41 protein-coding genes, 1 tRNA gene, 1 pseudogene and 2 riboswitches (1 of these 45 only partly in view) are annotated in these 57671 nt (G+C 66.2%); of the genes and pseudogenes, 27 read left to right on the forward strand and 16 right to left on the reverse strand.

The window, feature by feature from the left end:
* On the reverse strand, positions 1–165 hold the 5' end (the start) of the coding sequence (gene cysK, locus LC490_RS07650; protein ID WP_031371378.1) for a cysteine synthase A. It extends 792 nt beyond the left edge of the window; the window shows 165 of its 957 coding nt (coding positions 1–165); it begins with the start codon at positions 163–165; its stop codon lies beyond the left edge, outside the window.
* Positions 166–493: 328 nt separating this feature from the next.
* On the opposite strand from cysK, the gene LC490_RS07655 reads away from it, so the two are divergent.
* The 5 genes and pseudogenes from LC490_RS07655 to LC490_RS07675 form a co-directional block, all read left to right on the forward strand.
* The gene (locus LC490_RS07655) at positions 494–1600 is read left to right on the forward strand and encodes an efflux RND transporter periplasmic adaptor subunit (protein WP_223619787.1); all 1107 of its coding nucleotides are present in this window, start codon (positions 494–496) and stop codon (positions 1598–1600) included.
* Positions 1593–1832: a hypothetical protein gene (locus LC490_RS07660; protein WP_223619788.1), complete on the forward strand. Its 240-nt coding sequence runs from the start codon at positions 1593–1595 to the stop codon at positions 1830–1832. Before LC490_RS07655 ends, LC490_RS07660 begins: the two co-directional genes overlap by 8 nt.
* Positions 1829–4954, forward strand: coding sequence for an efflux RND transporter permease subunit (locus LC490_RS07665; RefSeq protein ID WP_031371381.1), 3126 nt, complete (start codon positions 1829–1831; stop codon positions 4952–4954). The genes LC490_RS07660 and LC490_RS07665 overlap by 4 nt, the downstream gene beginning before the upstream one ends.
* A 186-nt stretch (positions 4955–5140) precedes the next feature.
* Complete coding sequence (locus tag LC490_RS07670; RefSeq protein WP_223619789.1) at positions 5141–5707, forward strand: GNAT family protein; 567 nt, start codon at positions 5141–5143, stop codon at positions 5705–5707.
* A 376-nt stretch (positions 5708–6083) separates the two neighbouring features.
* A pseudogene (locus LC490_RS07675) lies at positions 6084–6812 on the forward strand (TrmH family RNA methyltransferase); the annotation flags it as partial.
* 88 nt (positions 6813–6900) lie between these two features.
* Here LC490_RS07675 and LC490_RS07680 read toward each other — a convergent pair.
* The 4 genes from LC490_RS07680 to LC490_RS07695 all read right to left on the reverse strand — a co-directional run bounded on the left by LC490_RS07680 (position 6901) and on the right by LC490_RS07695 (position 10033).
* The gene (locus tag LC490_RS07680; protein ID WP_223619791.1) at positions 6901–8313 is read right to left on the reverse strand and encodes a M28 family peptidase; all 1413 of its coding nucleotides are present in this window, start codon (positions 8311–8313) and stop codon (positions 6901–6903) included.
* A gap of 185 nt (positions 8314–8498) precedes the next feature.
* Positions 8499–8906: a large-conductance mechanosensitive channel protein MscL gene (mscL, locus tag LC490_RS07685; RefSeq protein ID WP_031371385.1), complete on the reverse strand. Its 408-nt coding sequence runs from the start codon at positions 8904–8906 to the stop codon at positions 8499–8501.
* Positions 8907–8961: 55 nt separating this feature from the next.
* Complete coding sequence (locus tag LC490_RS07690; protein WP_031371386.1) at positions 8962–9690, reverse strand: fumarylacetoacetate hydrolase family protein; 729 nt, start codon at positions 9688–9690, stop codon at positions 8962–8964.
* 4 nt (positions 9691–9694) lie between these two features.
* Positions 9695–10033 (reverse strand): hypothetical protein, encoded by a 339-nt coding sequence (locus LC490_RS07695; RefSeq protein WP_223619792.1) that lies wholly within the window; start codon positions 10031–10033, stop codon positions 9695–9697.
* A gap of 110 nt (positions 10034–10143) precedes the next feature.
* Between LC490_RS07695 and LC490_RS07700 the strand changes: the two genes are divergently transcribed.
* Positions 10144–10470 carry a Rieske 2Fe-2S domain-containing protein gene (locus LC490_RS07700; protein WP_223619966.1) on the forward strand — a complete coding sequence of 109 codons (327 nt, stop codon included), beginning with the start codon at positions 10144–10146 and terminating at the stop codon, positions 10468–10470.
* Between the two features lie 263 nt (positions 10471–10733).
* Here LC490_RS07700 and LC490_RS07705 read toward each other — a convergent pair whose 3' ends face one another.
* The 3 genes from LC490_RS07705 to LC490_RS07715 form a co-directional block, all read right to left on the reverse strand.
* Positions 10734–12581, reverse strand: a complete 1848-nt coding sequence (locus LC490_RS07705; RefSeq protein WP_031371389.1) for an SLC13 family permease — start codon at positions 12579–12581, stop codon at positions 10734–10736.
* 121 nt (positions 12582–12702) lie between these two features.
* Positions 12703–13458: a tRNA (guanosine(46)-N7)-methyltransferase TrmB gene (trmB, locus tag LC490_RS07710; protein WP_223619793.1), complete on the reverse strand. Its 756-nt coding sequence runs from the start codon at positions 13456–13458 to the stop codon at positions 12703–12705.
* The gene (locus tag LC490_RS07715) at positions 13455–14249 is read right to left on the reverse strand and encodes a thiazole synthase (RefSeq protein WP_031371391.1); all 795 of its coding nucleotides are present in this window, start codon (positions 14247–14249) and stop codon (positions 13455–13457) included. Before LC490_RS07715 ends, trmB begins: the two co-directional genes overlap by 4 nt.
* Before the next feature lie 344 nt (positions 14250–14593).
* Positions 14594–14677: riboswitch (cyclic di-GMP riboswitch) on the forward strand.
* A gap of 45 nt (positions 14678–14722) precedes the next feature.
* Here LC490_RS07715 and LC490_RS07720 point away from each other — a divergent pair.
* From LC490_RS07720 to LC490_RS07735, 4 genes are all read left to right on the forward strand, one after another.
* The gene (locus tag LC490_RS07720) at positions 14723–17203 is read left to right on the forward strand and encodes a hypothetical protein (RefSeq protein ID WP_223619794.1); all 2481 of its coding nucleotides are present in this window, start codon (positions 14723–14725) and stop codon (positions 17201–17203) included.
* A gap of 603 nt (positions 17204–17806) precedes the next feature.
* Complete coding sequence (locus LC490_RS07725; RefSeq protein ID WP_223619795.1) at positions 17807–20389, forward strand: TonB-dependent receptor; 2583 nt, start codon at positions 17807–17809, stop codon at positions 20387–20389.
* 65 nt (positions 20390–20454) lie between these two features.
* Positions 20455–21636: a phosphatidylinositol-specific phospholipase C1-like protein gene (locus tag LC490_RS07730; protein WP_223619796.1), complete on the forward strand. Its 1182-nt coding sequence runs from the start codon at positions 20455–20457 to the stop codon at positions 21634–21636.
* Positions 21637–21653: 17 nt separating this feature from the next.
* Positions 21654–23171, forward strand: coding sequence for a CehA/McbA family metallohydrolase (locus LC490_RS07735; protein ID WP_223619797.1), 1518 nt, complete (start codon positions 21654–21656; stop codon positions 23169–23171).
* Positions 23172–23226: 55 nt separating this feature from the next.
* Here the strand turns inward: LC490_RS07735 and thiS are convergent, their stop codons facing one another.
* The gene (thiS, locus tag LC490_RS07740) at positions 23227–23427 is read right to left on the reverse strand and encodes a sulfur carrier protein ThiS (protein WP_031371396.1); all 201 of its coding nucleotides are present in this window, start codon (positions 23425–23427) and stop codon (positions 23227–23229) included.
* Between the two features lie 311 nt (positions 23428–23738).
* On the opposite strand from thiS, the gene LC490_RS07745 reads away from it, so the two are divergent.
* From LC490_RS07745 to LC490_RS07800, 12 genes are all read left to right on the forward strand, one after another.
* A complete protein-coding gene (locus LC490_RS07745) occupies positions 23739–25535 on the forward strand; it encodes an autotransporter domain-containing protein (RefSeq protein ID WP_223619967.1) in 1797 nt (598 codons plus the stop codon).
* A gap of 297 nt (positions 25536–25832) precedes the next feature.
* Positions 25833–25906: transfer RNA gene (locus LC490_RS07750), tRNA-Gly, on the forward strand.
* A 1298-nt stretch (positions 25907–27204) separates the two neighbouring features.
* Positions 27205–28026: a hypothetical protein gene (locus LC490_RS07755; RefSeq protein WP_223619798.1), complete on the forward strand. Its 822-nt coding sequence runs from the start codon at positions 27205–27207 to the stop codon at positions 28024–28026.
* 39 nt (positions 28027–28065) lie between these two features.
* Positions 28066–30453: a hypothetical protein gene (locus LC490_RS07760; protein ID WP_223619799.1), complete on the forward strand. Its 2388-nt coding sequence runs from the start codon at positions 28066–28068 to the stop codon at positions 30451–30453.
* A gap of 692 nt (positions 30454–31145) precedes the next feature.
* Positions 31146–32234: a hypothetical protein gene (locus tag LC490_RS07765; RefSeq protein WP_223619800.1), complete on the forward strand. Its 1089-nt coding sequence runs from the start codon at positions 31146–31148 to the stop codon at positions 32232–32234.
* Between the two features lie 27 nt (positions 32235–32261).
* Positions 32262–32933: a hypothetical protein gene (locus tag LC490_RS07770; RefSeq protein WP_223619801.1), complete on the forward strand. Its 672-nt coding sequence runs from the start codon at positions 32262–32264 to the stop codon at positions 32931–32933.
* Between the two features lie 39 nt (positions 32934–32972).
* The gene (lnt, locus tag LC490_RS07775; protein WP_223619802.1) at positions 32973–35423 is read left to right on the forward strand and encodes an apolipoprotein N-acyltransferase; all 2451 of its coding nucleotides are present in this window, start codon (positions 32973–32975) and stop codon (positions 35421–35423) included.
* Between the two features lie 207 nt (positions 35424–35630).
* Positions 35631–36287 carry a hypothetical protein gene (locus LC490_RS07780; RefSeq protein WP_223619803.1) on the forward strand — a complete coding sequence of 219 codons (657 nt, stop codon included), beginning with the start codon at positions 35631–35633 and terminating at the stop codon, positions 36285–36287.
* A 330-nt stretch (positions 36288–36617) separates the two neighbouring features.
* Positions 36618–37067, forward strand: a complete 450-nt coding sequence (locus LC490_RS07785; RefSeq protein ID WP_223619804.1) for a RimK/LysX family protein — start codon at positions 36618–36620, stop codon at positions 37065–37067.
* A 60-nt stretch (positions 37068–37127) separates the two neighbouring features.
* A complete protein-coding gene (gene rimK / locus LC490_RS07790; protein WP_031371403.1) occupies positions 37128–38036 on the forward strand; it encodes a 30S ribosomal protein S6--L-glutamate ligase in 909 nt (302 codons plus the stop codon).
* A 582-nt stretch (positions 38037–38618) separates the two neighbouring features.
* Positions 38619–39302, forward strand: a complete 684-nt coding sequence (locus LC490_RS07795; RefSeq protein WP_031371404.1) for a response regulator transcription factor — start codon at positions 38619–38621, stop codon at positions 39300–39302.
* Positions 39303–39306: 4 nt separating this feature from the next.
* Positions 39307–40632 carry a HAMP domain-containing sensor histidine kinase gene (locus LC490_RS07800; protein ID WP_031371405.1) on the forward strand — a complete coding sequence of 442 codons (1326 nt, stop codon included), beginning with the start codon at positions 39307–39309 and terminating at the stop codon, positions 40630–40632.
* Between the two features lie 192 nt (positions 40633–40824).
* Here LC490_RS07800 and LC490_RS07805 read toward each other — a convergent pair whose 3' ends face one another.
* The 4 genes from LC490_RS07805 to metF all read right to left on the reverse strand — a co-directional run bounded on the left by LC490_RS07805 (position 40825) and on the right by metF (position 45091).
* Positions 40825–41739, reverse strand: coding sequence for a branched-chain amino acid transaminase (locus LC490_RS07805; protein WP_223619805.1), 915 nt, complete (start codon positions 41737–41739; stop codon positions 40825–40827).
* Positions 41740–41843: 104 nt separating this feature from the next.
* The gene (locus tag LC490_RS07810) at positions 41844–42575 is read right to left on the reverse strand and encodes a hypothetical protein (protein ID WP_223619806.1); all 732 of its coding nucleotides are present in this window, start codon (positions 42573–42575) and stop codon (positions 41844–41846) included.
* A gap of 174 nt (positions 42576–42749) precedes the next feature.
* Positions 42750–44018, reverse strand: a complete 1269-nt coding sequence (locus tag LC490_RS07815; protein ID WP_031371408.1) for a M12 family metallo-peptidase — start codon at positions 44016–44018, stop codon at positions 42750–42752.
* A 248-nt stretch (positions 44019–44266) separates the two neighbouring features.
* Complete coding sequence (gene metF, locus LC490_RS07820; protein WP_031371409.1) at positions 44267–45091, reverse strand: methylenetetrahydrofolate reductase [NAD(P)H]; 825 nt, start codon at positions 45089–45091, stop codon at positions 44267–44269.
* A 154-nt stretch (positions 45092–45245) separates the two neighbouring features.
* On the opposite strand from metF, the gene LC490_RS07825 reads away from it, so the two are divergent.
* On the forward strand, positions 45246–45944 hold the full coding sequence (locus LC490_RS07825; RefSeq protein WP_223619807.1) for a GNAT family N-acetyltransferase: 699 nt from the start codon (positions 45246–45248) through the stop codon (positions 45942–45944).
* 214 nt (positions 45945–46158) lie between these two features.
* Here LC490_RS07825 and LC490_RS07830 read toward each other — a convergent pair whose 3' ends face one another.
* Both LC490_RS07830 and ahcY read right to left on the reverse strand, forming a co-directional pair.
* On the reverse strand, positions 46159–46935 hold the full coding sequence (locus LC490_RS07830; RefSeq protein ID WP_031371411.1) for a hypothetical protein: 777 nt from the start codon (positions 46933–46935) through the stop codon (positions 46159–46161).
* 406 nt (positions 46936–47341) lie between these two features.
* Entirely contained in the window at positions 47342–48787 is a 1446-nt protein-coding gene (ahcY, locus tag LC490_RS07835) for an adenosylhomocysteinase (RefSeq protein WP_031371412.1), read from the reverse strand.
* A 72-nt stretch (positions 48788–48859) separates the two neighbouring features.
* A riboswitch (S-adenosyl-L-homocysteine riboswitch) is annotated at positions 48860–48979 on the reverse strand.
* Positions 48980–49471: 492 nt separating this feature from the next.
* On the opposite strand from ahcY, the gene LC490_RS07840 reads away from it, so the two are divergent.
* From LC490_RS07840 to LC490_RS07855, 4 genes are all read left to right on the forward strand, one after another.
* Positions 49472–51838, forward strand: coding sequence for a prolyl oligopeptidase family serine peptidase (locus tag LC490_RS07840; RefSeq protein ID WP_223619968.1), 2367 nt, complete (start codon positions 49472–49474; stop codon positions 51836–51838).
* Positions 51839–52200: 362 nt separating this feature from the next.
* Complete coding sequence (locus tag LC490_RS07845; RefSeq protein ID WP_223619808.1) at positions 52201–53886, forward strand: LysM domain-containing protein; 1686 nt, start codon at positions 52201–52203, stop codon at positions 53884–53886.
* Between the two features lie 133 nt (positions 53887–54019).
* Positions 54020–55042: an XVIPCD domain-containing protein gene (locus LC490_RS07850; RefSeq protein WP_223619809.1), complete on the forward strand. Its 1023-nt coding sequence runs from the start codon at positions 54020–54022 to the stop codon at positions 55040–55042.
* A gap of 150 nt (positions 55043–55192) precedes the next feature.
* On the forward strand, positions 55193–56179 hold the full coding sequence (locus LC490_RS07855; RefSeq protein ID WP_223619810.1) for a hypothetical protein: 987 nt from the start codon (positions 55193–55195) through the stop codon (positions 56177–56179).
* Positions 56180–56255: 76 nt separating this feature from the next.
* On the opposite strand, the gene metK is transcribed toward LC490_RS07855, so the two are convergent.
* The gene (metK, locus tag LC490_RS07860) at positions 56256–57479 is read right to left on the reverse strand and encodes a methionine adenosyltransferase (RefSeq protein WP_031371417.1); all 1224 of its coding nucleotides are present in this window, start codon (positions 57477–57479) and stop codon (positions 56256–56258) included.
* Positions 57480–57671: the final 192 nt, after the last annotated feature.

Below are 57671 nucleotides of genomic sequence, written 5' to 3' on the forward strand. Positions count from 1 at the left end.
GGCTTCGGCGTCGAGGATGATCGCCAGGGCCAGGCGGTCCTTGACCGAGCCGCCGGGATTGAAGGCTTCGACCTTGGCGTACAGGCTGACGTGCGCCGGGGCGAGGCGGTGCAGGCGGATCACCGGGGTGCGGCCGATGGTGTCGAGGATGCTGTCGTGGATCATGACCAGGCTCCAACTGGGGGACTCGCGGAGTATGAACTCCGTCCGTGCCGCCCGCGCCATCACGTTGATTACGGCGATGAAACATCGGCGCGGCAGTCGTCCAGGCCGACCTTCGTCGGCCGCCGCCGGCCCGAACACATCGCCGGGACGACTTTGCCTATACGGTGGTCAACCAATGGCCCACGCGAGCGTTAATGCTGCACCGCTAGAATCGCGCGGCTTCATCGCCGCGCCGGTTCTCCCTTCCGCGCGGATCGCCTGGCCGGGCCGCACCAGCGCCCGCCAGACCCGCGCCGCCGCCCTCACGGGTACCCGTTCAGAGATCCGCATGCGACCACGTTCCGGCCTTCGCACCTGCTGCACCCTTGTCTTCGCCCTCGCCCTGACCGCCTGCGGCAGCAAGGGCGGGGCGCCCCAGGGGGGCCAGGGCGGCGATCGCCCGATTCCGGTCACCACCGAGCCGGTCCGCTTGCGGCCCTGGAACGACACCGTGCAGGCGCTCGGCAACGTCAAGGCGCGCGAGTCGATCACGGTCACCGCCAAGGTCAGCGAGATCGTCCAGGGCGTGCATTTCGACAGCGGCGACCAGGTCGCCGCCGGCGCGTCGCTGATCACCCTCAGCGGCAAGGCCCAGCAGGCCGCCCTGGCCCAGGCCGAGGCCACCGCCAAGGAAGCCGATGCCCTGTACAAGCGGCAAAGCGAATTGGCCGCGCAGCAGTTGATCGCGCGTTCGGCGCTCGACACACAGCGCGCCACCCGCGACGCCACCCGCGCCCGGGTCGAGCAGATGAAGGCCGACATCGGCGACCGGGTGATCCGCGCGCCGTTCTCCGGCGTGCTCGGCATTCGCCAGGTCAGCCCCGGCTCGCTGGTCACCCCGGGCACGCCGATCGCGACCCTCGACGACACCGGCCGGGTCTATGTCGATTTCCCGGTGCCGGAAACGCTGTTGGCGCGCGTCGCCAAGGGCCAGACCGTCGACGGCACCAGCGCCGCGTATCCGGGCCAGCCGTTCCAGGGCGAGGTCAGCACGATCGACGCGCGGGTCGACCCGGCCACGCGCGCGATCACGGTGCGCGCCGATTTCCCCAATCCCGACCATCGCCTGCGGCCGGGCATGTTGATGCAGGTGACCTTGCTGCAACCCGAGCGCCAGGCCCTGTTGATACCGGAGATCGCGGTGGTGCAGGTGGGCACCGATTCCTACGTGTTCCGGGTCAAGCCCGACAACACCGTCGAGCGCGCCGACGTCGAAGTCGGCACGCGTCGCGAAGGGCTGGCCGAGATCGTCAAGGGCCTGCAGGTCGGCGATGTCATCGTCGTCGACGGCACCGGCAAGCTGCGTGTCGGCAACAAGGTCCAGGCCGCCGGTGCGAATGCGCCCGCGAAGCGCCAGGGCGAGCCGGCTGCAGCCAAGGGCCGCGCGAATGGCTGACTGGATGCGGTCCCTGCTGTCTTCGTTTCCGCGCAAGCCCGATGCCGGCGACCTGCGCGCCGCGGTCAAGCGCGCCCTGGACTTCCGCCTGCGCGGCATGTCCGGGGCTCCGCCTGAAGACCTGGCCTACGACCCCGAGCAGGCCCCGGGCGACCGGCCCAAGGTCGTGCCGATCTACATAGCGCCGAAGCGCAGCGCGCCCAAGCGCCGCAACGGCGGCGACGCGCGATGAATATTTCCGACCTGTCGATCCGCCGTCCGGTGTTCGCCACCGTGATGAGCCTGCTGCTGATCACCCTGGGCGTGATGGCGTTCTCGCGCCTGACCTTGCGCGAATTGCCGGCGATCGACCCGCCGGTGGTCTCGGTCGACGTGACCTATCCCGGCGCCTCGGCGGCGGTGGTCGAGACCCGCATCACCCAGGTGCTCGAAGACGCCTTGGCCGGCATCGAAGGCATCGAGAGCATCGAATCGCGCAGCGTCAACGGACGCGCCTCGATCAGCATCGAGTTCACCTTGCAGCGCGAGATCGAGGCTGCGGCCAACGACGTGCGCGATGCGGTCAGCCGCGTCTCCAACCGCATGCCGGAAGAGGCCGACCCGCCGCAGATCGAAAAGGTCGAGAGCGACGCCGACCCGATCATGTGGCTGAACATGAGCTCCAAGCAGATGGACACGCTGCAGCTGTCCGACTACGCGGAGCGTTACGTGGTCGACCGTCTGTCCTCGGTCGACGGCGTCGCCCAGGTCCGGATCGGCGGCCAGCAGCGTTATGCCATGCGCATCTGGCTCGACCAGGACGCGTTGGCGGCGCGCGACATCACCGTCAACGAGGTCGAGGCCGCGCTGCGCGCCGAGAACGTCGAACTGCCGGCCGGGCGCATCGAATCGCAGACGCGCGACTTCACTCTGCGAGTCGCGCGCAGCTACCAAAAACCCGAGGACTTCGCCCAGATTCCGCTGAAGAAGGGCGCCGACGGTTATGTCGTGCGGCTCGGCGACGTCGCCAAGATCCAGCTCGATTCGGCCGAACGCCGCGCCTATTACCGCAGCAACGGCGAGCCGAACATCGGCCTGGGCATCGTCAAGACCTCCACCGCGAACAGCCTCGACGTGGCCCGCGCGATCCGCGCCGAGGCCGACAAGATCCGCCCGGGCCTGCCGGACGGCACCAACATCTTCGTCGCCTTCGACACCACCATCTTCATCGAGTCGGCGGTCGAGCGCGTGTACCACACGCTGGCCGAAGCGGTGATCCTGGTGTTGATCGTGATCTGGTTGTTCCTCGGCAGTTTCCGCGCCGCGCTGATCCCGGCGGTGACCGTGCCGGTGTGCCTGATCGCTGCCTTCATTCCGCTGTACGCCTTCGATTTCTCGATCAACCTGCTGACTCTGCTGGCGCTGGTGCTGTGCATCGGCCTGGTGGTCGACGATGCGATCGTGGTGCTGGAGAACATCCAGCGCCGCGCCGACCTGGGCGAACCGAAGCTGGTCGCCGCCGCGCGCGGCACCAAGCAGGTCGCGTTCGCGGTCATCGCCACCACCGCGGTGCTGGTGGCGGTGTTCCTGCCGATCGGCTTCATGGAAGGCAACACCGGGCGCCTGTTCCGCGAGCTGTCGGTGGCGCTGGCCGGCGCGGTGGCCTTGTCGGCCTTCGTCGCGCTGACCCTCACGCCGATGATGTCGTCGAAGTTCGTGCGCCCGCACAGCGAAGAGAAATCCAACCCGGTCAACCGCTGGGTCAATGCGCGCCTGGAAAGCGTGAGCCGGCGCTATAAAGGCCTGCTCGACCACACCGTCGAGCGGCCGTGGCTGTTCGGCGTGCTGATGGTGATCGCGCTGGCCTTGAGCTTCGGCCTGTTCAAGCTGGTGCCTTCGGAGCTCGCGCCGCAGGAAGACCGCGGCTCGTTCCAGGTCTCGATCATCGGGCCGGAAGGCGCCGGCTACGACTACACGGTCAAGCAGGTGCAGCAGGTCGAGAAGATCATCGCCTCGCACACCGGCCCGGACCAGACCATCCAGCGCTACAACCCGCGCGTGCCCGGCGGTTTCGGCGCCAGCGAGGAAATGCACACCGGCCGCATCGCGGTGTTCCTGCAGGATTGGGACAAGCGCGACGTCAGCACCGCCGACGTCGCCGACGGTCTGCGCAGCGAGCTCGGTCAGTTGACCGGCGTGCGCGCGCTGCCGCAGGTCGGCGGCGGCCTGGTGCGTACGCGCGGGCAGCCGATCCAGATCGTGCTCGGCGGCCCCGAATACGTCGAACTGGCGAAGTGGCGCGATCGTCTGCTCGCCCGCATCGAGCAGAACAAGGGCCTGTTCTCGGTCGACTCGGACTACAAGGAAACCCGCCCGCAGATGCGCGTGGAGATCGACCGCCAGCGCGCCGCCGATCTCGGCGTCAGCGTCACCGACATCGGCCATTCGCTGGAAACCATGATGGGTTCGCGGCGCGCGACCACCTTCGTGCAGAACGGCGAGGAGTACGACGTGATCGTCCAGGCCGGACGCGAAGTGCGCGCCTCGCCGGCCGACCTGGCCGCGATCCAGGTGCGCGCGCGCGACGGCGGCCTGGTGCCGCTGTCGAACCTGGTCACCTTGAAGGAACTGGCCGAGCCCGGCAGCCTCAACCGCTTCAACCGCCTGCGAGCGATCACCGTCAGCGCCGGCCTTGCGCCGGGCTACACCATGGGCGAGGCGATCACCTGGCTCAACCAGGTGGTCGAGGAAGAACTGCCGGAACAGGCGCAGATCGACTGGAAGGGCGAATCGCGCGAGTACCAGAAGGCCGGTGGCGCGGTGCTGATGACCTTCACCTTGGCGTTGCTGGTCGTTTACCTCGTGCTCGCTGCGCAATTCGAGAGCTTCATCCATCCGTTCGTGATCATGCTCACCGTGCCGCTGGGCGTGCTCGGCGCCTTGCTCGGCCTGTGGATGACCGGCGGCACCCTCAACCTGTTCAGTCAGATCGGCATCGTCATGCTGGTCGGCCTGGCGGCGAAGAACGGCATCCTGATCGTCGAGTTCGCCAATCAGTTGCGCGACGAGGGCCGCAGCATCCACGAGGCCATCGTCGAGTCCTCGGCGGTGCGCCTGCGGCCGATCCTGATGACCTCGATCGCGACCGTGGTCGGCGCCGTGCCGCTGGTCCTGGCCGGCGGCCCGGGCTCGGCGAGCCGGGCGACGATCGGCATCGTGGTGATCTTCGGCGTGTCGTTCTCGACCCTGTTGTCGCTGTTCATCGTGCCGGCGTTCTACGTCTTGCTGGCGCGCTACACCAAATCGCCCGAGGCGGTCGCGCACGAGCTGGAGAAGCTGGAAAAGGACACCCCGCAGGCCGGCGGCCACGCGTGATCGCGTGAATGCAGGCCGGCGCACCGCTTCCGGGTAGGAGCGGCGCAAGCCGCGACCGCGGGGCCTCGGCTACGACGCGTGTCGCGGCTCGCGACCGAAGGAAATCCAGGAGGACGCCGCTCCTGCCCAGACGCCGTCCCCGGACCCGGTTTCCGCCCCCCAACAGTGATGCAGTACGCTATCGCCATGAACGCCGCTCCCTTATCCGACCCGGGCGATATCCGCCTGCTTGGCGAAGGCTTCGTCCTGCGCCCCTGGCGGCCCGACGACCTCGACAGCCTGGTCGAACACGCCAACGACGAACACGTCTCGCGTTCCACCAGCGATCGCTTTCCCTATCCCTATACCCGCGAAGACGGCGAGCGCTTCCTGTCCGGCCAGGTCGTCAATCTCAACGACCCGGTCATGGCGATCGAAGTCGACGGCCGCGCTTGCGGCGGCATCGGCGTGCGCGCCGGCCAGGGCGAGCGCGGCCACAGCGCCGAGCTGGGCTATTGGCTCGGGCGCGCGCTGTGGAATGCCGGCCTGATGACGCGCGCGGTCGCTCTGTTCGCGCCTTGGGTCATGCGCGAGCTGTCCCTGTATCGCTTGTGCGCGACGGTGCTCGACCACAACCCGGCCTCGGCGCGGGTGTTGCTGAAGAACGGTTTCGAAGAAGAAGGCGCGCAACGCTGCGCCGTGTTCAAGCGCGGGCAGCTGCACGACTTGCGTGTATTCGCCAAGGTAAGAAGGAGTCTCGACGATGCGACGTGATCCCCCGCGCGGTCCGCGCCCCCCCATCGCTCCGGGACAGAGCCCCTGGCGCACCGGTCCGCGCCGCGACGACGAACAACGCCCGCGGCGCGAGCCCGATGCGCAAGGCAGCGCGGGGCCGGTCGAACCGCCGCCGTCGCCGTACCGCGGCGGACACGATCGCGGCGGACACGCACATGCGCATCCGCACTCGCGTTTGGAACGACGCGAGCAGCGCAACCAACATCCCGCCGATGCGCGCACACCGCGCGAGCGGGCGCGGCCGGAACGCCACGAGCGCGACGAGCGGGTCTATCGCCAGCGCGACGAGGCCGATCTGCGTCAGCCCCTCGGCGACGACATGTTCGAGGCGCCGCATCCGCAACGCGCGCGCCGCGACGTCGAGCTGCGCTTGTACGGCCTCAATGCGATCCGCGCGGTGTTCGCACGCCGGCCGCAGGCGATCCGCAAGCTGTATCTGAGCGGCAACCGCATTCCCGCGCTGCAGCCCTTGCTGGCGTGGTGCGTGGCCAACCGCGTCGGCTATCGCGTGGTCGAGGAAGCCGACCTCGACAAACTCGCGGCCAGCGGGCATCACGAAGGCGTAGTCGCCGACGTGTTGCGCGAGGAGCCGGCTTCGTTGTCGGAATGGCTGCGCGAATTGCCGGAAGGCCCGCAACTGGCGATCTGGCTCGACGGCGTCGGCAATCCGCACAACCTCGGTGCGATCCTGCGTTCGGCCGCGCATTTCGGCGTGGCCGCGGTGCTGATGCCGAAGGATTCGACCCTGGCCTTGTCGGGCGCCGCCGCGCGCGTCGCCGAGGGCGGCGCCGAAGCGGTGCCGATGGTGCGCATGGGCCGCAGCGACAACGCGCTGACCCAATTGCGCGGCGCCGGTTTCGCCTTGGCCGCGACGGTGGTGTCCGGCGGCGACAACGCCTTCGCGACTCAATTGCCGCAGCGCTTGGTCTATGTGTTGGGTGCGGAAAGCGAAGGCATGGACCGCGACCTCGTCGCCGCCTGCGACCTGCGTCTGTCGATTCCCGGCAGCGGCAAGGTCGAAAGCCTCAACGTCGCCGCGGCGACCGCGGTGCTGTTGGCGGCGTGGACTGCGCGTAGCGCATAGGCCATCGCGCTAAAGCCCCTCTCCCGCGCGCGGGAGAGGGAGCTGAGAGGCGTCGGCGAACACAGCACGCAATGAGCGTCGTGCCGCCTCACTCCTCCGGGGGCGTAACCTGCTTGGCTTCGCTGCCGAAATCGCCGTCGGCCGAAGCGGCCAGATAGGCGAACACCGCATACGCCGCGACGTTCTGCGCCAATGCCTTCGGGTCGATCTTGTCGAGGGTGTCGTCGGGCGTGTGGTGGTAGTCGAAATAATCGCTGCCGTCCTGGGCCAGACGCGCCCAGGCCAGGCCGCGCGCGGCGAACGGCGAGATGTCCGGGCCGGGGCCGCCCTTGCCGGGCGTGTGCTCGATGCCTAGCGGTGCCAGGGCCTCGGCGATCTGCTTGTCGGCGGCCTGCGCATGCGCCGGCGCAGAACTCGAATAGGCGTAGATACGGCCCGCGCCGAAATCGCTCTCGGCGCCGATCTGGTGCTGCTTGATCTGCGCCGCGTGCTTGAGCGCATAGGCCTTGCCGCCGTACAGGCCCTGTTCTTCGTTGGCGAAGGCGATCACCCGGATGCTGCGCGCCGGGCGCAGCTTGCTCTGGCCGATCAGCTTGCCCGCGGCCATGGTCAGGCCGACGCCCGCGCCGTCGTCGATCGCGCCGGTGCCGAGGTCCCACGAATCCAGATGGCCGCCGATCACCACGACTTCCTCGGGCTTGCTCTTGCCGCGGATCTCGCCGATGACGTTGTGCGAAGTCGCTTCGCCGTCCCAGCCGCAATCCAGGGCGACGCGCACGCGCACCGGGCCGCGCGCGGCCAGGCGCGCGAGCTGGTCGGCGTCCGGCGCGGCCAGCGCGGCCGACGGAAGCGGGGTCAGGCCGTCGTCGAAACGGGTGATGCCGGTGTGCGGATTGCGGTGCGAGTCGGTGCCGGCCGAACGCATCAGATAGGCGCTGGCGCCGGCGCGGATCGCCGCCGACGGGCCGCGGCTGCGCACGCGTCCGCCGGGGCCGTAGCCGGCGCCGTCCTTGGCGCGCTCCATGCGGTAGTCGATGAAGGCGATCTTGCCCTTGAGCGAACCGGCCGGCGCGGCTTCCAGCGCGGCGAGGTCGGCGAAGCGCACGATCTCGCCTTCGACCTTGCCGGCGGGGCTGCCGCCCAGGGCGGTCAGGTTCAGCGGCTGGCGATGTTCGCCGAGCACTTCGGCCTGCTCGCTGCGGCGCTCCCACTTCGGAAACGTCACCGGTTCCAGCCAGACCTTGTCGAAGCCGAGCTCGCGGAATTTGGCTTCGGCCCACTTCACCGCGCGCGCATCCGCCTCGCTGCCGGCCAGACGCGGGCCGACCTCGGTGGTCAGCGATTCGGTGATGCGATAGCCCAGGTCGCTGGCGAGCGCGCTTTCGCGCAATTCGCCGGCGGCGGCGATAGCGGCCTCGGGAATGCGCGTCTCGCGCGGGGCGGCCACGGCGGAGCCGACGAACAACACAGCAGCGATCGCTGCCCACAACGGTGCGCGCATCCCCAACTCCCTCATCTGGAAAGACCGGAGGCCGCCTGCAACCAGGCGGCCGGAAAAGACGAAGCCGCGAGCTTAGCAACCCGCGGCCCCGTCTCTACCTGTCGCAAGTCACGCCGGACTTGAGGGTTTTTTGTCGCTGCCTATCGCCACGTTTGAGGCACTTTGCCGCAACGGGCGAAGCGTTCTCACTTCTTCAGCGAATCGCGGATCTCGCGCAGCAGCACGATGTCCTCGGGCGTTGCCGCCGGCGCCGCGTCGGCGGGCTTGCGGACCTTGTTGTAAGCCTTGAGGAACAGGAAGATCACGAACGCGATCAGGACGAAGTCGATCGCGGTCTGCAGGAAGGCGCCGTACTTGATCGCGACTTCGGCCGCGACTTCCTTGCCGGCGGCATCCATCTGCGCCGCGGTCAGCACGTACTTGGCGTCGCCGAGGCTGACCCCGCCGCTGAGGTAGCCGATGAAGGGCATGACGATGCCGTCGACCAGGGCCGTGACGATCTTGCCGAAGGCCGCGCCGATCACCACACCGACGGCCAGATCGACCACGTTGCCGCGCGCTATGAACTCTTTGAACTCGCTGATCATGCCCATCCGCATGCTCTCCCTGTGTTGACGACATGAATGCGGCGCCGCAGCGCCGAGGCGACTATACCGGCGCCGGGATGATGTGTCCGTGCAGTTCGGCCACGCCTTCGAGCACGGCGTGATAGCGGTCGCCGGGCTGCAGCGGGCCGACCCCGGAGGGCGTGCCCATGTAGATCAGGTCGCCGGCGCGCAGCGCGTACAGCCGCGACAGCTCATGCAGGATTTCGGGCACGTTCCAGACCAGGTCGGCGAGCGTGCCGCGCTGGCGGACTTCGCCGTTCACTTCCAGGCTCAAGGCGCGTGCGCCGAGTTCGCCGACGTCGGCGACCGGCACGATCGCGCTGATCGGTGCGGCGTGGTCGAAGGACTTGCCGGTATCCCAGGGCAGTCCCTTGGCCTTGGCCTGCGATTGCAGGTCGCGGCGGGTCAGGTCGAGCCCGACGGCATAGCCGTAGACCAACGCCTGGGCGTCGGCGACGGCGAGTTCGCCGGCCGGCGCATCGCGACCGATCGCGACCACCAGTTCGACCTCATGGTGCAGGTCGTCGGTGCCGGGCGGGTAGGGCACGGCTTCGCCGAGTTCGATGGCGTCGTGCGGCTTGAGGAAGAACACCGGGCGGCCGCGATCGGCGGCCGAGGTCGGTACGGCCGCGCCCATTTCGCGTGCGTGTTCGGCGAAGTTGCGCCCGACGCAGTAGACGCGGCGGACCGGGAAGGTGGTGCCGTCGGCGACGTCGGCGCCGCGGACCGGAATACGGGTATGCGGCGGTGCCGCGATCGCGTCGCTCATGCGTTCAATGCGTGGAAGAAGTAGGGGAGCGATGGCCGAGGCGAGCCGCATCGACGACGCGGAACTCGCCTTCGACGATGTCGTGGCCGTGGGCATCGCGATGCGCCATCGGCTTGCCGCGGCGCTTCCATAGTTTGTAGGCAAGGCCGACGGCGATCATCGCCGCGCCGACGACCACGCTGAACATGACCAGCAGCGCCAGCAGCCCGAGCCCGATCACGCCGAGCACGAAACGCAGGAGGCGGTGACGCGGCTTGCGCGGCTCGAAAGCGGTGCGCACGCGCGACTGGAACGCATTCCATTGCGGTCGGTGATCGGAGAATCGGAAGGTCTGGGCAAACATTTAGGGTGTCGTGAGACAATGCGGCAAACGCCGGACACAGGAGTATCGTTCCAGGCATGGACGAGGGTGTGAGAAGTTCGTTAAATCATCCCGGCGAAGGCGGCAACGCAGTGTTGCCCCTGATCGAGCTGGCGCGGCTGGCCGACGGCGCGTTCGTCGAGGTCGAAGCGACCCTGGACGGCGACGCCGAATCGCTGCTGCTGTATCGCGACGGCGAGGCCGTACGCGCCTGGTTGAATATTTGCCCGCATGCCGGCCGCCGTCTCGACTGGGCGCCGGGCCAGTTCCTCAAGAGCAAGGACGGCCTGCTGGTCTGCGCCGCGCATGGCGCGAGTTTCGAGTTGCAAGGCGGCCAATGCGTCGCCGGCCCCTGCCGCGGCGAAGCGCTGCGCGCGGTCGCGGTGACGGTGCGCGATGGGGCGGTGTGGCTGGGGTGAGTTGGGATTGTTAGTGGACAGCCAACAGCCAACAGCCAACAGCAAATCCCCCCTGCCCCCCTTTTGCAAAGGGGGGATAAGCGAATGCGGGGTTCGTCTTCGCTAGGACTTGCAGCGATCCGGCCGTACCGACAAGCGAGCGAGCCCGGGGCGAGGCGCCGAGCTCATACGGACCCACCAGATGCATTCCCCCCCTTTGGAAAAGGGGGGCAGGGGGGATTTGCTTTTCCCGCCACCGCACCGAAGCTGCGGCGTCTGCGAGGTCACTTCCCCCAGAACAGCAAATTCACCATCAGCACCGTCACCACGGTGTAGATCAGCGACAGCGGGCCGCCGATGCGCCACAGCTCTTTGCCGGTATAGCCGGCTGGGCCGGTGATCATCGAGATCACCGGGTTCGAGGCGGTCATGAAATTGTTCGAGGCCGACAGCGCCACGATCAGGGCGAAGGCGGTCGGGTTGCCGCCGGCGGCGAGCGCGAGGTTGACCGCGAGCGGCACCACCACGATGGTCGCGCCGACATGGCTGATGACCAACGAGAACATCGTCGTCAGCAAGCCGATGAAGATCTCCAGCAGCCACACCGGCGTGCCGCTCGGCAGGCGCTCGATGGTATGGCCGGCGATCCACGCCGCCGCGCCGCTGGAATCCATGGCCCAGCCCAATGGAATCAGGCAGGCCATCAGGAACACGGTCTTCCAGTTGATCGCCGCGTAGGCCTCGTCGATGTTGATGACACCGGCGATCAGCATGCCGGCCACGCCGGTCATCAGCGCGATCGACACCGGCAGACGCGAGGACAGAGCCAGCAGCATCGCCACGGCGAAGATGGTCAGCGCGAGCTTGAGCTTGTGCGGGCGCTGCTCGCCCTTCGGGTAGTCGGTGACGACGACCAGGTCCTTGCTCGCCGCCGCGGTCGCCAGGTCGGTCCAGATGCTGTGGAACACCAGCATGTCGCCGGCGCGCATCGGCACGGTGCGCACGTTGTCGCGCAGCACGCTCTTGTCGCGGTTGATTGCCAGCAGGCTCAGGCCGGCATGCTTGCGCAGGTGCAGGTCGCCGGCGGTCTTGCCGATATACCCGGAGGTCGCCGGCACCACCGCTTCGGAAATGCCGGCGCGGCTGGGGTTGAACAGGTCGGCGAAGTTACGCAGGCGCGAGGACAAACGCAGGAACTGGTTTTGGGCGAAGTCGGCGACCTGCTGCTTCGGCCCCATCGCGCCGAGCACGCTGCCGACCCAGATGCGGGTGTCGGCCGGCGGCGCCAGGCGCGCCTCGCCGTCGCTCTTGAGCGCGAGCAGCAGGGGCGCGCCGCGCAGCGCTTCGGCCTCGCCGAGCGACATGCCGACCAACGGGCTGTCGGCGGTGACCGTCATTTCGTAGACGTCGCCCTCGATGCCGTAGGCCTTGGCGAAATAACTCTGGGTGCGCGCCGGCGTGGCGCCCTTGTCGCTGTCGTCGCGCAGCAGCTTGTCGCCGAAGAAATGGAAATACGCCAGCGAGGCGACCAGCAGGGCGATGCCGATCGGCATCGGCGCGAACATCTTCAGCGGCTCGATGGTCGCCGCGCCCGAGGGCAGGTTGCTGTTGGCGTTGAGCAACAAGTCGTTGAGCAGGATCAGCGGCGAGTTGCCGACCATGGTCAGGGCGCCGCCCATGACGATGGCCGCGGCGATCGGCAGCAACAGGCGCGGCAGCGACAGGCCGGTGCGCGAGGACAGGCGCGAGGCGACCGGCATGTACAACGCCATCACCGACGGGTTCTGCATGAAGGAGGAGTTGAGGCCGGCCACCGCCGTGGTCAGCAACAGCAAGCGTTGTTCGACGCCGTGCGCGCGCCGCAGCAGCCAGGCAGCGAGGCGGTTGAGGGCGCCGGTGCGGTCGAGGCCGGCGCCGAGAATCATCGTGGCGATGATGCTGATAACCGCGTTGCCCGAGAAGCCGTTGAACAGTTCGTCCGGCTCGACCAGGCCCGACAGGCCGAGCAGCACCAGCACGACCAGGGCGACGACGTCGGCGCGGATGCGCTCGAACAGGAACATCGCCATCGTGAAGACCACCAGCCCGAGGACGAGCTTCATGTCGGTGGTGAGCGCGAGGGCGGTATCCATCAGGGCCGGGAATCGGGAATGGAGAATCGGGAATCGGAAGAGCAGGAGCAAGGCAACGCGTCGCCGCCGGATTCGGTCTCAGCAAGGCATCGCGAATGTTCGGTGGGGCGCATCCGATTCCCTATTCCCGATTCCCTATTCCCGGCTGCTTGTCGTACAGCAGATCCCAGACGCCGTGGCCGAGTTTCTGGCCGCGGGTCTCGAAGTGCGTCTGCGGACGCCACGGCGGCCGGGCCACGCTGCCGCGCGGGCCGGCGCGGTTGACCAGGCCGGCGGTCGCATCGAGCACGTCCCACATCTGTTCGGCATAGTCCTGCCAATCGGTGGCGAGGTGCAAGCGACCGTCGGGCGAAAGTTTGCGCACCAGCAGATCGGCGAACGCGGGCTGGACCAGGCGGCGCTTGTTGTGGCGCTTCTTGTGCCACGGGTCCGGGAAATAGATGCGGACCTCGTCGAGCGAGCCGTCGGCGACTTCGTGGTTCAACACTTCGACCGCGTCGTGGTGATACAGGCGGACATGGTCGCTGCCGTCTTCGGCCAGGGCGTTCAACAGCCGGCCGACGCCGGGGGCGTGGACCTCGATGCCGATCAGGTCGCGCTCGCGATCCTGCTGGGCGGCGAAACGCAGGGCCTCGCCGTTGCCGAAGCCGATTTCGAGCACGCGCTTGGCGCTACGGCCGAAGATTTCGTCGTAATCGCGCGGCGAACCCTGGTAGTCGATGCCGAAACGCGGCCACAGCTCGTCGAAGGCGCGTTGCTGGGCGGGGGTGAAGCGGCCCTGGCGCAGGACGAAGCTGCGCACCTGGCGCCGGCCTTCTTCCACGGTGAACGGCTTGGGCGGGGTCTTGGCGCCGTCGCTGGAGAACGGGTCCGTCATTCGATCAAACCGTCGACCGGGCTCGACGCGCTGGCATAACGCTTGCGCGGAATGCGGCCGGCCTTGAACGCGGCGCGGCCGGCCTCGATCGCCAGCTTCATGGCATGCGCCATCAGGATAGGGTCGCGGGCGCCGGCGATGGCGGTGTTCATGAGCACGCCGTCGCAGCCCAGCTCCATGGCGATGGCCGCGTCCGAGGCGGTGCCGACGCCGGCGTCGACCAGGATCGGCACCTTGGCGTTCTCGATGATCTCGAGCAGGTTGTACTTGTTCTGCACGCCCAGGCCCGAGCCGATCGGCGCCGCCAGCGGCATCACCGCCACGCAGCCGATCTGTTCCAGGCGCTTGGCCAGGATCGGGTCGTCGGAGGTGTAGACCATCACGTCGAAACCGTCCTTGACCAGGATCTCGGCCGCGGCCAGGGTCTGGACCACGTCGGGGAACAGGGTGCGCTGGTCGCCGAGCACTTCGAGTTTCACCAGCTTGTGGCCGTCGAGCAGCTCGCGAGCGAGGCGGCAGGTGCGCACCGCGTCGTCGGCGGTGTAGCAGCCGGCGGTGTTGGGTAGCAGGGTGTAGCGGTCCGGGGGCAGCACGTCGAGCAGGTTCGGCTCGCCCGGGTTCTGGCCGATGTTGGTGCGGCGGATGGCGACGGTGACGATCTCGGCGCCGGCGGCTTCGGTCGCCAGGCGGGTCTCGTCGAGGTCCTTGAACTTGCCGGTGCCGGTCAACAGGCGCGAGCGGTAGGTTTTGCCGGCGATGACCAGCGGATCGGATAAGGCGTTGTTCGTCATCGGTGAATTATGTCGGATAACGCCCTGCGCTTGGACCCCGCGCGGCCCGCTGTTTCACCCGGCGTGCGGTTTTCGCTCTGCCGCCGCGGCGCGGCCGGGCGAGGGTTGGGCGGGGCTGGGCGAGGGCTGCAAAACGCGGCTCGGGGCCGTTCCCGGTCGTCCCCGGCGCCATCCATCCAGAACGGCGACCGTTCGTCGCCGGATGATGAAAATGTGATTGAAATCACATTTTGAAGCGTATATTGGCCGGCAAGCGGTACTGGGGCGGCGCTGAAGGTTCGCGACGCATCGGCCATCGCCGGCGGCGTCCGCTGGGGGAAGCGGGCGCCGCGCCGTCGTACGGGACTCGAAAAAGGCACAACCGGTGAAAGCCGGTGTCGCAAAGCCACGGGTGCGGGCCGTCCGGTCAGCATGGCCGAGCTACCGAGCGCGAAGAACAGGGTGCTTTGCCACCCCGCTCACGGAGTTCTGACATGTCCACCACTCGACGTTGGCGTCCGTTGCTTGCAACGGCGCTCTTGCTTGCTACCGCTGCCGCCTTGCCCACCGGGGCCTGGGCGGCCTCGGTGCAGCCGACCACTTTCTCGGGCAACTTCACCAGTTGCGACGACCTGCCCGGCGTAGCGACCTGGGCCGGATTGGGCGGCAGCACCGGCAGCGCACCGGTCAACGGCCAAAGCTACAACCTTGGCGCACCCGGTCAAACCATCACCTTCAACTACACACCTGCCGACCAAAGCAAATTTATCGGCTTCACCTCGACCGTGCCGATGGACTACATCGTGGTCAAGGGCGGCAACGCCTATAACGTCTTCCACTACGACCCCGCCGCCCTCAGCGACATCAATCTGTTCGCACCGATCAATTCCAGCGGCGAACCCGCCGGCGTCAGCCATGTCGTGTTCTGCTTCCTGCCCAAGCCCAGCGGCGAGAAAACCGCCACGGCGAGCTGGAAGCGCTATACCGATTGGCAGATCGAAAAGACCGTGACGCCCGAGAGCATCGTGATGTTCGATGGCGACAGCCACCAGGTCGAATACACCGTCACCGCCACGCCGACCACCCGTGGCATGTACCGCGTCGCCGGCGCCATCACCGTCAAGGACCCGTTCGGCTTCGGTTGGAAGACCACCGCCGTGGTCGACACCATGCAGTTCAACAACAGCGCGACCCAGTTCCAGCTGAGTTGGACCTCGCAGGGCGGCGACACCGACACCCTGGCCTGCGTCAAGCCGGCCGCGAATCCGGACAAGATCATCCTGACCTGCGATTACGCGTTCGACCTGAGCAGCAACACCCATCCGTTCCTGCTCAACGCCAGTGGAGGCGTCAACGCCGCCGGCATCACCAGCGAGCGCAACGGCGGCACCTATACGTTCGTGGCTTCCGCTGCGTTCTCGATCCCGGCGAACCCGGCCGAGAGCTACGGCGACACGTTCGTGATCGACGACTCGATGCTGCCGGGCGATCCGAACCACAGCTTCAGCCTCGGCAACGGTCCGTATGTGTGGACCTATCCGCGTCCGTCGCCGTTCGTGTGCGGTGCCGACGAAGGTCAGCACAACAACACCGCAACCGGTACCTGGAGCACCAGCGCCAGCACCAATGCCACGGCCAGCGATTCGGCCATGGTCACCGTCGCCTGCCGGACCGTCGCGATCAGCAAGACCGCGCAGACCCGCTACGACCGCGACTATGCCTGGGCGCCCGACAAGCATGTGGTGGTCTCGCCGGCCGACGCCAAGGTCGTCGGCATGCAGGGCTGCCTGCCCGATCCGATCGCCAGCGGCATCTACGCCGGTAACTTCCTGTGCGACGACGTCGACGTGCTGCTCAATGTCGGCGGCAACTACGAGACGGTCTATCGTCTCGCGGCGACCCGCAGCACCGAGTCCGAGAGCGGCTTTGCGGTCAGCGGCAGCATCATGGTCACCTGGCCTGCCGACGCGACACCGCAGTTCAGCCCGGCCGATCCGAGCGACACTCTGCACTTCGCCGGTGGAGGCACCCAGTCGGTGTCGCCGACGTGCGACCCGCAGGGCGCGACCTCGCTCAACTGCACCTACGACGCAGCGCTGAGCGGCAAGCTCGAAGGCTATAACGAGGCGAGCATCCAGCGCGTGCTGAAGTGCTACGACGCTGCCGGCAACGCCAGCGATTGCGGCTTCACGAGCTACACCTCCAACCAGGCCGCACTGGTGTACGGCTCGCCGAACGTCGAAACCGACGCCTGCGTGCAGGTCAGCGACCTGTTCAACGGCATCCCGGGCCTCAACCTCGGCGATACCTTCGGTTGGCAGGTCAGCCCGCTGATGTGCAGCAGCTTCGCCCAGTACGTCACTGGCGACATCAACCCCGATCCGGGCATCGTCAACAGCCTCGACCTGTTCGCGGCGTGGATACTGCCGAGCCAGACCGGACCCGGTAACACTTGCGAATTCATGGTTCCGAACCTCTTGACCTTGGCGACCGACAACGGCGTCAACAAGAGCGACGAAGCCGTGATCACCGTGAGCGTGCCGGAACTGTGCGCCAACAGCGGATGCACCTACACCCAGGGTTATTGGAAGACCCACTCGAAGTACGGCCCCGCGCCGTATGACGCGACCTGGGCCGCGATCGGAGAAGACACGCTGTTCTTCGCCTCCGGTCAGACCTGGTACAAGGTGTTCTGGACGCCGCCGAAGGGTGGCAACGCGTACTACATCCTCGCGCACCAGTACATGGCCGCACGCCTCAACGCCGAAGCCGGCGCAGGCGCACCGTCCGAGGTGCAGGCCGCGATCGCCGAAGCCACCGCATGGTTCATCGGTCGCAGCACCACTGCGCCGAAGGGCGCGGCACGCGACACCGCGATCAGGCTCGCCGGGATTCTCGGCGCCTACAACGAAGGCACGACCGGACCTGGCCATTGCTCGGTCTCGCCGGCCACCGTGATCGACGCCGGCACCTGATACACCTGCCGTACTTGCAATCCGCAACAGAGCCCCGGCTTCGGCCGGGGCTTTTTTATGCGCCGATGTCATTTGCTTGAACATCGCACCGACACGTAAGGCCCCCTCAAATATCGCATCGACACATGAACTCCCCCCTTTGAAAAAGGGGGGAGGGGGGATTTGCTCTTATCCCATCCACATCAAGGCGATCTGCCCGGAAATCCCCCGGCGCAGCGGGCTTGTCGCTCCGCCGAACGACGCAGGCGCCCGCCCCCTTTGCAAAGGGGGCTTGTGTAGGTGTTTCCGCAGGCCGTTCACGCCCGTCGATCCGTCGGCGTCGAGCACACGGTGTTGATGTGGCCGCTGCCCAGAGAGGTCCCCCTTTGGAAAAGGGGGGCAGGGGGGGATTTGCTCCTGCTCCGCTCTGCATTCGCGCCCCGCATTCGCCCAGCAAGCAAGCTTGACCGATCCTGGCGCCAACCACCGCGCACGCAATTCCATCGACGGCTGTCACGAATCTTTAAACGTCGCGGCCCAGCATGCGCAGGATTGCCGGGCTCGACGCAGGGCCTTCGGACGGAACCGGCCGGCAGCCTTCCCTTCCTTCCGAACGCCGAATCCATGATGCCTTCCACCCGCCAGCTGAGCCGGGCGATCCGTTGCGCCCTCGTATCGACTGCTTTCGCCGCATTCGCCGTTTCCACCGCACAGGCCCAGGACACCGCAGCGACCGCCGCCAGCGATACGAGCAAGGCCGCCGCCAGCGCCACCGATCTCGACACCGTCATCGTCACCGGCCGTTCCGGCACGCGCCAACGCAGCAAGGCCGAAACCAGCTACTCGATCACCGCCATCGACGAGGACCGCCTGCGCATGCAGGCGCCGACCTCGGTCACCGAGGCGATGAAGTCGGTGCCGGGCTTCTGGGTCGAAGCCACCGGCGGCGAAGCCAGCGGCAACATCCGTGCGCGCGGCATCCCGGTCGACGGTTTCGGTTCGGTCACCCTGCTCGAAGACGGCATCCCGGTGCAGCACGACCCGGCCCTGGGCTTCCTCAACGGCGACCAGGCGTTCCGACTCGACGAGACCATCGAGCGCATCGAAGTGGTGCGCGGCGGCCCCTCTTCGGTGTTCTATTCGAACGCGCCGGCCGGCGCGATCAACTTCATCCCGCGCGTGGTCGGCGACAGCGCCGAAGGCGTGGTCAAGTACACCGCTGGCGACTACGGCCTGAACCGTTACGATTTCTTCTTCGGCACGCCGCTCGGCGCCGGCTGGAAGCTCGGCCTCGGCGGCTTTTATCGTTTCGACGACGGCATTCGCGATCCGGGCTTCCAGGCCAACGACGGCGGCCAGTACCGGGTCAACCTGAGCAAGGAGTTCGAGCGCGGCCGCTTCGCCTTCGACTACAAGCGCCTGGACGACAACGTCGCGCTGTACCTCGGCATCCCGATGCGCACCTATGCCGACGGCAAGATCCGCGGCGTGCCCGGCTTCGACGATCACTACGGCACCCTGGCCGGCCCGGACACCCGCCATGCTTCGATGCTGCAGGGCGACCGCAGCCGCTACGCCTTCGACAATGCGCGCGGCACCGAAGTGAAGCGCGACCAGTACACGGCCAAGTTCGATTACGAACTCGGCGCCGGCTTCAAGCTCGCCCAGTCGCTGCGCTACGACCGCACCGAGACCCAGCGCAACGGCGTGTTCCCGCTGCAGTTGCTCAGCGCCTCCAAGTTCCTGTCCGACCCGGCGCTGAAGAAGCAGCTCGCGGCGATTCCGGGCGCGACCGGCGCGCAACTGCGTTACGTCAACACTCCGGGCCAGGTGTTCGACGTCGCCAACCAGAACGGCAACGGCCTGGTCACGGTCGGCGGCCTGCGCGGCGTGACCATGCCGGTCGACGAGCTGATCAGCGACACCCGCCTGATGCGCCGTTTCGATTTCGGCGGACAGAGCCACGACCTCACCTTCGGCTATTACTACGCGCGCTTCGACCAGGACTTCGACCGCTATTCGTCGACGACCCTGCTCGACGTGCGCGACAACGCGCGCCTGCTCGATCTGGTCGCGGTGGACGCCGCCGGCCGCCCATTGGCGACGCTGACCGACCACGGCTTCTACCGCTACGGATACGAGTGGGAGAACGCCAGCGGCCGCTCGACCACCCAGGCCGTGTACCTGTCGGACGAATGGCAGGTCAACGAGCGCCTGCGCATCGACGCCGGCGTGCGCTGGGAGAAAGTCAACGCCAAGGGTTGGACCGAGATCCGCAAGCAGGTCAACCTGGGCACGCCGGCGAGCTCGCAGATCCTGACCGGCTCGGGTCGCTTCGTGAACTACGACCGCGACTACGACAAGCTGGGCTGGACCGTCGGTGCCAACTGGCAGTTCGACAAATATTCGGGCTTGTTCGCGCGTTGGACCCCGACCTTTCGTCTGCCCAATCTGTCGAGCTTCATCACCCGCTATTCCAACTGCACCCAGGCCGCGGCCCAGGACTGCGTGAGCAAGGACACGGCGGCGCAGCCGGTGATCCAGACCATGCAGCTCGGCGAGGTGGGCTACAAGTTCAGCAACGAAACCTTCGACGTGTTCGCCACCTTGTTCTACACCAAGTACGAGAACGTCGGTTTCAGCAACGCCGTGTTCGACCTCAACGCCGGCACCTCGACCGTGCAGCAGGGCTATGCCGACACCAAGACCACCGGCCTGGAGCTGGAAGCGTCGTGGTTCCCGGTGCGCTGGTTCGACATGCAGCTGACCGCGACCGTGCAGGACCCGCAATACAAAGGCCTGCGCTACACCGAGATCGTCAACGGCGCGCCGGTGTTGCGCGACTTCGTCGGCAACCAGTTGATCCGCGTGCCGAAGAACAGCTTCCGCATCGTGCCCGGCATCAACCTGCTCGACGACCGTCTGCGCCTGCAGCTCGCCTACGAATACCAGGGCGAGCGTTTCGTCGACACCGCCAATTCGGTGCGGCTGCCGTCGTACAACGTGCTCAACGCCAGCGCCCGCTACGAGTTCACCCCGGGGCTGACCCTGTTCCTGTACGGCGACAACCTGACCAACTCGCGCGGCCTGACCGAAGGCAACCCGCGCGCCGGCGAGCTGCAGAGCGCCGACGCCGGCGCCAACACCTTCATCGCCCGCCCGCTGCTCGGCCGCGCCTTCCGCGCCGCGCTGATGTACCGGTTCTGAGCGCGATGCGGATGGGGGCGGTCAAGGCTGGGCTGAGTTGCGGCGCGCTGATCGTCGGCGCGCTTATGGCCGGCCCGCTCATGGCCGCCGCCGGTGCGCAAACCAGCGCAGGGGTCGCGGGCGCTGGCTGCAAGCTCGACGCCGATCGCGCCGCGGCGGCCGGCCCGGACTGCAGCCAGACCTGGATCGACGCGCGCCTGCGCATCAACGATCTGCAGGCGATCGGCACCCACAACAGCTACAAGCTCGCGATCCCGCCGCAGGAGCTGGCCGCGCACCGCGCGGTCGATGCGGCCGGCGCGGACTCGCTGGACTATGCGCATCCGCCCTTGTCCGCGCAGTTGGAGCAGGGCGCCCGCACGCTCGAACTCGATGTCTACTACGACCCGCGCGGCGGCCGTTATGCGCACCCGCCGGGCGCCTTGCGCGGCGGCTATGGCGAGGCCGGCCCCTGGTCGCCCGCAGTCGCGGCCGAAATGGCGCAGCCCGGCTTCAAGGTCATGCACCTGGCCGATATCGATTTCCGCAGCCAGTGCATGGCTTTCGTGCAATGCCTGCGGCAGATCCGCGATTGGTCGCAGCGGCATCGCGAGCACGCGCCGATCCTGATCCTGATCAACGCCAAGGACGGCCGCGGCGGGCGGGGTGCGGTCGCGCCGCTGCCGTTCGACAGCGCCGCCTTCGATGCGCTCGATGGCGAAATCCGTTCGGTCTTCGCCGCCGCCGAATTGATCGTTCCCGACGACGTGCGCGGCGATGCGCCGAGCCTGCGCGAGGCGGTGTTGGCCGGTCGCTGGCCGACGCTGGCGCAGGCGCGCGGCAAGGTCCTGTTGGCGCTCGACGAGGACGCGCGCAAAGTCGGCTTGTACCGCGGCGCGCGACGATCGCTGGAAGGGCGGGCGATGTTCGTCAACACCGACGAGCAGGCCTCCGATGCCGCCTATCTGACCCTCAACGACCCGATCGGGCAGGGCGAACGCATCGCCCGGGGGGTCGCCGCTGGCTTCCTGGTGCGCACTCGCGCCGACGCCGACACGCTCGAGGCGCGGCGCAACGACCCGCGCCGGCGCGAGGCCGCCTTCGCCAGCGGCGCGCACTACATCTCCACCGATTACCCGCAGCCCGACCGGCGTTTCAGCCGCTATCGCGTCGTGTTCCCGCGCAGCGAAATCGCGCGCTGCAACCCGCGCCGCCAGCCCGAGCGTTGCAACCAGCGTTCGGTCGAAGCGCTCGAGAAGCACGATTGACGAACCGGGGCATGATCATGAAATCGCTTATTGCGCTGCTGATGCTCGCCTTGGCCTGTACGGCGTCTGTGGCCAGCGCGGCCAGCCCTGCCGACGCCGCCGACGAGACCATCGAGGGCGCGATCGAAGGCCGCGACAATCGCAGCTATCGCGAACTGCCGTTCCGGGTGCCGAACGGCGTCGTTCGCGTCACCGTCGAGTTCGCCTACGACGGGCGCGAGCACAAGACCACGATCGACCTGGGCTTGATCGGCCCTGGCGACTTCCTCGGCCGCGACGGCTTCCGCGGTTGGAGCGGCGGCAACAAGCGCGTGTTCACCGTCAGCGCCGCCGATACGACCCCGTCGTATCCGGCCGGCGCCTTGCCCGCGGGCGAGTGGAAAGTCCTGCTGGGCATTCCGAACATCCGCGCCGAGCAACGCGCCCGCTATGTCGCGCGCATCCATTTCGGCATGGCCGATCGACCCGATGCGTTACCCGCCGCGATCGTCGCCAAGCCCTTGCGTTCCGGGCCGGGCTGGTACCGCGGCGACCTCCACATGCACAGCGGCCACAGCGACGGCAGTTGCGCTTCCCAGGCTGGCAACAAGGTGCCGTGCCCGCTGTTCCTGACCGCGCAGGCGGCGAGCCGGCAGGGGCTGGATTTCGTCGCCGTGACCGAACACAACACGGTCTCGCACCTGCCGGGCCTGCGTGAGCTGCAGCCGTATTTCGATCGTTTGTTGCTGATGCCGGGCATCGAGATCACCACCTTCCAGGGCCATGCGAACGTGTTCGGCACCTACGCCCCGGTCGACTTCCGCGTCGGCAGCGCCGCAGTGCCGGATTGGGACACGGTGTTGCGCGCGCTGGAGAAGCGCGGCGTGCCGGTGTCGATCAATCACCCGATCCGTCCCTCCGACGAACGCTGCATGGGCTGCGGCTGGACGCCGATGCCGGCGGCGGACCTGTCGCGGGTCAGCATGGTCGAGGCCGTCAACGGCGGCGACGCCGACACCCCGGGCTCGGGCATCGCCTTCTGGCAGCGCGAACTCAACGCCGGCCATCGCCTGACCGGCATCGGCGGCAGCGACAACCACGATGCGCCGACCGAGGCCGAAGAGGCCTTCGGCGCGAGCCGGATCGGCCGGCCGACCACGGTCGTGCATGCGCGCGAGCTGTCGATGCCGGCGATTCTCGAAGGCTTGCGCGCCGGCAATGTCTTCGTCGACGTGCGCGGCTCGAAGGATCGCGCCCTGGAATTGAGCGCGCACCACGGGCACCAGAAAGTCGCGATGGGCGGCGAGTTGCGCCTGCGGTCGGGCGATGAGGCCAGGCTGAGCCTGACCGTGCGCAACGTCGCCGGCGGCCGGGTCGAAACCATCGTCGACGGCGTCGCCGTGCCCCTGATCGAGCAGCCGGCGATCGGCGCAGCCGGGCAGCGCTTCGACTTCCGTTGGCGCAGCGATGGCGCCCGCCATTGGCTGCGCGTCGACGTGCGCGACGCGCAGGGACGGCTCGCCTTGATGGGCAACCCGGTGTACTTCAACCGCTAACCGCACGACACCCGGCGGCCGTCGGCGCCGATCCGGGACAATCCGGGTGTCGCGCTCAGCCGCCGCCGAGGGCGTGCACGATCTCGACCTTGTCGCCTTCGGCGAGCGCGCGTTCGGCGTGGCGTCCGCGCGGGACGATCTCGCCGTTGATCTCGACCGCGACCCGGCGTTCGCCCAGGCCTTCGTTGTGCAGCAGTTCGACCACGGTGGTCGGCGCCGCGAGCGCGCGCGGTTCGCCATTGAGCAGGATATTCATGCCGCCATTGTCGCGTGGGGGCCTGCTCGCGACCAGTCTCGGCCCTGGCGGTTGGCAGCATCCGAACCGCCCCGAACCTCCGCTCTGTGACCTCTGGCCCCGGCGCCGGAGCGGCCGGCCGGGGATAATCGCGGCATCGTTTTGCCGCGCTGCGCCTTGCCTTGATCCGCCGGCGCGTGCTTCGATTCGGCCATCCGCCGGCGTATGTCACGCCCGCGCGGAGCTTCTACCGGCAATCGACCGATCGTTCGATCGCCATCACCCGTCACATCACCGCAGGGAAGTTCATGATGAAACCCGTTCGTACCGTGCTGGCCGCCGCCCTCGTGCTGGCCGCCGCTCCGGCCTTCGCCCAGGAGTATTCGCAGACCGTCTTCATCGGCGACAGCCTGACCGACTCCGGCCATTTCCGCCCGGCCCTGTTCCAGGCGGTCGGTCCGAACGCGGCCCTGATCGGCCGCTTCACCACCAACCCGGGCCTGGTCTGGTCGGAATACGTCGCCGAGTACTACGGCACCAACGCCACCAGCGCCAACCAGGGCGGCACCAACTACGCCGTCGGCGGCGCCCGCACCGGCACCAACAGCGCCAGCCCGCTCGGCGCGATTCCGTCGCTGGCCACGCAGACCACCAACTACCTCGCCGCCAACGGCGGCCGCGCCGACCCGAACGCGCTGTACACCGTGTGGGGCGGCGCCAACGACCTGTTCGCAGTCGTCGCCGGCGCCCCGGCGCAGGCCACCATCACCAACGCCGTCACCGCGCAGATCGGTGTGGTCGCCGCGCTGCAGAACGCCGGTGCCCAGTATGTGCTGGTGCCGACCGTGCCGAACCTCGGCCTGACCCCGCAGTTTCGCGCCGGCGGCGCCGCCGCCCAGGCCGCCGGCACCCAACTGTCGACCACCTACAACAACGCCCTGTACGGTGGCCTCGCCGCAGCCGGCCTGCGCGTGATCCCGCTCAATACCTTCAGCCTGCTGGCGGAAATCACCGCCAACCCGGCGCCGTACGGCATCACCAACGTCACCGGCACCGGCTGCAATCCGCAGATCACCGCCTCGTCGCTGACCTGCAGCCCGCTCAACTACGCTGCCCCCGACGCGCCGGAAACCTACGCTTTCGCCGATGGCGTGCATCCGTCGAGCAAGGCCCATCGCATCCTCGCCGACTACGCCCTGTCGGTGCTGGAAGCGCCGCGTTTCATCGCCGTGCTGCCGAACTCGGCGGCGATGAGCGGCCGCGCCCGCGCCGACCAGGTCGCCAACCACCTCGCCGGCCCGCAGGAAGGCGACGGCATGCGTTGGTGGACCAGCCTGCGTGGCGACTTCCAGCGCTATGGCCACGGCGACCTGTACGACGGCGCCGGTCCGGCGCTGAGCGGCGGTATCGACTGGAACCGCGGCAACCTGGTGTTCGGCGCCTTCGCCGGCTACGGCCAGCAGAAGAACGACTTCGGCCTGCGCAACGGCGAATTCGAGCAGAAGGAAGCCACTCTCGGCGGCTTCGTCGGCTGGTACGGCGAACGCGCCTGGGTCAACGGCCAGGTCAGCTACACCCAGCTCGACTTCGACATCGACCGCAACGCCAACCTCGGCCCGGTCACCCGCGTCCACCACGGTTCCGCCGACGGCGACAACCTCACCATCGCCGTCAACGGCGGTTGGGAATTCGGCCAGGACGCCCTGCGTCACGGCCCGGTGCTCGGCCTGGTCTCGCAGAAGATCGAAGTCGACGGCTTCGCCGAAAGCGACCCGACGCTCGCGACCTCGCTGGCCTATCCGAAGCAGGAGTTCGACTCGCTGATCGGCAGCGTGGGTTGGCAGATCAACTACACCCACAGCGAAAGCTTCCGCCCCTACGCGCGCCTGACCGTCGACCGCGAGTTCGAGGACGCCCCCGAACACGCCTACGCCCGTCTGCAGACCGTGCCGGGCCTGGGCGACTACGCCGTGATGGGCCGCAAGTTCGACCAGAACTACGGCAGCCTGCTGTTCGGCGTGCGCACCCACCTGTTCGGCCTCGACGCCAACATCGGCGCCAGCGCGACGGTCGGTCAGGGCGGTGGCAACAACACCACTGTGTTCGCACAGGTGGGCCGCGGGTTCTGATTGCTGCGGTCTTAGGCTGCACTACTGCGTCATAGCGGCATAGCGTTATTGCGTCACCGAAACCGGGCCGAGAGGCCCGGTTTCTTTTTGGGCGAGGCGTCGGGGGGGGGCGTCAGGCGAGGGCGGGCTATCAAGCGAGGTTGGGGCTTCGATAGGCACACCGATCAGCAGGCCGGGCGACAGAGCGTCGGCGAAGAATGCGGGCACAGCCGATGGGAGGGCGCAAGCCTCGCGCTGCAGCGCCAACGGACCAGGTGTTTGCCACCCGCGCGGCCCGCGCTATAAACTGGCCCGCAAGCGGGTGTAGTTCAATGGTAGAACTGCAGCTTCCCAAGCTGCTAGCGTGGGTTCGATTCCCATCACCCGCTCCATCTCGATAAGTAGCGATCTAAATCGCTAGTTTTCAAGGTCTTACGTATTGGCAGGGTCCTTGAAGCGACTTTCTATGGGCATCACTTTAGGTGCCATTTATGCCAAGCCAGCGTTGCTGTTGCGCTCTTCTGAAGCGCGCACGTGTTATCTCCATCGTACGTGCCCTGTGAATTAGTGTGCGGCGGCGTGCTGAATATTTGCCCCCGCCGGGGTTAGGTGCTGGCTAAACCTCTTTGAAGGCATTTTGCCGTGTGAGGTAGTGCCCGGCTTCGATGGGCGCTTTGAATCTAGCATGGGTCGATAGCTGACCCAATCAGATCATCCACGAACGGATTTGACGGCCGGCGCGCTGTCGAACATAGAGCATGCTGCGAACTTTGTGGCCTTGTCTCGGCGTGGCGCGGGCTTGCTTCACACGGCGCAGCTTTCGCCAGTGCGGTCTCAAGATCGACGTTTTCGTTGATGCGGGCACGCAGCCGCTCGTCGTGTAGGCCGTTACCGAAACGGAGCGTCAGGTTGGCTATATCTATGTGGGCACGTTTAAGTATCAATGAGGCGTGGAGAGGGGGGGCGTGGACAACGCCACCTCGACGAGCATGGTGCGAGCCATTAAAAATGGCGAAACGGGAAAAGCAACCGGTGGCGGCCACTGACTTTGCAGTCCGGGAAATAGCTCAGGTAGAAGCTAACTGATTCGCAGGGAAATCGCTGGCCGGCGGATGCGCTGTTCTACGTGAAGGTGTCAAAGTCCCGATCATTATAGTGAGGTCGCAATAAAGAATTATGGGTTCGCGGGCTGTCACATATTCCCTTGGTCTGGAGCAGCGGGGCTGAGAAAGAGACGCCGTTCACTGTGGCGCTTCGGCTTGTTCGCCAGCATGCGATGCCATCCGAACGGAGCTTCTGCGGTTGCATCAACAACTAAGGAGAAGTTATCGCGTGATAAGACGAAGGTGAAGGAAGGCTCGAGCACGAATTTACTAACTGGAAATCCGTGTATCGCCCCAGCGAGCTTGCGCCGGACTCCTGCATCTAAGTATGCACTCTGTTCCACAAAGAAGCAGTTTGCAATGCAAAGCATCCGTTTACACCTCAAGGCAAGGCGCAACAAGCTTTGAATTGAAAAAGTGCCTTGGAAGCCTTTGGTGCTATCCGATGGCTAAGCGTTGATGGACGAAGCAATGAGCATGGCGATCTTTATCGCTGCAGTGGGTGTCATTCGGATCGTAATCGATGCCGCGGGATGTCTTGAGAAAAATCGGATGTTATTTGAAACCGAGGATCAAGGAGGGTCTTAATGAACGTAAAAGCTCTGGCTTCATCGGCAGCAAGTCTTTTTCTGCTGGCTAGCTGCGCCATTTATCCAGTCGTGCCTCGTTGGAGCACAAAGCAGATCGATGACGCAGCCAAGACAGATCCCTATCTCGCTACTAGCCCGACCGAAGCTTTGGTAAAAGTCAGAGGTGTTCGAAGTCTATTGGCTTCTGCTGCCGACAACCGCAAACGAACCGAACTGGTGGCATCGGAAGTTACTTACTACGGCTCTCTCATTGGGGTCGTTGGACTTTCACTGGACAAGCAAGGCTTGATCAATACCGGAGGGGCGTCTGCTGGTTTGGGAACTTTGTTTGCAGGACGGTATCGTCTGGGCGAGCAAGCAACTGCTTTTCGTAAGGCAGAAGAAAGGGTCGCATGTATGGAAGCAGCGCTTACCGCGACACAGTTCTGGGACTCGGTCGCAGTGACACGGAAGTTTGTAAGTGCCAGTGCGTTCTCTGGCATGCATGCTGCTTTCTCTGCTGATCCTGCCTCCCTAGCTATTTTGGCTGCGATTGCGGCGCATAACGCCGAAATCCCTGCCGTTACTTCTTCGGCACTCCGTCGTGTCGCCAATGATCTGCGCATTGCACTGAGTGGATTGGCGCTAACGCCGCTAACGAAAGAGCAGATGAAGAAAGTTATCGACGATGCCATCAATCAAAAGAGCGATGCCGAAAACGAACTTTCGGGTATGGTTGGCGCCCCATCATCTAACGCCGAATCATTAATAAGTGCCGCTGCTGCAACTCTGACCTACAAAGAGCAGGTTGCTGCCTGCTTCGTGGAGTATCCGCAGTAGACAGTGCCCCGATTTTAGACGGGATTCGGGAGTCGCGCGATGAAGAAGTGGGTTGGCGTTAACTTAGGCTTATTAGGATCGCTTAGTGCGATCCTCTGGTTTGACGCGGCATTAGGGCAAGCTCAACAACGCTCTGCCGATCAGCGCGCATCTGTCCCGTTCGATCTGCCCGAATTTGCCTCGGGCCCCTACATTGCGGACCCCCAGGTGATCGCCTTACTCGATCGCTATAGCCCTGATGGGGACTGTGAGCGTTCAGGGGCCTTGGTCTTTCCCTGCCTCATACAAGCGCTGGCCGAGTCTCACGATCATGAGGTGCCAGTGGGGCCTTCTGCCAATCCATTCAATCTTCAAGTGGCGTCGGAAATTCGCGCGACCATTGAGCAAGATCTCACGAGCTATCGGACGCAGGGCAACGTTTTTGCTGAGCAGCAGATCCATCCGGCCTTCCTGGCGCACGCCGGCTCGCGAATGGAGCTCGTTGGTATTGTCAATCGAATGGACAGGCAATTCATCAAGGATATCGTGCCGGGCAAGGAGAATGCCGCGCGTTGCGGAGAAATTAGTGTCATATACCGATTCTCTTATTCAATAAAGTATGGGTCGGAAGATTTCAACCACGGGATGGCCGCTTCGCGTCTTCCAGTTACCATGAATGTGGTGTTCCCCGCCGTGCCCGAGACGGCAGGAAGTAAGATGACTTCATGTCGTGAAGCAGCTCAAGCCTGGATGGCCGAGATGGGACGTCCACGGGACAGAACTCCCGCTGAAGTAGTGAAGGATATAGAGAATCCGAGCGGAGGGGTGTTGTCCGGTATTAGTGGGCAGGACATTGAGCGGATCGAACTGAACATTCAGGCATTTAGGCGTAACGTCTCATCTGACAAAACCAAGCTCGGGAGCACGGCGGAATACGTTATTCGCGTGTTTCGCTGGGATAGCAAGAGCAAAAGGTTCATTAAGAGTTATCTGACCAATCAAATTGACCGTGCACGCCTGCTCGGTGCGTCAAAAGGAGATGCGAATTCGTGCGACTTTGGTGTGTCCAAGCCATTGTCGAGAAAGGCGTTCGTGGACTATCTGTCGTCTCCTAAGGTGCTTGCGGACATCGATACTGGAACGCTCAATATACAAAAGGAATTTTTAGCATGTAGGGCGACCTCAGTTTCCCCAGGCGGACAGGCTCGATCAGGAAACTCGCTGTATTGGAAGTCAGGCAATGCAGCAACGGAGCTTCTGCGCGATTCGGAGATCGAGGCTGCTTTGGCAAGAGCCAGGGAGCGAGGGCAATTGCTCAGTTTTATGCGTTCAGCCGAGGACATGAGGCTTCGTCTGAATGAGTTGAGCTGCACGGGGTGTCATCAATCGCGCGCTGTGGCTGGTTTTCATTTTCCAGGTGCAGATCGGGAAGGAACACCCTCCGCCAATGCTGTCTTGTTGCCGGGTTCGCCTCATTTTTATGGAGATCAGCTGCGCAGGTCGGACATACTGGCGGAGTTGGCGCAAGGAAGAAAACTCACTGCGTATGAACTGGCTAGCGGTTATTCCTCCAGGCCTTTGAATAAGTATAGCCAAAGGCTCAGGGGCACCCAACTTATTGGCGGTTGGGGCGGAGCGTGCCTTGTAGCGGAAGCTCAGGTGTCCAGCCAGCGCAAATGGGATTGCCAGGTCGGGCTTACTTGCAAGCCCCTTTTTGAATCCAAGAACGCACCAGGCTTGGGAACTTGCGTGCCTAATCATCGTCAGGAGATAGGCGATGCGCTGCAGGTCGGGCGGGTCATCACTGACGTTTATGGGCAAGACCATTACACCAGATTGGAGCCCAAGAATACCCAAGACGCTTTGATTCCGGCAGAGAGTCTTCCGGCGCAGGAGCTAGAAGGCAACAGTTACTATGGAGCCCATCAAGAGTGGTATTACGGTCGAGCGCCGGCTGAGGATGAATCCCCGGAGCAGAGGAGAAAGCGGATCCGAGACGCTCAAACGGGAGGATTCCCGGGCGGCATGCTCAGGTTGTCGGAATGCCGCAACTTGCCGGATGAGGCGACGTGCGGGCTTGTAGCTTCTAGTGGGTTCAATGACTGTCTCGAAAAGACTGGTCCCTCCAAAAGTCTTGCCCAGTGCTTTGCGGAAAGGACCTCTTACGCAGGTATGCGGGCGTGTGAAGTTTCCAGTCCCTGTCGAGACGACTACATCTGCCTCAAACCTATGGGCTACACCATTGGCAACGCGACTGATTTGCACGGGCAGCGTAGGAGGGTGGTCCCTTATCGGGACGATGACTTCGGCCAGCAACGGCCCGACGAGGGTTGGCTTTCCCGAAATAATGGTCTAGGGGACAGGCGAGGCATCTGCATTCCGCCTTACTTTGTTTTCCAGTTCCGCTCGGACAAACACCCAGCGCCGTTGAGCAAGGATATGAAGTAGGCGCTGGAGCGTATTTGCGTCGAGAGGTTGTGCTTGGGTGGGTGCGATGACTTGCAGTCACTGCTTTGTGGACGCATGGGCCGTGGGAGCATTCGTAGCCTAGCTCTAGCCAGAGCGGACGGGGGCTGGTTCCTCGAAGAGCGTGCGGAGGTAGACGCGCATAAGCGAATCATTGTCCACGCGATGAGTATGCTCCGCTCTTTACCGCAACATGTACGCGGTCTCCAACACGTCAATCCGCACAGTCCGCGATGGCGCGTCGGCTGCCGTAGCTGCCGAGCGAAGCGTTATGCGATCAACGGATACTGTAGCGCATCGCACTTAAGCACCTTTACAACTGGCGATGGCCTGCTAATAACGCCATGAAACTACAGTTTAGCGGATCTGACGATCCTGAAGATCGTTGAACGCATTGATTGCTTTCGGCGCGCCTGCTCTGCGTATGGTTCCCTACCCCAAACCCCAAACCCCAAACCCCAAACCCCAAACCCCAAACCCCAAAACGTGATGCAGCCCCCCGCCGCTGTTGCAGCGCACATTGCACCCCCTGGAACCATACGCTAGCGTCCGGGGGCGATGGCAGGGGGGCGTGCCGCGGGGTCCGGGCATCCCCATCGTGATTCGGGTTTCGCGTTACTCATCGGGCGCCGTCAGGGGTCCGCAGCGCACATCATCTCGAAGGGGAATTAAGGATGAAGATTCTGTTCCGCAATAAGGCGGGGCGGTTGCTTTCGGCTGTGGCGCTGTTCGCGCTCTCGGCTTCGGGCATGGCCAGCACGCTCAATCAGAACGTTTCCTGGACCGTCGATCGGCCCGCAACCAGCACCAAGTACCGCGTCGTGGCTTACGGCGATTCGATTTTCGCCGGCTATAACGGTTCGATCAGCAATGCGGCGCGCTACTCGGCGCCGACGGTGGATGCCGAGTATCTGTCGGCGCGGTGGAACGCGGACGTCGAAAGCATTCGCCGCGCCAAGTCCGGTGCGGTGGCGCGCGATGTCTACGAGAACAAGATCGTTGCCGATCGTTCCTACATGCAGGCCGCCTCGACCCGGGTGGTGAGCTTCGAGATGTGCGGCAACGACGGCCTGCAGGCGCGCACGGCGTTCAAGGAGCAAACCGGCACCTGCAATTACAGCGGGCTGGATGCGGCGGTCAATTCCTGCAGGACCTACGTGGCGGCGGCGATGGACTACATCAACGCCAATGCGCATGCCAACACCAAGCTCAAGGTGATCTCCAACCTGTACTACCCCGGCTACAACGCCGACAACGTGCAGAGCTCGTGCCGCGACTCCGCCACCGGGCAGACGGTGAACATGCGCGATCGCTTCTTGCCGGCCATCGCCAAGATGAACTACTGGATGTGCGAATACGCCCGCCAGAAGGGCTTCAAGTGCGCGGACAGCTTCGCCCAGTACATGGGCGCGGACTACGACAGCAACGGCGACGGGCAGATCGATTCCGACGCACTGCGTTATGTGTCCGGCGAAAGCGAGGCCAGCTACATCAACCGCACCGCGGTCACTCTGCGTGCGACCTTGCGCGACGCCAACACCAAGTTCGTGTCGTCCTCCAGCTCGTTCGACTACATCCAGTCCGACGACACCCATCCGACCTACACCGGCGGCACGGTGTCGGCCGGCCTCTGGGGCGGCAGCACCGGCACCGGCGCGCCGCGCTACTCCAGCTTCACCAACGGCCGCAGCCCGATCTGGAACCAGTACGGGCACGAGCGCATGGGCTGGGCTTTGTCGGTCTATCAGCCGGCTTCGCCCTGACGGACGCGTCCGGCGGATAGCCGACTCATGACCAAGCGCGATCATCCGCATGCCCCGTCGTCCCGAGCGGACGGCGAGGGCATGCGTGTGATTGCGAAAGTGCCCGCGGCCCGCGATGGGCGCTTGCTGTGGGCGATCTGCGCCGTCGTCGTGATCGCCGTGGCGTCGGTGGGCTGGTGGTGGATGCGCGAGCCTGCGCAAGGCGCGAATGCCGTCGTTGCACAGGCCGACGTGGATCGGGACGCGGCCGCTCCGCCGGACAGCCGTTCGCTGTCTACGCGGGCAAGACAGCAAGCCGCGTCGCAGCAGGAGCCACCGGCCATGCCGAGCAACGATCCCAACGACTTGGCGGCTTATTTCCAACCCGGCGATCCGGAACCCACCGGCGCGCAGGTCATCGAGGCCTTGCAGCAGGCCGGCGTGCGTACGGGCCTGGGCGCGTTCAATCCGCCCGGCACCAGTCCGCCGCTGCTGGGCTTGGCCGTGCCGGAAAACTACGAATTGCCGCAAGGCTATGTTCGCCATCATCAGGTGACCGACGAGGGCGTGCCGATCGAGCCGGTGCTGATGTTCGCGCCCGGCTTCACTTTGTACGACGCGCAGGGCCGACCCATCGCGATGCCGGACGACCGGATCGTGCCGCCGGAACTCGCACCGCCCGGGATGCCGCAGCGGCCGATCCGGATTCCCCCGCGCTGACCCAGCGACACGGAGTGTTTCGATTTGATCCAGGAGCGGTTGTCCCCGTCCCGCTGGCGTAGCCTCGCCGGCATTCTCGCCACCGCTGCCTTGCTCGGCCTGTACGCTCGCGGCGGCCCCGCCTGGGGCCTGGGCTTCGTCGCGCTGGTGCCGTGGCTGCTGGTGCTCGACAACGACAGGACCACGCTGCGCGTGCTGGCCAACGGCGCGTTGATGAGCGTCGTCTTCGTGGCCGCGGTGTTTCATTGGTTCGGTGCGGCGATCGGCGCCTACACCGAGGTGGGCGCGTTGACCGCGACGGCGGCGCTGCTGGTGCTGGCGCCGTTGTTGCAGCCGCAATTCCTCGCCTTCGCGCTGGTGCGCCAATGGGCGGGGCGCCGCTACGGGCCGGTGCTGCGCGCCCTGGCCGCGGCGTCGGCCTGGGTGGCCTGCGAACGGCTGATGCCCAAGCTGTTGGGCGACACCTTGGGGCACGGCTTGTTTCCATCCGCGGTGTTGCGCCAGGTGGCCGACCTCGGCGGCGCCGCGGGCCTCACCGCGTTGCTGCTGCTGGTCAACGAGGCGGCCGCCTTCGCCATCGAACAGCGCAAACGCGGCGCGCGCGTGCTGCTGCGGCCGCTCGCGCTCGGGGCGCTGATCGTGGTGTGCATGGCCGGTTACGGTGCGATGCGGCGCGCGGATTTGCAGGCACCGGTGGCCAATGAAGCGCCGACCCTGCGCGTCGCCATGGTCCAGGCCAACATCACCGACTACGAGCGGCTGCGTAAGGAAATCGGCGCCTACGCAGTGGTCCGGAAGGTGCTCGACACGCACTACGAACTTTCGTGGTCGGCGATCCGCGACCACGATGCGGACGTGCTGCTGTGGTCGGAAACCGTATATCCCACCAGCTTCGCCAGCCCGCGCAGCGAGGACGGCGCGGCGCTGGACCGCGAGATCCAGGGCTTCGTCGATACGGCGGGCGTGCCCTTGGTGTTCGGCACCTACGACCGCGACGGGCAAGGCGAATACAACGCGGCGGCGTTCCTCGAACCGGGCAAGGGCTTGCTCGGCTTCTATCGCAAGACCTACCCGTTCCCGCTGACCGAATACGTGCCGCGTTGGCTCGATGGGCCGGTGTTGCGGCGCTGGTTGCCGTGGGTCGGCGGTTGGCGCGCGGGCGACGGCGCGCGCGTGCTGCCCTTGCGCAGCGCGGACGGGCGCGAGGTCAACGTGGTGCCGTTGATCTGCCTGGACGACGTGCATACCGACCTGGCCATCGACGGCGCGCGGCTCGGCGCGCAAGCCATCATCGGCATGTCCAACGATTCCTGGTTCACCGCGTACCCGGTGGGCGCGCGCCTGCATCTGGCGGTCGCGGCCTTCCGCAGCATCGAAACGCGGCTGCCGCAGGTGCGCGTCACCACCAATGGGCTCAGCGCGATCATCGACGACACCGGCGAGGTGCTCGCGAACACCTCGGTCGGCGACCAGGCCGTGTTGACCGCCTTCGTCAGCGCCCGCGATCCGTCGCCCACTTTGATGGTGCGCTGGGGCGATTGGGTGGGGCGTGCGGGCATCGTCTTCCTGCTGGCCTTGGCGGCACTGGCGGCGTGGCAGGCCTTGCGTCGCCGCGCCGTCGCCGCGTCGGAAGTGGAGCCGGTCATCGAGGTCGTGCTGCTGACGCCGTTCTGGCGTGCACTGAGCGGCGCGTTGAGGTTGTGCGCAGGCCTGGGGCTGCTGTGGCTGGCCTTCGATATGCTGGCGCGCATCGGTCTGCAGGTCCAATCCCTGTCGCAGCTTCGGCTGTTCGCGGTGGCGGTGTTGCTGCCGTCCGTGGCGGCATGGGCCATCGAGCGCAGGTTCGCCGCGCAAGCGCGCGTCGAAGGTGCGCTGTGGGTGCTCGACCAGCGCCGGCAACGGATCGAGCTTCCGGTGGCGTCGATCTCCGCGCTGCGGCCCTGGCGTCTGCCGTTGCCGCGCAGCGGTGTCGATGTGCGCCTGGCCGCAGGTCCGCTCTGGACGCGGGGCCTGGCGTTGGCGCGCCCGGAGGCCTTGCGGCGTCTGTTGGCCGCGACCGGCGTGCCGATCGCTTGGGAAGGCCGCTTCGCCGCCGGTCGGGCCGATCTGATCCAGTCCCGCGACGACGCGCATCGACGCCGGCTCGATCACCCTCTGGTGAAATTCGCGCTATTCCCGTTGCTGTTGGCATTGGTCGCCTTCCGTCTGCACCAGGTCATCGCATTCGGCGGTGCCTTCGGCGAGTACTACAGCTACGGATTGGCGGCTTATCTCACCGGATTGCTGATCTGGTGGGCGTCGTGGTCGGTCGGCTTGATGCTGTTCGCCGCCGTGCTGCGGGTCGCGATCGAAACGGTCGTGGTACTCGCCATGGCGTTGCGTTACGCGCACGCGGCCGCCCTGCGCGACGCGCTCGAATGGCTGGGCCGTTTGGCATTCTACCTCGGCGTGCCGGCTTGGTTGGCGTGGCGGTTGCTGTCTACGGGGTGAAAGAGCGGGGATACGCGTGATGGCCGGGCCTCGCGGATTCAGCCCACGAAGCTTTAACCGCGGCCAACCGCGCTCGCTGCCGAACCTTGCGGCACTGATCGCAGCAGGCACACTGCTGCGCGATCGACAGCGAAGGGATGCGAGCGATGGGGCAGGATGCCGGGGTCATGGGGTGGCTGTGCGCGTCAGCGATGAGCGGGGGCGCCGATGCGCGCGCATGAGTTCGGCGAAGTGCGCTTCGAACGTGCTCTTGCCTGGACGGTGGTCGCGCTGGTCCATGCGGGCTTGATCTGGGCGGCGTTGCAGTTGCGCAGGCCGGCCGACCCGGTCGACAGCGAAGCGAGCCTGACGGTGATTCTTCTGCGGCCGGCGGCTTCGTCGCCTTCGCGCCCGAACGAAGCGGTGCGCACAGCGCCGGCACGCGATTTGCCGAAGAAGACGGCGCCACGATCGCCGCGCCCCGCATTCATCCCCGAAGCTGCCGCGCCGCTCCAGATAGCGCCGCCACAGGCCGCGCCGATTGCTACGACCGAACCTGCCGAAGCGACCGGCCTCACCGCGATCCGCATCGACCGTAACGCGCTCGATCCGGCCGGCGCGACGCGGGCGCCGTGGGATGCGCCGGCGCCCGATTTGTTGGCCAGTCGCATGCCGGTCTTGCCGGGGCAGGGGGCGCGGCGTTTCCGCATGCAACCGCCGAACTCGATCGCCCGTACGGTCGAGCGCGTCGGTCGACTGTTCGGCGGCCGCGGCGAGGACCCTTGCCTGCGCACGCGCGACAACATCGGCGAACTGGCGGTGCAGGGCGATTCGACCGCGCTGCAGCGCGAGCTGGAGTACGAGCGCCGGCTCTGCCGCCCCTGACCGGTTCAGCGATTCCAGGCGGCCGTGCGATGTGAAGGTTCATTGCTAAGCCTGTGGTTCTTGCCCGATCCGGCCGCAGCGAGGCGCGCATCGACGCTTCACCGTCGGCGCGCTAGACTGCGCGCCCGGTCCCGAGTGGGTCGTCGCGTATCGCACCGTAGCCCCAGGCCGGACGATCCGCGCCTGCTCCGGTCCGATACGTACGGCGGCCGCGAGGTCGCCGTTTTTTGTCGGCGCGCGGCGCCTGGAACGGAACGACCGACGGTGGTCGCGGTCCAAGTCGGGTCGCGGTCGTCCCAGGCCGGCAGCAGTCGCTACAGCGGAGGTACGATGTCATCGAAGATCGTCCTCGGTTGGCGCGAGGCGGCGGCGTTGCCCGCGTTGGGTCTGGCCGCGATACGCGCCAAGATCGACACCGGCGCGCGCAGTTCGGCGCTGCACGTCGATTCGCAATGGCGCTTCGTCGAGGCCGGCATGCCTTGGGTCGGTTTCGAGCTGAGTCCGGGGGCGTTGGGCGCCGGCCGGGTCGAGGCGCGGGCGCCGGTGCACGACGAGCGCTGGGTCACCGACTCCGGCGGTCACCGCAGCAGCCGGGTCTTCATCCGCACCGTGCTGAGTCTGGCCGGCATCGAACGCGAAATTGAAATAAACCTGGCGGATCGTCGTGGCATGCGTTTCCCGATGTTGCTCGGCCGCACCGCGGTGACCGGGGTGTTCACGGTCGATCCGGCACGCTCGTTCCTGCATGGACGGATCCGGCGGCGCCACCCGCGCGTCTGAACGCGCCGGGCCGTTCGTCTTTCTTCTCCACATTTCTTCCACCCACGCGAATCCCTTCCGATGAAGCTTGCGATCCTGTCGCGCAACACCAAGCTCTATTCGACCCGCCGGCTGGTGGAGGCCGCCCGCGAGCGCGGCCACAGCGTGCGCGTGCTCGACCCGTTGCGCTGCTACATGCGCATCGCGTCCGACGGCTTCGAGATGCACTACAAGGGGCGCGAGATCTCCGGCTACCACGCCGTGATCCCGCGCATCGGCGCCTCGGTGACCCGTTACGGCTCGGCGGTCCTGCGTCAGTTCGAGCTCATGGACACCTACACCCCGAACACCTCCGACGCGATCCTGCGCGCGCGCGACAAGCTGCGCAGCCATCAACTGCTGGCCGCCGAGCGCATCGGCCTGCCGGCGACGGTGTTCGGCGACAACCCCGACGACACCGCCGACCTGCTGTCGATGCTCGGCCCGCCGCCGCACGTGATCAAGCTCAACGAAGGCACCCAGGGCGCCGGGGTGATGCTGACCGAGAAACTGTCGGCGTCGAAGGGCGTGATCGAAGCGCTGCGCGGGCTGTATGCGAATTTCCTGGTTCAGGAGTTCGTCGCCGAGGCCAAGGGCGCCGACCTGCGCTGCTTCGTGGTCGGCGGCAGGGTGGTTGCGGCGATGAAGCGGCAGGCGCCGAAGGGCGACTTCCGTTCCAACCTGCACCGCGGCGGCACCGCCAAGGGCGTGCGCGCCAGCACGGCCGAGCAGGAGGTGGCGGTCCGCGCCGCCCGCGTGCTCGGCCTGGGCGTGGCCGGCGTCGACCTGATCCGCTCGGTCCGCGGCCCCCTGGTGCTGGAGGTCAACGCCTCGCCGGGTCTGGAGGGCATCGAGGAGGCCAGCGGGGTCGACGTGGCCGGGGAAATCATCGAGCACGTGGCCGGTCAGCTGAAGCTGGGGACCGGGCGTCGCACCGCCACGAGACGCTGAACAGGCGTCCGGCCGGGCCCCGGAGCGGGCCGGCCGAGGAGAATGGCAAGCCTGGCAGGTCATCTGCCGGCGATCCGCCGAACGGCGCCTCCCCGGCGCGGAAGGGCCGGGCCCTCAAGATGACAACTTCAGGTTGTATTTAATTATTTTTTAACATTGTTTTTAACGACGGTTTAATCGAAATCCGCGTAGCGTTACCCGGACCGCAGCACTGCCGCTCCTCCAAGTCACGCTCCTCGTCAGAACGTTACGGATAGGGATCTGGTCGGAAGCAGGTTACGGTAATCGGGGCAATACCCTTTTGGCCCAGGCGCGGTGGCCCCGCGTCTGGGCCTTTGTTTTTTGCGGTCTTTTCCGGCGTTTTCCGTATGTTGGCGCTGCCGGGCGAGCCATGACTTTCGGCCTAGGCCGGTGCCGCGGCGTTTGAACGGCGGCCCAGCCCCTGTTCACCTTTTCCGTTCACTTTACATACGCTCTGGCAGAATCGGTCGCTTGCCGCCGCTGCGCATCGCACAGCGGCCCACGAATACGGAACCTCGGACGTCTTAGCACGGTCGAACGCCAACCCACTGGGAAGAGCACATGCGCATACTCGTGATCGAAGACAACCAGGACATCGCCGCCAACCTCGGCGACTTCCTCGAAGACCGCGGCCACACGGTGGATTTCGCCGCCGACGGCATCACCGGACTGCACCTGGCGGTCGTGCACGACTTCGACGCCATCGTCCTCGATCTGAACCTGCCCGGTCTCGACGGCCTGGAGGTCTGCCGCAAGCTGCGCAACGAAGCGCGCAAGCAGACTCCGGTGCTGATGCTGACCGCGCGCGACAGCCTCGACAACAAGCTCGCCGGTTTCGATTCCGGCGCCGACGACTATCTGATCAAGCCGTTCGCCCTGCAGGAAGTCGAGGTCCGCCTCAACGCCCTGTCGCGCCGCGGCCGCGGCGTGCAGACCCGCGTGCTCAACGCCGCCGATCTGGAATACAACCTCGACACCCTGGAAGTGCGCCGCCAGGGCAAGCTGCTGCAGCTCAACCCGACCGCGCTGAAGATCCTGCAGGCGCTGATGGAAGCTTCGCCGGCGGTGGTCACGCGCCAGGAGCTGGAAACCCGCGTGTGGGGCGAAGAACTGCCCGACTCCGACAGCCTGCGCGTGCACATCCACGGTTTGCGCGCGGTGGTCGACAAGCCGTTCGAGACGCCGTTGATCCAGACCCGCCACGGCATCGGCTACCGCATCGCAGCGCCCGAAAGCAACGGTTGATCGCGTGGCTGCAGAGGATCCTTCCGCGGCGCGGCTGAAGAAAAAGAAGCGCTACCGGCGGCGGTTGCGCAGCCGTATCGTCCTGTCCTTCGTACTGCTGGGCTTCGGCCTGACGGCGATGTTCGCGTTCGCGACCAACTGGACGCGCACGCGGGTCGAGAACGAACTCGTCGCCGACGTGGTGAATCGGAACATCGACGAATACGCGCGACAGTATTACTCGGCGCCGAATTTGAAGCCGGAGGTGCCGTTCCAGCAGATGTGGTTGCGCGTATACAAAAGCGACAGCTTCGAAAGAGTGCGCATCGAGCAACCCGACTGGTACACCTTGCCCGACGGAATTCACAACATCCAGGGCAAGGACCCCGACGGCAGCCCGTTCTCGTACAAGCTCGGGGTGCGCAAGACGCCGACGGAATGGTTCTTCCTGGCCTACGACATGAGCCAGGGCGCGCTCAGCGAGGCGCAGTTCAATCGCGCGATCTATTTGTCGGTACCGGTGTTTACCTTGTTCTCGCTGCTGGTCGGCCTGTGGGCGGCCTCGCGCGTGATGAGCCCGGTGTCGGAGCTGGCCAACCGGCTCAAGCGCTCCGGCCGCAGTTCCCAAGCCGAGGCCTTGGCCGCGCACTTCCCCGACGACGAAGTCGGCCAGCTCGCCGAGGCCCTGGACGATTACGCCGAGCGCCTGACCAACGTGGTCCAGCGCGACCGCGAGTTCAACGCCGACGTCAGCCATGAGCTGCGCACGCCGCTGGCGGTGATCAAGGGCGCGGTCGAGCTGTTGCTGTCGCGGCCGGACATCGAGGACAAGACTCGCAATCGATTGTTGCGTATTCAGCGTGCCGAACAGCAATGCACCGATCTGATCAGCGCCTTGCTGCTGTTGTCGCGCAACGAGCGCGGGCACGGCTCCACCGACATCGCGCGGCTGGCGGAGCAACTGCTCGACGCCCACCGCGCCCAGCTCGGTGGCAAGCCGTTGACCCTGCGCATCGAAGGCGAGCAGGGCCTGGTCGTCGACGCCCCGGAAGCGGCGGTCGCGGTGGCGCTGGGCAACCTGATCGGCAATGCGGTCAAGTACACGACCCAGGGCGAAGTAGTGGTGCGCCTGCACCCGCGAACGGTCGAGGTCATCGATTCCGGCCCCGGCCTCAGCGCCGAGGATGCGGCCAAGCTGTTCGAGCGCGGCTACCGCGGCACCCATGCCGGCCACTCGCAAGGCGGCGGCATCGGCCTGTCGATCGTGCGCCGGCTGTGCGAACTCTACGGTTGGGACGTGCGGGTCAAACCCGGCGAGGTCAGGGGCGTGGTGGCGACGCTCACTTTCTGAGAGCCGGGATTGGTGATTCGGGAATCGGGAATCGGGAATCGGGAATCGGGAATCGGGAATCGTCAAAGCAAAAACCAAAACGCCCGGCTTCGTCGAAGCCGGGCGTTTTGTTTTCGTCGTGCGGTGATGGGGCTTCGGGCTTGCGGCGAACCGCTCTTACGACTCCCGAATCCCCATTCCCGATTCCCGGCTTTAAGCGACGGCTTCGAGCCAGCCGTACTTATCCGCCGTCTTGCCGTTGAACAGGCCGAAGAACAGCTCCTGGATGCGCTCGGTGACCGGGCCGCGGCGGCCGCTGCCGACCTGGCGGCCGTCGACCGAACGGATCGGGGTGATCTCGGCGGCGGTGCCGCACATGAACAACTCGTCGCACAGGTAGAGGTATTCGCGCGGCAGGTCGCGTTCGATCACTTCGATGCCGACGTCGCGGGCGAGGGTGATGATGGTGTTGCGGGTCAGGCCGTTGAGCAGGGCGGCGCTGACCGGCGTGGTGTGCAGGGCGCCGTTGAACACCAGGAACAGGTTTTCGCCCGCGCCTTCCGAGAGCAGGCCGGTCGAGGCCAGGGCGATACCTTCGCCGAAGCCCAGGCGACGCGCCTCGCGCGCGACCAACTGGCCGGACAGGTAGTTGCCGCCGGCCTTGGCGCCGGCCGGGATGGTGTTCGGCGCGAAGCGCTGCCAGCTCGACACGCAGGCGTCGATGCCTTCCTCGAGCACGCTGGCGCCGAGGTACTGGCCCATCTTCCAGGTCGCCACGGCGACGTCGGTCGGGGTGTCGGCCGACAGGCCGAAGCCGCCGAGACCGCGGTAGGCGACCGGACGCAGATAGTCGGTGGTGTTGCCGTTGGCCTTGATCACTTCATGGCAGGCCTGGTTGATCTGCTCGACCGTGTAGGGGATGCCCATGTCGTAGATCTTCGCCGAGGCGAACAACCGGGTGTTGTGGTCGTTGAGGCGGAAGATCACCGGACCCTGCGGCGTGTCGTAGGTGCGAATGCCCTCGAATACGGACGAACCGTAGTGCAGCGCGTGCGACATGACGTGGGTGGTTGCTTCGGCCCAGCGCTTGATCGCACCGTTGTGCCAGATCCATTCGGGGTATTGCATCGTCGGCTTCCGTGGTGGGTGAGGAAACCCCTATTGTGCCCTGCCTGCCCGGTTCAGGCCCAATCGAGCGGCGTATGGACGCCATGCGGAGCCGGGCGCAAGGCTCAGCCGCCGCGGATCCACCAGCAGCCGAAGTGGCGGTAGAGGCCGAATACGGTGCGCGACGGCGTCACCCCATTGGCCATGGTTTGCTCCAGGCGCAGCGCCACCGGCGTGCGCCGTTGCGGGGCGTGCGCTGCGGGCGCCGGCGCGGAGGGCGTGTCTTCGCTCGCGGCGTCGCTCGCATCGGCCGTGGCGGCGCCGGCGGGGCTGCCCAGCGGCGTCGCCGGTGCCGGGATGGGCGGCAGCGGCGCGGTGGCCGCGTTCGCCGCGGCCGGCGGCAGGGTGGTCCAGGCGGCGCCGCTGGGTTCGGACGGCGGCGGTGCCGGCGACGACAGGATCGGTGCGATGTCGAGCAAGGGGCGCTGGGCGATCGCGTCGAGCCGCTGCAATACCGCATAGCCCTGGTCGCCGGACATGCCGGTCCAGTGATAGACCGCGGCCAGACGGTTGCTGTCGCGGGCGTCGATCGCGCTGGTGATCAGCCCGATCAGGTCGCGCAGATTGCGCGCGCAACCGCCGACGTAGGCCTGCTGCTGCTTTTGCTGGGCGGCGGCGCCGCGCGGCAGGCGGTCGACGCCGCCGACCGAGGCGCAGTCGCGATCGGTGTAGACCGAGTTGCCGTGGGTATCGGTGCAGCGGCGGATCTGCGCCGCGGCGGTGCCCGGGTACAGCGTCGCCACGGCCCACAGGGCGGTCAACGACAGGAACAGACAGAGTCGGGCGAACGAAGGCATCGGCGAAGACTAGCGCCGAGGGCCGGCCAGGGACAGTGCGGCGATGCCGAAAGGATGCCGCGGGCACATCGGTCGGCGGCGCATCGCGCCGCGAACGCCGCGGCCGGATCGCCGCGGCGTCGGCAGGGACGCAGCCCGCAGGCTGCGCCCTTGCGGTTGTCGCCTAGACGGCGATCAGCGGAACGCACCCACGGTGGCGGCGCGTTCGTTGAGCACGCGGGCGTTGTTGCTCTTCGCCGCGGTGCCCATCGGCACGCCGTTGTAGGTGATGTTGGGGTTGGACCAGTAGTTCAGACGCGGGCAGTTGGAGCCGCAGTTGTAGGCCATGATGGTGCGCCAGGTCTTGTTCGGCGCCCAGTAACCGTGACCGTAGGCGTAGGCGGTGTTGTTGCCGTTGCTGGGGTCGTGGTGCGCGCCGAAGTTGTGGCCGATTTCGTGGGCGAAGCTGTAGTAGCCGGTCATGCAGGTGTTGCCGACCACGCTGAAGGCGCTGGCCGCGTTCGAGTTCAGATAGCCCAGGCCGCAGTACGCCGGGTCGGTGATGATCAACACGTTGACGTCGGCGGCGATGGTGTTGCGGGTGGCGTGGTAGCCGTCGAGATAACCGTCGCTGGTGCCGCGGAAGCGGCTCAGGTCGGTGTCGAAGCCGGCGCTGACATAGCTGTTGGTGTAGTTGCCGGCCAACACGAAGCGTACGTTGACCGCGCTGTTGGCGAAGCTCTGGTTGCTCTCGGTGATCGCCAGGTTGGACTTGGTGGTGATGTTGCCGACCGCATTCGCGGCCGCCTGGGTGTAGACCACCATGACGCGCACGGTGACCGGTGCCTTCTCGCCGGCGGCGGCCTCATTGAACTTGGGGTCGTTGAGGAAGGGCACGATGGGCTTGGCGGTATAACCCGAGGCCGGGTGATCCGGCGGCATCAGCGATTCGTCGATCAGGCTGATGGTGTGGCCGCCGTTCTTGAGCGGATCGATGCGGTAGAGCTTGCCGCCGCTGCGCACCGTGCCGGACATCTGATCGCCCTGGCGCACGATGGTGGCCGATTCCTCCGGATCGCCGATGAGTTCGGCACCGGTGAACTGGTTGATGCGCTTGAGCTGGGTCTTCGGGTCGCCGACCAGGCCCTGCCAGATCACCACGCCGTCGGACTTGCGCTCGGCCTGCAGCTTGTGTGCCTTGAGACTGACGCCGGGTGCGAGGTTGAGCAGCAGTTCCTGCTGGTTTTCGGTGATCTGTGCGGTGTTGGCGCGGACCAGGTCGACCTTGACCGCGGCGCGCTCGGCCTTGACGGCCTGGTAAGCGGTATCGGTATTGGCGCTGCGTACCTGACTGACGGCAGGCGAAGCGAACAGCGGGGCCGGTTCGGCGGCCGAGGCGGCGCCGGCGAGGCCGAGCGACAGAGCGATGGCGAGGTTCAACGGCAGCAACTTGCGTGCGGACATGATGCGCTCTCTCCAGTGAGGACCGCTGCGCGTCGGGGCACGGGGCCCCGACGGCGGTCGCGAGGGCATCGCCCGTCGTGGCGATGCGTCCTGCTGGCAGTGAGCTACCGCGCCGTCTCGCCGCTCAAGACCGAACTTGTCGTCGGACAAGTCGGAGATGAGACCTGCCTTAGCAATTCGCCATAAGCACTCGGTGCGCAACGTCGTCTCTTGACGCCTGCACTTGCGCTTTCAGGTGCCTGAATGCTTCAGGCGATGCGCGACAACACCGTCAGGGTCGGCTTGGCGAGGTTGAGCGTGTAGAAGTGCAGGCCCGGCGCGCCGCCTTCGATCAGGCGGCTGCACAGTTGCGCGACCACGTCGGCGCCGAATTCGCGCACGCTGTCGGCGTCGTCGCCATAGGCCTGCATGCGCTGGCCGATCCAGCGCGGGATCTCGGCCCCGCACAGGTCGGAAAAGCGCCGCAGCTGGCTGAAGTTCGAGATCGGCATGATGCCCGGCACGATCGGGATGTCGATGCCGGCCGCGCGCACGTCGTCGACGAAACGGAAGTAGGCGTCGGGGTTGTAGAAGTACTGGGTGATCGCGCCGTCGGCGCCGGCGCGGACCTTGCGCTTGAAATTCTCCAGGTCCGACAGCGCATCGCGCGCCTGCGGATGGGTTTCCGGATAGGCCGCGACTTCGATGTGGAAATGGTCGCCGGTCTCGGCGCGGATGAACTCGACCAGCTCGTTGGCGTAACGCAGGTCGCCGGCGCTGGCCATGCCCGAGGGCAGGTCGCCGCGCAGCGTGACCAGGCGGCGGCAACCGAGTTCGCGGTAGCGCGCCAGCAGCTCGCGGATTTCCGCGCGCGTGCCGCCCACGCAGGACAAATGCGGCGCGGCATCGAGGCGGTGCTTCTCGCGCAGGCGCTGGATCGTGTCGGGGGTGTAACTCAGGGTCGAGCCGCCGGCGCCGAAGGTGCAGGACACGTAGTTCGGCGAGTAGGGTCTGAGCTTGGCCGCGGAACGGTCCAACTGAGTGCGCTGCTCGTCGGTCTTGGGCGGGTAGAACTCGAAGCTGATCGGCAGCATGGGCGAGTCGCACGATGGTGGGTGTCTGGATAATATCTCTCTATCGCGATGAATGGAACAAGGCTCCCGCCCCGGGCTGGCGCTTGCCTAAACTGGGGCCGTTACCGCGACGAGCGGGCCCTGCCGACGAGTGCGAGCCGATGAGTGCGATCCGATGAGCGACAGCCAGCCCCACGTCCTCGATAACCCGATCTGGTCGTCCCTGCGCAGCCGTCACGCCTCGCTGGCGCTGAGCGCCGGGCCGTTGGCGCGCTACCCGGCGCAGATCGCCCCGTTCATGGGGGTAGCCGAGGAGGGCGCCGACGCCGGGGCCGCACTGGCCGAACTGGTGCCGGCGCAGGACAACGTGTTGCTGCTCGACCGCGCGCCGGCGATCCCGGCCGGCTGGGAGCTCAAACACCTCGCCGACCTGGCCCAGATGATCTGCGAGGCGCCTATCGCCGAAGACCCGGCGACGGACGATGCACCCGACATCGTCGAACTCGGCGAACGCCAGCGCGGCGACGTGCTTGCGCTGACCGCCCTGGTGTATCCGCATTATTTCCGCCCGCACACGATGGCGCTGGGCCGCTACTTCGGCATCTACCGCGACGGCCGCCTTGCGGCGATGATCGGCGAACGCATGGGCACGGACGCCTACACCGAGATCAGCGCGGTCTGCACCCACCCGGACTTCAACGGTCACGGCCATGCGCGGCGCCTGCTGCGGTTCCTGTCCAACGACAACCACGCCCGCGGGCGTATTCCTTTTCTGCACGTCAGCCACGAAAACCCGCGCGCGGTCGGGCTGTACGAACGCAACGGCTATCGCCTGCGGCGGGATATTCCGTTTTGGTCGTTGAGGCGGCTATAGGCACCGGCGTTTGCCGGTTGCCGCGCTTGCCTATCGTTCGGGTGAAAGCCGCAATGTGACGCGGGCTTGCTTGATCGATGCCTCCGCAGTGCAGCGGCGTGTCGCGGCTTGCGCCGCTCCTACCCTTGGATGTGTAGCTTTGGGGCAGGAGCGGCGCGAACCGAGGCGACGATGCTGCGGCCCGCGGAGCTATTCCTGCTCATCCGTGGAACGTTCAGATCCCTGGAATACCAGGGATATCGTCGGGCAGATCGATATCGGGCAGATCGATGTCCGGCAGGCTCACGTCCGGCAACAGATCGAGATTCAGGTCTGGCAGGCCTACTGGCGGCAGGTCGGTGATGTTCGGGAACCAGGATTGTTCGGTGAGGCGGTCGAACAGGCGTTCGCCCTGTTTGCCGACGGCGAGCGACGGCCCCAGTGGGGTAAAGGCGAAGGGACCTGCATCGCGCAGGTATTGCACGCCGGTGTCGCCGAGGATTTCCGGCACGTCCTCGGGTTCCAGTTTGCCGATGGTGATCTTGGTCTGGTCGATGCCTTCCTGGTTGAGCACGTCGCCGATGTCCGGGGTCAGCGCGATCACCGTCAGGTCCTGGACGGACAGGCCGTACAGGCCCGAATCGACATAGGCGTCGGGGTGGCTGGCGAAAGCGAAGCGGCGGAAGGCATCCGGGTCGCGTTCCAGATCGGCGAAGCCTTGCGGGTCGCGGATGCGGTAATCCTCGATCGCCGTCTGCAGGGCGAGGGTGGTCTTGTCGCGCCATTCCAGCCCTTCCGGCGACAGGTCGGTGCGGTCCAGTGAGGCGAACCGTTCCATGTACTTGTCGCCGTAGCCCAGGTAATAGTCCGGCGGCTCCACGCCCGGGTTGCGCGCCTGGAAGTCGGCGAGGCGCTGTTCGTAGTAAGCCGGGGTGCCGACCTCGACCGGCGCCGGATCGTTGGCGGGCGGGGTGTAGCTCGGAAACGACGGGCCGTCGATGGGGCGGATCATGGCGCGCTCCTGCAGGATTTCACCGCCAGCCTAACGGCCGCGATTGCGCCTGCCAGCCTCGGTAGGACCCTAGGTGAGTCAGCGATTTGCCGGTTCAGCTTCGATGGATCCGGCAGCCTCATGCGGCATATTCCACGCGGTCGTCGGGTCGATGCATCGCTCGTGCCGCAGCGTGGTCGCGGCTTGCGCCGCTCCTACCCAAAAGCCGCGCATCCAAGGGTAGGAGCGGCGCAAGCCGCGACCGCGACGCCGCGGTCGGCGGCGCCACTTCGGCGCAGCCTGGCTGGACACAAGACGACGTAACCCATTCGATCGCACGGCCCTGAAGCAGCTCCGCACAAAAAGAAAACGGGCGCCGAAGCGCCCGTTTCCCGTGTCGCATCGATCCGCCTCGCGGCGGGGTCGATCAATAGCGGTAGTGATCCGGCTTGTACGGGCCGTCGACCGAGACGCCCAGGTACTTGGCCTGCTCGTCGGTCAGGGTGGTCAGCTTCACGCCGATCTTTTCCAGGTGCAGACGCGCGACTTCTTCGTCGAGCTTCTTCGGCAGGATGTAGACCTTCGCTTCGTAGGTTTCCTTGTTCGCCCACAGCTCGATCTGCGCCAGGGTCTGGTTGGCGAACGAGTTGGACATGACGAAGCTCGGGTGGCCGGTGGCGCAGCCAAGGTTGACCAGGCGGCCTTCGGCCAGCAGGAAGATCGAGTTGCCACCGGCGAAGGTGTACTTGTCGACCTGCGGCTTGATGTTCAGGCGCTTGGCGCCCGACGCGGCCAGCGCATCGACCTGGATCTCGTTGTCGAAGTGGCCGATGTTGCAGACGATGGCCTGATCCTTCATCTGCTGCATGTGGGCCAGGGTCAGCACGTCCTTGTTGCCGGTCGTGGTGACGTAGATGTCGCCGCGGCCGAGGGTGCTCTCGACGGTGTTGACCTCGAAGCCTTCCATCGCCGCCTGCAGGGCGTTGATCGGGTCGATCTCGGTGACCACGACGCGGGCGCCGTAAGCGCGCAACGAGTGAGCCGAGCCCTTGCCGACGTCGCCGTAACCGCAGACCACCGCGACCTTGCCGGCCAGCATCACGTCCATCGCGCGCTTGAGGCCGTCGGCCAGCGATTCGCGGCAGCCGTAGAGGTTGTCGAACTTCGACTTGGTGACCGAGTCGTTGACGTTGATCGCCGGGACCAGCAGCGAGCCGGCTTCGGCGAGCTGGTACAGGCGGTGCACGCCGGTGGTGGTTTCTTCGGAGACGCCCTTCCAATGCTTGACCACTTCGTGCCAGAAGCCCGGGCGCTCGGCGTGCACGCGCTTGAGCAGGTTCTTGATGACCTGTTCTTCGTGGTTGCCCGACGGGGTGTTGACCCAGCCGTCGCCGTTTTCGAGCTCGTAGCCCTTGTGGATCAGCAGGGTGACGTCGCCGCCGTCGTCGACGACCAGCTCCGGGCCGCGGAACTTGACCGCGCCGTCGCCCGGGAAGGTCAGGGCTTCGAGGGTGCAGTCCCAATACTCTTCCAGCGACTCGCCCTTCCAGGCGAACACCGGGGTGCCGCTGGCGGCGATCGCGGCGGCGGCGTGGTCCTGGGTCGAGAAGATGTTGCACGAAGCCCAGCGCACGTCGGCGCCGAGGTCGCGCAGGGTCTCGATCAGCACCGCGGTCTGGATGGTCATGTGCAGCGAGCCGGTCACGCGCACGCCCTTCAGCGATTGCGCGGCGGCGTACTTCTTGCGGATCGACATCAGGCCCGGCATTTCGTGCTCGGCGATGTCGATTTCCTTGCGGCCCCAATCGGCCAGGGAGATGTCGGCAACCTTGTAGTCGCCTTCGGTCGAGAAGGTCTTGGGTACTGCGTTCATGGTGTGTCGCTCCAGTTCTTTAGGGAGCCGGCGGATGCCGGGTCCGGCGAGTCATCGCTCGAAAGCGATCGCTCAAACCGGGCGCCGTTGGGACTACGCCTCGCCGAGCCTGGCCGTCATTCTGGAAGTCCGTAGCGGGTACGGGCTTTGCGGAAAGATCCGCGGATGACGGTCGCAGCGCCCCTCGGCGGGCTGAGCGCGCAGTATATCGCGGCGCCCATGACCGTCGCACGGCGCCGAGGCGGATGCGCCTGAATATGACGTTCATCGCGGAACCGAGGCGGCCCGGTTCCGGCCTGCTTTTCGGCCGGGTTGCCGGTCTGGCCCAGGCAGGCCCGGAACAGACCCAATGGGATAGGCCGGCGGGCACGGCGGCGGGCTAAGCTCGGCCGGGGCGCCCCAGGCGCAAGCGCATCCGCACCGGCCGGCACAAGCGCCGGCCGGGCAGCGGCGCTTCGAAGTTTTCTTCACTTACCGATCGGATCGAGCATGAACCCACTCGCGCGACGCACCGGCCACGACGGCCGGTCCTCCCTGAAGCCGCTATCCCGGGCCCTGAGTTGGCCAGGTGTGTTGCTGCTCCTGCTGCCGCTGGCGGCGACCGCGCAGACCGCGCCCGTCAGCGGTTATCAGCTGCCGCCGAAGGCCTTGCAGGCCATCGTAGATGCGCCGCGGCCGCCGCAGATGTTCACCAGCCCGAAGCGCGATCGGGTCGCCCTGGTGCAGACCCCGTCGTTGCCCGGCATCGAAGTGGTCGCGCAACCCGAACTCAAACTCGCCGGCCTGCGCATTCATCCGCGCACGCGGGCGCAGAGCCGCTTCGCCTTCGGCACGGGCCTGAGCCTGCTCGATATCGCCAGCGGTAAAAGTCTGAATGTGGAAGGTCTGCCGGCGCCGCTGTCGTTGGCGACCCTGGAATGGTCGCCCGACCAGCGCTGGATCGCCTTCAACCGCGTCGACAGCGCCAGCGGCGCCAACGAGCTGTGGTTGGTCGAAGTCGAGCAGCGCCGCGCGCACAAGCTGGTGTCCGGCCTCAATACCGTGTCCGGGCGCGGCTATGCCTGGATGCCCGACAGCCGCCGCCTGTTGGTGCAGTTGCAGCCCGAAGGGCAGGGCGAAGCGCCGCCGATGAACGCCACGCCGACCGGGCCGGCGGTGCAGGAAACCGAAATCAGCGCGACGGTGCGGCAGATCCGCACCTATCAGGACTTGTTGCGCAACGAGAGCGATGCGCGCGTGTTCGAGTACTACCTGCGCTCGCAGCTCGCCACCGTCGACCTGGCCGGTGCCGTGGTCCGCGCCGGTGCGCCGCAGTTGTACCTGGCGGCGACGCCGTCGCCCGACGGCCGCCACGTTCTGGCGACGCGGGTCGAGCGGCCGTTCTCCTATCAGGTGCCGGTGTCGATGTTCGGCCACCGCATCGAAGTGTTGGCGCCGGACGGCAAGTTCGAGCACGAAATCGCGCGCTTGCCCCTGGTCGACGGCTTGCCGACCGGCAACGACGCGGTGCCGACCGGCGTGCGCGAGATCGCCTGGCGCAGTGATGCGCCGGCGACCCTGGTCTGGGCCGAGGCCCAGGATGGTGGCGACCCGGCGCGCAAGACCGATATCCGCGATGCGGTGATGATGCAGGCCGCGCCGTTCGAGCGTCCGCCGCAGACGCTGATGCGTCTGGGCGCGCGTTACGCCGGTGCGCATTGGGGGCGCGGCGATCTGGCGCTGGTCGACGAGTTCTGGTGGAAGACCCGGCAGACCCGGCAATGGCGGATCGCGCCGGACCACGGCGATCGCGCGCCGGAGCTGGTGTTCGAGGGGCTCAGTGAAGACCGTTACAACGACCCCGGCGAGCCGGTCAGCATGCGCGACGCGAACGGCCAGCGCCGCCTTCTGACCACGGCCGACGGCGCCAGCCTGTTCTATATCGGCCAGGGCGCTTCGCCGGAAGGCGACCGGCCGTTTCTCGACCGCTACGACCTGGCCGACAAACAGCGGACGCGGCTATTCCATTCGCAGGCGCCGTACTACGAAGCGCCGCAGGTCGTGCTCGACGATCAGGGTAAGCGCCTGCTGACCCTGCGCGAGGCGCCGACCGAGCCGGGCAATCTGTACCTGCGCGATCTCAGCGCGAGCGACGCCGCGCCGGTGGCGCTGACCCGTTTCGCGCATCCGACGCCGCAGCTCAAGGACATCAAGAAAGAGCAGATCCGCTATAAGCGCAGCGACGGCGTCGAGCTGACCGCCGACCTGTACCTGCCGCCGGGTTTCGACGCCAAGCGCGACGGCCCGCTGCCGCTGTTGATGTACGCCTATCCGGCCGAGTTCAAATCGGCCGCTGCGGCCAGCCAGGTCACTGGTTCGCCTTATCGCTTCAACGCGGTCAGTTTCTGGGGCCCGCTGCCGTACCTGGCGATGGGTTATGCCGTGCTCGACAACCCGTCGATGCCGATCGTCGGCGAAGGCGAGCGCGAGCCCAACGACACCTACATCGAGCAGTTGACCTCGAGTGCGCAAGCCGCGGTCGACGAAGTGGTGCGCCGCGGCGTTGCCGACCGCGAGCGCATCGCGGTCAGCGGCCATTCCTACGGTGCCTTCATGACCGCGAACCTGCTCGCCCACACGCGCTTGTTCAAGGCCGGCATCGCCCGCAGCGGTGCCTACAACCGCACCCTGACCCCGTTCGGCTTCCAGGCCGAGGAGCGCAACTACTGGCAGGCCGAATCGACTTACCAGGCCATGTCGCCGTTCAACTACGCCGACAAGATCAAGGACCCGCTGCTGTTGATCCACGGCGAGCAGGACAACAACTCTGGCACCTTCCCGATCCAGAGCGAGCGCCTGTTCGCCGCGATCAAGGGCCTCGGCGGCAAGGCGCGCCTGGTGATGCTGCCGAACGAAAGCCACGGCTACCGCGCGCGCGAATCGATCCTGCACATGCTGGCCGAGACCAACCGCTGGCTCGATCGGTATGTGAAGAACGCCAAGCCCGAAGCGGCGAGGCCCAAGACCGCTGGCGCGAAGTCCGCGCCGGACAAGCCGGCGGCTTCGAAGTAGGCCTTGCCGTATCGGCAAGGCCGCGACGGCAACGAGCGGGACGGAACGGGGCGCATTGCGCTCCGTTTCTGTTTGCACGGGGCGATCGGGCATTGCGTCGCAAGCGCTGGGTCCGCTTGGCGCTGCCGCACGCAGGCAAGAGCCAATTCCTTTTGAACGATCGAGGCCGATTACGCCCGAGCAGCGCCGGAGAACGACGGCACTAGCCTCGAATGAGCACGATGCTGTTCCGATATCGGGATCAGTGCCGATGCGCGATCCCAGGACAAGGATCGCGAACCCTGCCGTTGCACTCTGGCGCCACGCCGGAGCCGCGCATCGCGCGCTTCGCCGTATTCCTCCATCCGGTTTTCGAGGCGCCCATGCACCTGTCCGCATCCCAGCTCGGCTACGTCCCCTCGGTTACGCCGCAGACCGAGCCGACCACGCATCAGGTCGCGCACGGCGAGACCCTTCCTGCGATAGCGGACCAGTACGGCGTTACCCCGCAAGCGCTGCGAGCGGCCAATCCTGAGCTGTTCCAGGACAAATGGCGCCTCGATGAAGCGCAGCAGAGCGGCCGCGCAGACCCGATCTTCTACGGCGACACGTTGCGGATCCCGGCTGCGCCTATGAGCGTGACGGCCGAGCCTATGGAGAGCCCTTACGAAGCCAGCCATGGCACGACCAACAGCGAATTCACCGCCGGCATGGGTTCGGTGAAGATCGGTTACAACCCGGGCGACAACGCCACCAAGGTCACGGTAACGAACGAGGCCGCCGTGGAGGGCTCCAGCCAGGTCGGATTCAAGATCAGCGCCGAATCGTCGCTGGAAATCGGTTGGGTCGTGAAGGAGGGCAAGACCGAGTTCACCGTGACCGGCGCCAACGTCAACAAAACCCATGCCGAGGTCCGCAGCGGACAACTGGAAGCCGAGGTGTCGGTCGGCGCGGGGTTCCGCGCCCGCTACAAGGTGATCCTGCCGGGCGGAGGCCACGACCCGAAGGAAGTGGCCAAGATCGATCCCTTCGACCCCAGCACGATTCCGCTCGGGGCGACCGTGATCATGGACGGTCAGTACTACACCCAGACCGAAATCGCCGGTTCGTTTCGCCATGTCGGCGGCGAGTCGGAGATCAAGGACGCCAGCGGAGTGAGTTATTCGATCACCCGTACCGGTTCGAACCAGGTGCAGATCATGAAGGGCCCGAGCGCTTCGATCGAGGCCTACAACGGCGGTGGCGTTCGCTTCAAGGGGGCCGGAGGCGTCGAGGGTTCGCTGACCGTCGGGCAGCAGATCAACGTGGGCGATTCGATGATGCGCACCGCGACGTTCGATCTGGACAGTGCCGCAGGCCGATCCGCCTATGGGAACTTCTTCGCCACCGGCGAAGCCGAGCATGGGGCGCCCGGGGTGTCCGATGTGGCGACGGTGCATCGCCTGGACGTGTCCTCGCAAGGCCGGCTCAAGCTCAAGCTGAGCGCCGGCGAAGCGGAGGTGGAAGGCGACATCGCATTGCGCGCGGCCACGACCGGGACCTACACCCAGACGACGTATCCCGACGGCTCCATCGCCCTAACCAGCGAATTCAAGTACGGCAACAACGTGCCGCTGAAGGTGACCCAACGTTTCGACGCCGAAGGCAACGAAGTGCGATCCGAACGCACCTACGAATACACCGTCGACACCAGCGGCCTGGGCAACCATTCGGCGCAGCAGATCAATTGGGTGCTCAGCGGCGGAGCCAGCGAGAGCGGCCCGGCGATCCCGGGCGAGAAGGTCAAATTGACCTTCACCGAAGGCGAGATGCGCGCCTTGAACGCGCAAGCCGAAAAGGCCGGCGACACCTACGCGCCGGGTAACTCGATCGCCTCCCTGACCGACGACGGCGACGGCCATTCGCGCAGCACCTTCGCTTTCGCCGTCGGCCTGTCGCGCACGTCCAACCAGGACAAGTACGGTTTCGCCAACAGCCTGCTGGAAATCTCCTATGCGGCGGACGGCCACATGTCCAGGGGCGATTTCGATCGCATCAGCATGGATGTGGAGAAGCACAACCCCAACTGATGCAAGCGGCCGGGTGGCGCCGAGTGGCGTCGCGCCCGGACGAGGGGGAATACGAAAGGGCCGCTGTCGCGGCCCTTTTGCGTTCTAGGAAACGAGACTGCGCGCACCTGGCCGTGACCTGCGTTGCAAGGCAATGCCGCCGGCCCGCGCGCGAGCTGCGGGACGATGGCGGCGTGCGCGATCGGCGGTCGGAATTCAGGAGTTACAGGAGTCATTCGATGGGGAGAGCGGCATGCGAGTCAAAGTAGGCCTGGACGAATGGCTGGCGGCCGATCCGAAGCAGACCGACCTGATCACCGACGGTTTGCTCGGTTGCGTCGCGGTGGGATTGACCGGCAAGGACCGCATCGCCCTGACGCACGTCTACGACGAAGCCAAGGACCAGGCCTTTTGGCCGGGCTACCAGGAGAAACTCGACGCGGCCCTGCAGGCCTCGAACCTGGGCGAGCCGGACGAGGTCCGCGCGGTGCTGGTGTATTCGGATCACACCAGCGAGGCGCTGTGCGGGCGTATCGAAAAATGGTTGCAGCGTCATGGCATCGAATCGGAACGCCGCGAGGACGACGGTTGCCGGGTGTCGGACTCGACGCCGAAGCCGGCGGTCACGATCAAGAGCGAGGATTCGAGCGACGAGTACATGTACGGCTATCTGACCACGCGCGATTCGGACGCAGCGGTCGCGCGGTTTGCCTTGTCGAAGGAGGCCGGGGCGGCCACGCCGGCATTGCAAGATCCGCAGGCGTCGCTCGGGATCGCGAAGATTCCGGCGTTGAGCGAGCCATCGCATCCGGGATGCCCGTTGTATGCGTCGATTCTCAAAGAGGTAAAGGCCTTGGACGGCGGCATGTTCAAAGGCAAGGATATCTGGGAGCAACAGATCGCCGCGGAATTGACCGCGCAATGCCTCGATGCCGGCATCCGCGAGATCAAGGGGGTGGCCCCGGGCACGAAGGACGTCAATCAGGTGTTCGTGCTCCCGGGCCAGCAAGAATCCGCACGGCATGATCTGTGCGTGCACGCCTTCGAAGTGGACGAGACGACCATCGCCGGCGCGAGCGAACGCGCCTTCAAAGACTTCGCGCTGAGCGCTCTGCACAGCGAAACGCAGGGTATCCAGGCGCAAACCCAACAGGGCGGCCAGACCAAGGGCATGTGAGGCGGCGCCGCGACGACGTGTCCCGGCCGTGTTTGCCGCCATTTTGCGTTCGGTCATTCAGTTCGATTCGGCGAATCGTCGCCGTGATCGTTCGAACCCAAACCGGAGAACGTTATGAACGATCGCGTCAAAGTCGGTTTGAATGAATGGATGGTCGCCGATGCCGGCACCACGGACCTGGTCACCGACGGCTTGTCCGGTTGCGTGGCGGTGGGCCTGGCGGGGAACGGCAAGGTCGCGTTGTCGCATGTCTACTCGGGTTGCGACAGCGAGAAAGCCTGGGGGGATTACCATCCCAAGCTGGAAGCGGCCCTGGAAAGTTCGGGCTTGGGCGACCTGCGAGGGAAGAAGGCCGTGCTGGTGTGCGCCCAGGGCGAAGACGCCGGCGGCCAGGATGGATGGTTGCCTGCAAAGCTCAAGACCTGGCTCGAGAGCAAGGGCGCGGTCGTCGAAACCCGCCAGGACAACGGGTGCCGGATTTCCGCCAACGCCGATGTCGTCACCTCGACCTTGAAGAAGCACGACACCGCCGAGTACTACAGCCACGACTACAAGACCTCGCGGGACTACGGGCTGTCGGCCGATCCGAGCGCCGAAGCGGTCACCCTGTCGATGCTTGGCAAGCCTGGCTATCCGGCGGCGCTGGCGCAGGCGAGGGAAACGCCCAGCGCGTCGGCGCCCGCTCTGGTTGTGGGGGCGAGCAAACCGGCAGAGGCGGTGATGGTGAACGATAAAAAGCACCCGATGCATGGCCTGTACTCGGAGATCCTCGGCAAGATGCCCGGCGATGCGTTCGATCTGAAAAAAGGCGAGAACGTCGCCGACTTGTTCAGCGCTCAACAGGCGGCAGCGGCCTTGACCGTGGCCTGCATGAAGCGGGGCATCTACGGCGACATCGACAAGATCGAGACCTTCGTCCCGCCGGGCAAGGAGGACACGATGTTGAGCGCGACCGAACGCGGCACGAGCGAATCGCGTACCTTCGCGGCGGTGAATCTCGAAGACGTCTGCGATATGCCGATGTCGAAGCTAAGCGCAGAGGCAACGAGCCTGCATGCCGCGCGGATGCTGTCGGCGACCCCATCGAACCCGAACCCGTCGCAGGCGGTCGGAGGCGCTTCGCCTCAGCACCTTTGAGCCCGCACGGGGCGCACCGACCACGAAAAAGGGCCGCTTTCGCGGCCCTTTCTCTTGATGCGATATCGCTGCCGGCTTACTTCTTCAGCCCGGCATCCTTGCGCAGGTCGTCGGCCTTGTCGGTCTTTTCCCACGAGAACGCGGTCGCGGTCTGCTTCTTGCCGGCGCCGTCGACGTAGCTGACTTCCTTCGGCTTGCGGCCGAAGTGGCCGTAAGCGGCGGTCGGCTGGTAGACCGGGTGGATCAGGTCGAGCATCTTGACGATGCCGTACGGGCGCAGGTCGAAGTGCTTGCGGATCAGCTTCTCGATCTTGTCGTCGCTGATCTTGCCGGTGCCGAAGGTGGTGACCGAGATCGAAGTCGGTTCGGCCACGCCGATGGCGTAGGAGACCTGCACTTCGCACTTGTCGGCCAGGCCGGCGGCAACGATGTTCTTGGCGACGTAACGCGCGGCGTAAGCGGCCGAACGGTCGACCTTCGACGGATCCTTGCCCGAGAACGCGCCGCCGCCGTGACGGGCCATGCCGCCGTAGCTGTCGACGATGATCTTGCGGCCGGTCAGGCCGCAGTCGCCGACCGGGCCGCCGATCACGAAGATGCCGGTCGGGTTGATGTGGACCTTGCTCTTGGGCAGCTTCTCGAGCCACGCCTTCGGCAGCACCGGCTTGAGGACGTGCTCGTACACGCCTTCGACCAGGTCCTTCTGCTTGATGCCCGGATCGTGCTGGGTCGACAGGACCACGGCGTCGAGTCCGACCACCTTGTGTTCGGAGTCGTAGCGCAGGGTGACCTGCGACTTCGCGTCCGGACGCAGCCAGGGCAGCTTGGAGTTCTTGGCCTTGCGGATCTTGGCCTGCTGCTCGACCAGACGGTGCGAGTAGTAGATCGGCGCCGGCATGAATTCCGGGGCTTCGTTGCAGGCGTAGCCGAACATCAGGCCCTGGTCGCCCGCGCCCTGTTCTTCCGGCTTCTTGCGGTCGACGCCGGCGGCGATGTCGGGCGACTGCTTGCCGAGCATGTTGATGATCGCGCAGGTGTGGCCGTCGAAGCCGACGTTGGAATTGTCGTAGCCGATGTCGTTGATGACCTTGCGTGCGATGGCTTCGATGTCGACCCACGCATTGGTGGTGACTTCGCCGGCGACGATCGCCGCGCCCGTCTTCACCATCGTCTCGCAGGCCACGCGCGCGCGCTTGTCCTGGGCCAGGATGGCGTCGAGGACGGCGTCGGAGATCTGGTCGGCGATCTTGTCCGGGTGGCCTTCGGAGACGGATTCGGAGGTGAACAGGTAGCTGGACATCGAGGCTATATCCTCGTATTCGGATAGAAAGATGGCCGCACATAATACAGCGTCGGCCGCGAGCGCGCATTGTGCCGTGTCTTGGGGTTGCCGGGGGTTAAGCGGTCTTTAACTGCGGCCTATGTCCGGAATCTTCGGGGAAAAAGCCCGTCCGGGACCGCCGCCGGCCCTGTCACGGGACTGACCCGAAAC

The sequence above is a fragment of the Lysobacter sp. ESA13C genome, from assembly GCF_019970005.1.
Lineage (GTDB): Bacteria > Pseudomonadota > Gammaproteobacteria > Xanthomonadales > Xanthomonadaceae > Lysobacter > Lysobacter antibioticus_B.

Excerpts from the sequence above, each read along its gene's own strand:
- LC490_RS07655 (WP_223619787.1), top strand. The coding sequence starts at position 494 with ATGCGACCACGTTCCGGCCTTCGCACCTGCTGCACCCTTGTCTTCGCC.
- LC490_RS07660 (WP_223619788.1), top strand. The coding sequence starts at position 1,593 with ATGGCTGACTGGATGCGGTCCCTGCTGTCTTCGTTTCCGCGCAAGCCC.
- LC490_RS07665 (WP_031371381.1), top strand. The coding sequence starts at position 1,829 with ATGAATATTTCCGACCTGTCGATCCGCCGTCCGGTGTTCGCCACCGTG.
- LC490_RS07670 (WP_223619789.1), top strand. The coding sequence starts at position 5,141 with ATGAACGCCGCTCCCTTATCCGACCCGGGCGATATCCGCCTGCTTGGC.
- LC490_RS07680 (WP_223619791.1), bottom strand. The coding sequence starts at position 8,313 with ATGCGCGCACCGTTGTGGGCAGCGATCGCTGCTGTGTTGTTCGTCGGC.
- mscL (WP_031371385.1), bottom strand. The coding sequence starts at position 8,906 with ATGGGCATGATCAGCGAGTTCAAAGAGTTCATAGCGCGCGGCAACGTG.
- LC490_RS07690 (WP_031371386.1), bottom strand. The coding sequence starts at position 9,690 with ATGAGCGACGCGATCGCGGCACCGCCGCATACCCGTATTCCGGTCCGC.
- LC490_RS07695 (WP_223619792.1), bottom strand. The coding sequence starts at position 10,033 with ATGTTTGCCCAGACCTTCCGATTCTCCGATCACCGACCGCAATGGAAT.
- LC490_RS07705 (WP_031371389.1), bottom strand. The coding sequence starts at position 12,581 with ATGGATACCGCCCTCGCGCTCACCACCGACATGAAGCTCGTCCTCGGG.
- trmB (WP_223619793.1), bottom strand. The coding sequence starts at position 13,458 with ATGACGGACCCGTTCTCCAGCGACGGCGCCAAGACCCCGCCCAAGCCG.
- LC490_RS07715 (WP_031371391.1), bottom strand. The coding sequence starts at position 14,249 with ATGACGAACAACGCCTTATCCGATCCGCTGGTCATCGCCGGCAAAACC.
- LC490_RS07720 (WP_223619794.1), top strand. The coding sequence starts at position 14,723 with ATGTCCACCACTCGACGTTGGCGTCCGTTGCTTGCAACGGCGCTCTTG.
- LC490_RS07725 (WP_223619795.1), top strand. The coding sequence starts at position 17,807 with ATGATGCCTTCCACCCGCCAGCTGAGCCGGGCGATCCGTTGCGCCCTC.
- LC490_RS07730 (WP_223619796.1), top strand. The coding sequence starts at position 20,455 with ATGGCCGGCCCGCTCATGGCCGCCGCCGGTGCGCAAACCAGCGCAGGG.
- LC490_RS07735 (WP_223619797.1), top strand. The coding sequence starts at position 21,654 with ATGAAATCGCTTATTGCGCTGCTGATGCTCGCCTTGGCCTGTACGGCG.
- thiS (WP_031371396.1), bottom strand. The coding sequence starts at position 23,427 with ATGAATATCCTGCTCAATGGCGAACCGCGCGCGCTCGCGGCGCCGACC.
- LC490_RS07755 (WP_223619798.1), top strand. The coding sequence starts at position 27,205 with ATGAACGTAAAAGCTCTGGCTTCATCGGCAGCAAGTCTTTTTCTGCTG.
- LC490_RS07760 (WP_223619799.1), top strand. The coding sequence starts at position 28,066 with ATGAAGAAGTGGGTTGGCGTTAACTTAGGCTTATTAGGATCGCTTAGT.
- LC490_RS07765 (WP_223619800.1), top strand. The coding sequence starts at position 31,146 with ATGAAGATTCTGTTCCGCAATAAGGCGGGGCGGTTGCTTTCGGCTGTG.
- LC490_RS07770 (WP_223619801.1), top strand. The coding sequence starts at position 32,262 with ATGACCAAGCGCGATCATCCGCATGCCCCGTCGTCCCGAGCGGACGGC.
- LC490_RS07780 (WP_223619803.1), top strand. The coding sequence starts at position 35,631 with ATGCGCGCGCATGAGTTCGGCGAAGTGCGCTTCGAACGTGCTCTTGCC.
- LC490_RS07785 (WP_223619804.1), top strand. The coding sequence starts at position 36,618 with ATGTCATCGAAGATCGTCCTCGGTTGGCGCGAGGCGGCGGCGTTGCCC.
- rimK (WP_031371403.1), top strand. The coding sequence starts at position 37,128 with ATGAAGCTTGCGATCCTGTCGCGCAACACCAAGCTCTATTCGACCCGC.
- LC490_RS07795 (WP_031371404.1), top strand. The coding sequence starts at position 38,619 with ATGCGCATACTCGTGATCGAAGACAACCAGGACATCGCCGCCAACCTC.
- LC490_RS07805 (WP_223619805.1), bottom strand. The coding sequence starts at position 41,739 with ATGCAATACCCCGAATGGATCTGGCACAACGGTGCGATCAAGCGCTGG.
- LC490_RS07810 (WP_223619806.1), bottom strand. The coding sequence starts at position 42,575 with ATGCCTTCGTTCGCCCGACTCTGTCTGTTCCTGTCGTTGACCGCCCTG.
- LC490_RS07815 (WP_031371408.1), bottom strand. The coding sequence starts at position 44,018 with ATGTCCGCACGCAAGTTGCTGCCGTTGAACCTCGCCATCGCTCTGTCG.
- metF (WP_031371409.1), bottom strand. The coding sequence starts at position 45,091 with ATGCTGCCGATCAGCTTCGAGTTCTACCCGCCCAAGACCGACGAGCAG.
- LC490_RS07825 (WP_223619807.1), top strand. The coding sequence starts at position 45,246 with ATGAGCGACAGCCAGCCCCACGTCCTCGATAACCCGATCTGGTCGTCC.
- LC490_RS07830 (WP_031371411.1), bottom strand. The coding sequence starts at position 46,935 with ATGATCCGCCCCATCGACGGCCCGTCGTTTCCGAGCTACACCCCGCCC.
- ahcY (WP_031371412.1), bottom strand. The coding sequence starts at position 48,787 with ATGAACGCAGTACCCAAGACCTTCTCGACCGAAGGCGACTACAAGGTT.
- LC490_RS07840 (WP_223619968.1), top strand. The coding sequence starts at position 49,472 with ATGTTCACCAGCCCGAAGCGCGATCGGGTCGCCCTGGTGCAGACCCCG.
- LC490_RS07845 (WP_223619808.1), top strand. The coding sequence starts at position 52,201 with ATGCACCTGTCCGCATCCCAGCTCGGCTACGTCCCCTCGGTTACGCCG.
- LC490_RS07850 (WP_223619809.1), top strand. The coding sequence starts at position 54,020 with ATGCCGCCGGCCCGCGCGCGAGCTGCGGGACGATGGCGGCGTGCGCGA.
- LC490_RS07855 (WP_223619810.1), top strand. The coding sequence starts at position 55,193 with ATGGTCGCCGATGCCGGCACCACGGACCTGGTCACCGACGGCTTGTCC.
- metK (WP_031371417.1), bottom strand. The coding sequence starts at position 57,479 with ATGTCCAGCTACCTGTTCACCTCCGAATCCGTCTCCGAAGGCCACCCG.